Source organism: Hymenobacter sp. DG25A, assembly GCF_001280305.1.
Classification (GTDB): Bacteria; Bacteroidota; Bacteroidia; order Cytophagales; family Hymenobacteraceae; genus Hymenobacter.
In genome coordinates this window covers 2,246,880-2,304,285 of the sequence record NZ_CP012623.1, presented here as the reverse complement: position 1 = coordinate 2,304,285, position 57,406 = coordinate 2,246,880, and the positions used below count along the sequence as shown (strand labels likewise).

The window sequence follows — 57,406 nt, the reverse complement described above, 5'->3', positions numbered from 1 at the left end:
CGTCAGGTAAATCATGGGCTCAAAGCCGGTTTCGGGCTCAATGGTAAATGCCACCCCCGCCGAGGCCAGATCAGAACGCACCATCAGCTGCACGCCCACCGACAAAGCAACCTGCATGTGCGGGAAACCATTTTGAATGCGGTATTTGATGGCCCGGTCGTTGAACAGCGAGACGTAGCAGCGGCGGCAGGCCTCCAGCACCGCCTCGGTGCCTTCCATATTCAGAAATGAATCATGCTGACCGGCAAAGCTGGCGGAGGGCAGGTCTTCGGCGGTGGCGCTGCTGCGCACTGCTACCTGCGCGCCGGTTGGCATATCGGTGCTGAGCTGTTGGTAGGCAGTGGTAATGGCGGCGCGCACCGGCTCCGGTATAGTAGCGTTCTGGACCAGCGCCCGGGCTGCTGTTCCTACCTCGTGCAGGTTGCTGAATTCCTTAGTGTCCACGGTTTCCAGCAGCGCGGATAGCTTTTCCCGAATGCCGTTTTCATCGAGCAGCAGCCAATACGCGGCGGCCGTGGTGGCAAACCCATCGGGCACGTTAATGCCCTTCGGCATCAGCTGGTTAAATAGCTCACCTAGCGAAGCATTTTTGCCGCCAACTACGCCTACTGCGCTGCTGGATAAATCCCGGAAAGGAATAGTGTAGGTCGCGTCCATGACTGTTCTCGCAATACGGCCAAGTAAACTGTGGCCAGTGAGGAAGAACTATCAATATGCATTGAATAAGGAGCTTATGCGTTGATATATATCATCTTTAGTAGGTGCTGTTGGTCAGGTAGGTAGCAAGGCTAACAGGTCTGCCGACGTAGCAGGCGGGGCTATGCGACGCATATCCAAATAATAGCTGTGCTCCACAGATGTATAGAGCAAAAGCCAAGGCGAAAGGTGTTGAATTCGGTAAAACTCACTCCATGTATAGAATGCTTCACCACGAGGGAAAGTTAGTTTTACACCGTTCTGACTGACTCGAAACTGAGAAGGATGTAACCGTGCTGATATCTGCCGATATGCCTTCCGGTATTCATATAGCTGATAAAGGAGCCCTATGCCGGTGAAGAATAGTGTTAAAAATGCCCAGCTTAGCCATTTTCCCGGCCCCATTAACCAGTAGCCTAACCCTGAGGAAAGGAAAAATGCCAACCATAACTTTCCTTTTTGCTTCCACGAATCGGACGTTGCCGGCTTGCGAGTCTGGTTGGGGTAACGTTGACGCTCTTGCTCTTGGTGAATCGTCTGATAATCGGCAAATGTCGGCGTAGCTGCCTCCACATGAATGCTCAATAATCTTTCTGGACTTATAGATGTCATGATTAGTAGTTATATCCGATACTACATTAACACAATAATTTTCAATGAAAAAGGGCGAAGCTATGCTTCGCCCTTTTCTCAGATGGTATAGTAATTTAACTCAGCTCAAACTGCAGCTTCAGCAAATTCGCATACAAGCCATTCTCATTGTGGGCCAGCTCCTCATGCGTGCCTTGCTCCACAATGCGGCCGCCGTCAATCACCAGAATTTTATCCACTTTGCGGATGGTGCTGAGGCGGTGGGCAATGATGATGCTGGTGCGGTTTTGCATTAGCTCATCCATAGCACCCTGCACCAGCTTTTCACTCTCAGAGTCGAGGGCGGAAGTGGCTTCGTCCAGAATCAGGATGGCGGGGTTTTTCAGGATGGCGCGGGCAATGGCCACGCGCTGGCGCTGGCCGCCGGAGAGCTTCACGCCCCGCTCGCCTACCAGCGTATCCAGCCCCTCGGGGAAGGTAGAGATAAACTGCCAGGCATTGGCCTTGCGGGCCGCTGTGATAATCTCCTCATCCGTAGCGTCGGTTTTGCCATAGGCAATGTTCTCCCGGATGCTGCCGCCGAACAGCAGGGTTTCCTGAGGCACAATGCCAATGTGGCTGCGCAGCTCGGTGAGGTCGAACTGACGGATGTCGTGGCCGTCGATGAGGATTTTGCCGCCGCTGAGTTCGTAAAACTGCATCAGCAGCTGTACAATGGTGCTTTTGCCGGCGCCGCTGGGGCCTACCAACGCAATTTTCTCCCCGGCCTGAATATCGAAGGTAATGTCTTTGAGTACCGCCAGATCGGGGCGAGTGGGGTAGCTGAAGGCCACGTGGCGGTAGTCGATGTCGCCGCGCACCTGGAGTGGGGCAGTGCCGGCCACGCGGGCGCGGTGCGTAGGCTCGGAGGGCTCGTCCAGAATTTCCAGAATCCGCTCGGAGGCGCCCAGCGTGCTTTGCACTTTGCCGTACAGTTCGCCCAGGCCACCTACCGAAGCCCCGATGAAGATGGTGTAGAGGGCAAAGGAAGTCAGGTCGCCGATGGTCATCTGGCCGGCCGCTACCAGCGAGGCCGCACGCCATAGCACCAGAATAATGCCGCCAAACAGGCCGATAATGACGAACGACACGAAACCGCCGCGGTAAAGGTTGCTTTTCAGCGCGGCCCGCACTGTGTTGGTGAGCGAGGCGGAGTAGCGGCGGGTTTCAAACTGCTCGTTGGTGAAGGCCTTCACCGTGTTAATGCCCTGCAGGGTTTCCTCAACAATAACGTTGGTCTTGGCCAGCTCATCCTGCGTGGCTTTGGCCAGCACCCGGATTTTGCGCCCAAACACCATAGCCAGCACCACAATGGGCGGGAAGGTGAGCAGCATAAACAACGACAGCTTCACCGACACCATCATGATGAACACAATGCCCACCACCAAGGTCATAATCTGGCGGAACAGCTCGGCCAAGGTCAGTGAAAACGAGTCCTGAATCTGGCTGACATCGGAAGTGATGCGCGAGGTGATGGCACCCACCCGGTTCTTCTCAAAATACGGAATGGGCAGGCTCACGAACTTGGCGTAGAGCGCCTGCCGGATATCCCGCACCGTAAACTCGCTCACCTGCGTGAAAAACCAGATACGCCCAAATGAAAACAGGCCCTGAAAGACAATGATGACAAACAGGCCCAGCGCAATCTGATTGATAGAAATGGCGCTGCCATTGGGCAGGATAAAGGGCTTGCCGTTGGCGGTATCCGTGAGCTTGCCAATCACCCAGGGAAAGCACATCACGGTGGCGCTGGACAAGGCCAGCAGCACCATGCCCACAATGAATTTGGTCCGATATGGCAGTACATAGCGGAAAATCCGCAGGGCCTTCCGCAGATTTTCTTTGGTTAACTTCTTTTTGGGTACATCCGGGTCAAGGGTTGTACCGCTGGTATTCATTCCACTTCGGGCCATGTTTGGTGCTTAACGCTTAGTTCTTAACAACTGTCATCCTGAGCTGGCGAAGGACCTTATCAGGGAAGAACGACCATCGAAACAACGATTTGTTCTGGTGTGACAAGGTCCTTCGCTTGGCTCAGGATGACAGACGAAGGAGGCCAGTTTCTGTTCGGATCAAATTACTAGCGTCTGAAAGCCGATTATTCAAACTTGACTTTCGTCTTCGATTTTTCAAATTCTAAAATAGAGCTGTCAGCAAATGGCACGGGCAGCTGTACTGGTACTGGTAGCGCCACGCCCTTGCGGGTAGCGGGTTTCCAGGGCGGCAACAAAGCCAGCACGCGCAGGGCCTCGGCGTCGCACTCCGGCGAAAGGCCTTTTACCACCGTAGCGTTGCTCAGGCGGCCATCAGCCTCTACTGTGAAGGCAGTTAGCACGCTGCCCGTAATATGCTTGACGCGCGCAGCCTCCGGATACTGTACATTCAGCGCAAAAAATTCTCCTAAGGCCTCTGCGCCGCCCGGAAAAAGGGGTGGTACATCGGGGCGGTTGGGGGCGGGGGTGCGCTGCACCTGCATGCGGCCGGGCCGGAGTACGGTAGGCTGCTTAGTGGTGGGAGCAGGCTGGGTTTGGGCCTGCGCGGAGGCAACTAATCCTACGAACAGCAAAGAAAGGAACGGGTGTTTCACGAGTGAGCAGGCTTACAAGGTGAACAGGACAAACCGGTAAAAACTGGCAGGCGCAGCACGGACCCGCAAAGGTACGCACAACTGCCCCATTACCGTTGCTGCCTAACCCCTCAGGCGTGAGCCGGGTTCAATTCGTGCACCTGCGCCGTGCGGGAAATGGCCAGCAGCCCCAGGAACGTGAGGACACCGTTCAGCAGCAGTATCTCAAACCCGAATTTGTAGCCACCCAGCCAGGCCTCAGAGTTAACGTTGATGATGTACGTGATGATGGGCGCAGCCACGCACACGGGCAGCACCATCCGGTCGCGCAGCTGCAGGCGGGTAAGGATGCCGAAGGAGAACAGCCCCAGCAGCGGCCCGTAAGTATAGCCCGCCGCTTTAAACACGGCCGTAATCAGGCTCTGGTCGTTCAGGGCCTGGAAAATCAGGATAATCACCATCAGCACCACAGAAAAACCGAGGTGGGTGAGCTGACGCAGGTTTTTCTGCCGGTTTTCGGGGTACTGCTTAATGTTGAGAAAATCGACGCAGAACGAGGTAGTAAGGGCCGTCAGGGCGGAGTCGGCGGAGGCGTAGGTAACGGCAATGATGCCCAGGATAAAGATGATGCCCGCAAACAGGGAGAAATGGTTGGTAGCCAGCAGCGGAAATACGTTGTCACCAATGATTTTGCCCTCGGCGTTGGTAGGCAGCTGAATGCCCTTCACGGCGGCAAATTTATACAGCAATACGCCCAGTGTGAGGAACAGCACATTCACGAAGACCAGCACCAGCGTAAACCAGAACATGTTTTTCTGGGCATCAGCCAGGGAGCGGCAGCTCAGGTTTTTCTGCATCAGGTCCTGGTCCAGGCCCGTCATTACAATGGTGATGAAGGCGCCCGAGGCAAACTGCTTCCAGAAGAACTTGTCGTCTTTCAGGTGGCTGAAGTAGATCTGCGACATGGAGCTGTCTTTCACTGTCTTCACCAGTTCCTGCAGGCCCAGGTTCAGCTCCGAGGAAATCAGGTAGATGCTCACGCCCACGCAGGTCAGCATAGCCAGCGTCTGGAAGGTATCGGTCCAGAGAATGGTCTTGAGGCCGCCTTTAAAGGTGTAGAGGTAAATCAGCAGAATGCTCACAATTACCGTCACGTAGAACGGCACGCCCATCTGATCAAACACGGCCAGCTGCAGCACGCCCGCCACCAGGTACAGGCGGAACGCCGAGCCAATGGCCCGGGAAATCAGGAAGAACAGCGCGCCGGTTTTGTAGCTCCAGAAGCCAAACCGCTGCTCCAGATAAGTGTAGATAGACACTAGCTGCAAACGGTAATACAGCGGCATCAGCACCAGCCCAATCACCAGATAGCCCACCAGATACCCAAACACCACCGCCATGTAGCTCCAGGACTGCGACTGCACCATGCCCGGCACCGAAATAAACGTGACGCCCGACAGCGAGGTGCCAATCATGGCAAAGGCCACCATGTACCACGGCGCGTTGCGGTTGGCAATGAAGAACGACTCGCTGGTGGCCTTGCGGGAGGTGAGCACCGCAATAATGATGAGAACAGTGAAGTAGCCCGCAATCAGGCTCAAAATCAGGGTAGGGGACATAGAATCAGTTACCAGTTACGAGTTGTCAGTTGCCAGGACAAACCTCCCAAAATCTGGAAGGATGCTTGGTAATGGCTGATTTTCCGTGGAAAAGAATATCAAAGCTAAGGCAGAACTGGCAACTGACAACTCGCAACCGGCAACTGATGCTACTCCCACTCGGTCCAGCGCAGTACCTCACCCACGGCGGGGGCGTGCAGCTCAGCGCGCAGCATACCGCCGGCCGCTACTTCCTGCAGCAGGCGCAACGGTTCCGAGGCCGGCTCATCACTTAAATCAAAGGTACCGTAGTGCATCGGTACCACGTGGCCGGCGCGCAGCACGTTAGCGGCCTTGGCCGCCTCGTGCGGATTCACGTGGCTCATCTCCATCATAAAGGCCGGCTTGTAGGCGCCAATGGGCAGCAGGCAGATATCAATGGGGCCAAAGTGCTTTTCAATTTCCTCAAAGTGCCCGGCAAAGGCCGTGTCACCGGTAAAGAAAATCAGCCGCCCGTCCGGAGTGCGAATCATGAAGCTGCCCCAGAGCACGCGGTTCATATCCAGCAGGCCCCGGCGGTGCCAGTGCGAGGCGGGCAGGTAGAAAATTTCCAGCGGCGCATCGGGCCCCAGATCAAACTGCTGCCACCAGCCGGCTTCCTGCACGCGCAGGCCCGGCACCATTTTCTGCACTACGGGTTGCATGCGCAGCGAAGACAGCACCTGCATCTGCGGGTTCTGGCCGGCCAGCAGCTTCATGGATTGCTCGTCGAGATGGTCGCGGTGCCCATGGCTGAGCAGCAGGTAGTCGATGCCGACAATATCCTCGGGGCGGCAGGGCAACTCATGGCGGCGCCGCAGAAACGGAGAGTCGAACAGCACCGGGTCAAAGAGCAGCGTGGTGCCGGCTACGCGCAGCAAAAACGTAGCGTGGCCCAGCCACACCAGAGTGTCCTCCTTGGAGGTGAAACTAGCGGCGCAGGGCACTACGGCCGGCACCCAGGTATCCTGTTTCTTCTCCTGCTTTTGCGGGTTTTCCGTGAGTAGCTTCCAGCGAATAACCTTGCTGAAATCGGGGTTGTACAGCTTTTCGCCATTGGCAAACTGCTGACCAAAAAGCTTGTTGCCGGGGTAGCTGGGGCGGATGGTGGAAAGCTGCTCGTTGCGAGCGTACGTAATGCGGTCAGCCATAGAAAGGCAGCAGGGTGTTAACGGGTAGAAATGGGCAGAAAGCAGGCTCCGTCGATTTTCAGCTTAAAACAAAGCTCTCTGAAAAACCGATTTCAGAGAGCTAAAGCTATAGCGTTAAAGGGCAGGTTAGTAGCCCAATGGCTGGCCCGAAGCCGGGCCATAGTACATGCTATTGCCCGGCGCCGCGCCGGAGGAAACCCGGACTCCACCAGAAACAGAGACATTCTCGGAAATCTGGAAGTCGGCTCGCAGATTTACGCCGGAGCCCGGGGTGTTAAAGCCCGCGTACGGATTCACCACGGGCCGGCCGGCCATAGATGGGGTCAGGTCTTTCCAGGCGGTGCCGGTTAGTGAGAGGCGCGGCGACACCGCATAATTGCCCCCGGCCTGCACCAGATAATGATTAGTGCCCATCAGCCCCAAGCGGGAACTGCCATTTTCAGCACTGGCATACGGCGCGCCTGGCAAGGTGCGCAGATACGTAATGCCCCCAAACACCGAAAAGCGGGGCGCCAGCCGATATACTACGGAAGGACTGAGGTAGGAAGCCGAGCCATAACGACCCGCAAACATAGCGCCGGCCGTGAGGCTATAGGAAGCGCGCCCGCCCAGCAAACCGGGAACCGGCCGCGTAGCCGTAGCGGCTCCGCTGGCCATTACCTGCGCCGAAGCAGCGCTGGCCAGCAGGCTCAGGGCAGCGAAAAGAGCACCAAATCGGAACATAGAGAAAGGCGGCAAGGTGAAAATGCCAGGCTAAGTTACACAACATACCCGGCAGGGTTGTAGCCGACGGGGCCGGGGAAGAATAAAACCCGAAACGCCGCGTGGTGCTGTCGTGCTAATCCGGTATTTTGGACGGCTAATCCATGTTTTTACATTTTAAAACTTTACCCCTTTTATGGAAGAATTTGTACCCGAAGAAATCAATGAGCAGCCCCAGCTGATGCTGTCAGCGGAGGAAGCTTCGCAGGTTATTTCCGGTTATATGCGCCAGGTCTATACCTGGATGACGGCGGCGCTGGCTCTCACGGGCGGGGTGGCGTTGTTTGTGGGCGCTTCGCCGGCGGTGCAGGAGTTGGTGTTCGGCAACCGCCTGGTATTTATCGGCTTGCTTCTGTTGGAGCTGGTGGTGGTTGGTTTCCTGTCCCGTAAGGCTTTCGACTGGACCATTGGCCAGACGCAGGCAGCTTTTGTAGGCTACGCCCTGCTCAACGGCCTTACCCTGGGCGTGGTGTTCATGGTATACACCGCCGACTCCATTGCCTCCACCTTCTTCGTGACTGCCGGCACGTTTGGCGTGATGAGCCTCTATGGCTTTTTCACCCGCACCGACCTCACGCGCTGGGGCAACCTGCTGCTGATGGGCGTTGTTGGTCTCATCATAGCCTCGGTTGTGAATATGTTCCTGCTGAACTCCATGCTCTACACCATCTGCTCCTTCGTTGGGGTGCTGCTCTTTGTAGGGCTTACCGCCTACGACACCCAGAAGCTGAAAATGATGGCCTTTATGGGCTATGGTGAAGAAGATACAACCATCAACCAAAAGGCGGCCGTACTGGGCGCCCTGACGCTGTATCTGGACTTCGTAAACCTGTTCCTGTACATTTTGCGCCTGTTCGGTCGGCGTAAATAACCTTCACTTCAACGCATAAAAAAGGCGGCCTCCGATGCCTGGAGGCCGCCTTTTTATTTTCAATGCAGATGGGAAGTTGGTAGAAGCTTACTTGGCCTTGCTGTCCAGCCAGGCAGCGCGGAACGCCAGCTGCTCGGGGGTGGGCTGCTGGCCGGCTTTTTCCAGGGTCACTACTTCCAGCTCGATATCTTCCTGCAGCGTTACGGGCACAGTGCGTACCTGCCCGCGGGAGCGGGCTTCCAGCTGCACTACATCCCCGGGCTTGTGCTTGCTCAGGAGCTTGTCGAAGGTCTTTTGATCTTTCAGCTCTTTCCCATCCAGCTTCAGCAGCTGGTCGCCCCGGTCGAGGCCGGCATTATACAGGGCATCGTTCCGGAAGGTAGCCGAGCTGATGGTCAGAACCTTATTATCGAACTTCAGCCAGCTGTCGCCCAGGGTAGCCTTGCCGGCGTGTGCCTTGCGCACCACCATGCCGGCGGGAGCCAGCAGGGGAGCAAAATCGGGGAGGGTATGGCCGATAATGTGCTGGCGGAAAAACTGCCCGGCAAAGGCCGTGTCGCGCGTTACTTCGCCCAGCACGCGCTGCCAGTCGGACAGGGTGTAGGGCCGTTCCGGGGCATAGTCGCGCTGGAGCTTGCCGTGCTGCTGCCACATGGCCCGCATGAAGGCATCCAGGTCGGTTTTATACTTCTGGCGCAGCTCCAGATCCAGCGCCAAGGCATTGGCCCCACCAATGATGTAGTAGGAGAGGTAGGTATTGCTGCGGTTATTGGGGTCGATGCTGACGGCGGCATCCACGAAAGGCGCCTGCTGGCTCATATGCACCGGCGAGTAGAGCTTGGCCCCGGGCGCATTCAGCATGGCATTCACCAGGCCACTGACGGCTATGCTGGCGTATTGATCCGTAGAATACGCCCCGGAACGGCACAATAGCAGCTCGCCAAAATACTGGGTAAAGCCTTCGGCAAACCACAGGTTGCTGCTCATGTTGGCCCGGCTGAAGTCAAACGGCTCCAGGTCGCGGGGGCGCAGGCGCTCCACGTTCCAGCCGTGGAAAAACTCGTGCGAAACCGTACCCAGGTTGCGTAAGGCATCGGCCCCCTTTAAAGAGCGGGAGTTGGTAACGGAAGTAGAGTTGCGGTGCTCCATGCCGTCGCCGCTGGCCTGGGGCGTGTAATTCGCCACAAACGTGTAGCGGCCAAAATCGTACTTGGGCAGCTCGCCAAACACGGCGGCGGCTTCTTTTACTACCTTCTTGGTCTGCTCAGTGTAAGCATCCAGCTCGGCATCGGTACCGTTGTGCAGCACCTTCAGCTCAATGGTCTGGCCCTGTTCCTGCCAGGTGCGTACCTGCTGGTTGCCCAGGGAAGTGGGGCTATCCATGAGGTACTGCATGTGGGGCGCAGAGTAGGTGTTGGCGGCGGTTTCAGGGCGCAGCTGGGTGGCAATCTGCCAGCCGGCGGGCGCGTCAAACTTCACCTCCACCGGCCGCTGTTCCTGCCCCTGGGCGTAGGCCAGCGTGGCCGGCATATTCAGGTGCGCGTGCTGGGCATCAATTCCGGCGTAGGTGCCATCGGTCCGGTCGCCGAACAGCGTGTAGGTAAAGCGCACGGTGCCATCGTGGCCGGTCACAGCCCAGCCGTAAGGGTCGGGTTGGGAAATATTCAGGGCTTTCCCTTTCGAGTCGGTGGCCTGCACACCGTACACGTTCTTGGCAAACTCGTGCAGGGCATAGCGGCCGGGCGAGCTGCGCGCCATCCGTACCTGCAGCGGCCCGGAGGGTAGCTCAGAGAAGGTGACGGTTACCTGGGCCTCGTGGTGCACGGCATTGGGGAATGCCACCTGGTAGCGCACGGGGGCCTGGGCCAGGGCGGTGAGAGGCAGCGCCAGGGCAAAAAGAAGAGAGGCGGTAGAATGCCGCATAGGAAGGAGAGGGTAGAGGGAAGAAGGAATCCGGCTTGAAAATAAGCGCCTAATGTTTAACAAGACTGTTTAATTGGTGCCTTCGCTGCCTGAAAGCACAAATAAATAACGGCGGAGGTTGCCAATGGCTTCCCGTTGCGCTAGCCTATTTCCTGAAATACCACCGCCTCGGCCATGCCGCCAAACACGGTGTGATGCGTGGTAGGAGAGAGTCCCACCCGCGCCAGCTCCTCCCGGATGGGCGGCAGTTTCCGCCCCTGAATCCCGGTAGTCAGCCCGAAAAAGCGGTACATGGAAGCCAGCAGCAGCTTTTGCCAAGCAGTGTGTGGGGGCGCAAAATCAGCCAGCAGCCAAGGCGCCTGGGGTTGGCGCGCGGCAGCCAGCCGGCTTACAATATGGCGCAGCCGGGCCACCGGAAATAAATCAAGGAAAAAGAATGTCACGATGACGTCGAAAGCCTCCCCGGGCAGCAAAGAATCCTCGGTTCCCAGTCGTAATTCCACCTGCTGCTGTTGGCCGCTGCAGTACTGCTGCACCGTTTGCTGCGCGCGGTGCAGCATGGCCGGCGAGGCTTCCAGATAGAGAATATGCGCCGCAGGCCGCCGTTGCAGCACCTCCCGCAACACCCAGCCAGAGCCCCCGCCAATGATAAGCACCCGTGGCGCGCCGGCCGGCAGCCCCTCCAGCGCCAGCTGCTGGGCCCGCAGCAGGCTGCGCCCAAACACCAGCCGCGCCAGCGGATCGTAAAAGGCAGCTACCCGGTCAAAGCCGGCGTCAGGCAGAGTCATGCGTAAAGATGCGGGACGCGCCGCAATATCCTTTCCGGCGCGGCTTTCGTTTGCTGCATGCGCCCTCACCGTGTTTTTCTGAGCTTATGACCTCTCATCTGCGCCGCCTGCTGGCGGAAGTCGTGCTGTTCATCACCGAGTTTGCCATTGTGCTGGCCGTTGGCGTGCTGGGTGTAGCCGGTTTTCTGGCCATCAGCCGGGAGGTGTTTGATCAGGATGCCGCTACGTTTGATGCCGATGCTTTCCGCTGGACACAGCGCCTGTTTGGGGCCGAGCAGCAGCAGTGGGTGGAGGCCATTACGTTTTTTGCCTCCCGCAATTTCATTGTGGCGGCGGCCCTCATCGTTATCTTATACTTTCTGGTGCTGCGCAAGCACCGCTGGTATACCCTCATGGTGCCAGTGGTGGCCCTGGGCGGCATTACCCTCAACATTGCGTTGAAAGGCATTTATCAGCGGCCCCGGCCTCTACTGCCGCTCACCTCGGCCAGCGGCCTGAGCTTTCCCAGTGGCCACGCCATGATTAGCGCCTGTTTTTACGGCCTGCTTATCTACCTGGTATACAACCATGTGCGGCGGCATAAGGTCTGGCGCTGGGTGCTCATCGGAGCGTTGGCCCTGCTGATTTTGCTGATTGGAATTACCCGCGTGTACCTGCGGGTACACTATGCCACCGATGTAATGGCCGGTATTCTGGCGGGCATTTCCTGGCTGCTGATTGCCATTCCGCTGCTGCGGCGTTTAGAAGGAGTGATAAAAAAACGGTATCGGAACGATCCGCAATTAGCTGAAAAACAGGCGTTGTAGCCTGATTTCGCAATTTATTTCGGAAAAATGTTGCGCCCGGCTTGACACAAGTTCAATTCGGCGTGTATCTTTGCAGCGTCAAAAACACCTCCACACGGGAGTTCATGCTTTTGATCTACGATGCGCTTGTGGCGAAATTGGTAGACGCGCTGTCTTCAGGCGGCAGTTCCGAAAGGTGTGAGAGTTCGAGTCTCTCCGAGCGCACCACAAAAGCCGGTTCCTTTGGGAGCCGGCTTTTTTTGTTTTTTAGCGGTTTTGCAAATTGGGTCCGCACGCCAACGAAGCCTTCCGGTTTGCGTTTGGCAGAGAAACGGAAAGCCCATGAAAGCCTTCACTGCCCGTCTGCTGGCCCGCATATCCTTGATAACCACGGAAGCACTGGTGGTAGGGGTGCTGTTGTGGGCAGCAGTGGTCGTGTTTTTCTACCTCACCCGCGTGGTGTTCGTCAATAAGTCGGCTACGTTTGATTGGTGGGCCTTTTCCACCATGGATACGCTGCGCTTTGCCTATCCCGGGCTTACTTCCGTGGTGCTGGTGGTTACGTTTTTCGCTTCCATGCCTTTTCTGCTGACTGTGGGCATCCTGGCCCCGGCGGGCTTGCTTTGGCGCGGGTACAAGCGCGAGGCCTGGGAGCTGCTCTGGGCCGTAGCCGGGGGCGCCATCCTCAATCAGCTACTCAAAATCCATTATGAGCGGCTCCGGCCCGATACGGCGCTGCTGCCGCAAGCCGGCCTGAGCTTTCCCAGCGGCCACGCCATGATTGGTATGACGCTGTATGGCTGCGTGGCCTGGCTGCTGTGGCGGCACGGGCACCACCCCGCCTGGGCAGCGGCCCTGCTGCTCTGGACGGTGCTGATTGGCCTTTCCCGCGTATACCTGCACGTACACTATGCCACCGATGTAGTGGCCGGTTTCGCCGCGGGGCTGGTCTGGCTGATTCTGCTGCGCTTTGCCCTGCACCTGTGGGAGCAGATTGTGGGCGTTACGATCAAAGATGAGGTGGAAGTAACCGAAGGGGAATAAAGCCAGCGGCGCATTGCCGGCAATTATCAAAAAGCCCCTGCCGTTAGTTCTGACGGCAGGGGCTTTATACTTGAGTTGGTGCAGAGCTTTACAGCTTCACTTTTACCCGCAGCGCCAGCAGGCCTTTTACGCCCTGCAGCTCTTCCAGCTCTAATTCTTCTACCTCCGGCTCCAGCAGGTTGCGGTCCTGCAGGTAGTCAATGTATTCCATGTACTCGGTGGCTTCCCGCGCCTGGGTGTACACCAGGGCCAGCTGGCCGGGCTGGGTCAACCGCTCGCCGGTACCCAGAATGGTGGCTTTGTCGATGCGCTTCTTGATGATTTCGTAGCGGATGTTGTAGGTGCCGTCCACATCAAACTGGCGCTCGTCCTGCCGGAAGCGGATGCTCAGGGGCTGGCTGTGAATCAGCACCAGCTGAGTGGTTTCCAGCGGCATGGGCAGCTCGGCCTTGAGGGCAGCAGTGCGGCGGGTTATTTCCACCATGGTCAGGAGCTGCCACAGGCGGAGGTTTTTCAGGAAAATGAGGTCGAAAGGCTTATTTTCTACCAGTGCCCCGCCCACGTAAATGTTGTACTCCACGCCATCGGTTTTGAAGCGCTGGAAGTAGTGCGGGAACATCTGCTGGGCCTTTTCTTCCTCCTCGTCCAGGTAGTCGCTCACGGCATCGTTCAGGCGGGTTACGCTCTGCTCAAAAGCCTTGCGCCGCTTGTAGAGAATGCCCAGATCGGGGTCGATATTGTCCCAGTACTCCGTGAGGATGGAGCGAAGCTCGGGCGTGTTAGTGCCCAGGTACTCAAACAGGGGCTCCACCTCCGTCTTTATCGACTCCAGAATGTTGACTTCATCCCCCGTAATAATGCCCTGGCGCAGGCGGCGCAGGTTTTTATTCACGTAGAACTTCAGCTCATCCAGAATAGGCAGCGCCTGAAACTCCGATGCTTTCTTCAGCACCTTATTTGCCAGCGACAAATGCTCAATCAGGTCGCCCTGAATGGCTTCGTTGCGGGCCGTGCTGCTGCCCCGGATATCGGAAGAGCCATGCAGCGGGTACACTTCATGGAACACAATAGCCTCCATTTCGGCGTTTTTGTTGCCGTCCTCAATCTTCTCCAGCAGGTTCAGGGCGGCATCGGTAAAGCGCCACTCCATGGTAGGGTGAATGGCGGTGAACTTCTCCTTGATAATGGCCTGTACCCGCGTCTGAATGTCCTCGGCGTTGCGCTTCACAGCCACCGCGAACAGGGGAATAAAGGGGTTTACCTTTTCCAGGCTGAACTCGTCCAGGTCGCCTACGTTGGGGGAGCCCAACTCTAGCAAACCCACCGTGTCGTCGCCGTAAGGCAAAAGGGCTAAAATGGCGCTTCGGATGCCGATACCCAGAATCTGTTGGCGCAGGTCTTCGGGGATATCCGCGGTTTCCACGTTTTCCAGCACCACGGGCTGCCGCTCCAGCATCAGGCGGGCATAAATCTGGCGAAAACCAGAGCTTACTTCCTGGTTTTGCAGCTGCTTGGTAAGGAAGCTGTGGTTTATTTTTCGGCCAAAATCCACGAAGGCCCGCTTCTTCTCATCATAAGCGGCAATGCCCAGCTGCAGGAAGGGGCGGCCAAACAGCACGCGCAGCTTTTCCTGAATCTGCTCCAGCCGGTCAGAGGCCTGCAGCACGTCGCGCTCCAGCAGGTCATACTTCAGCTCCGAAAGGATTTCCTGGTCGGTTACGTCCACCAGATGCACAATGTTGAAGCCGTGCAGCTCAAACAGCTCCGGTGGCAGCAGTTCTTTCCAGATGTCCAGGCGGTGCAGGTTATGCCCCAGAGTTTCAATCTGCTCGTGGGTGAGCTCCGGCGCTTCGCCCTTCACGCGCACTTCAATAAAAGTACTGTTAAACTCCACGCTGTAGTGCCGGTACAGGCCAATGCTGTAGTCGGGCACAGTGAAGACTACGGTCGTGTCGAGGGGGAGCTTTACGCCGTAAACTTTTTCCAGAATGAGCAGGTAGGCTACCCGCATCATGTACACCTCCATGGTAGCCGCATCCACGTTCAGGGGCTGCTTTACCGTATGGTTGGGGTTCAGCAATACTTCGGCAAAGCGAGGCGTGTGGTAAAAGCTGAACCGGGCAAAGGGCGGGGTAGCCCCGCTTAAATCAGTCGGAAAAGAAGCCGGGGGAAACACCGCCAGCATCAGGGTTTCTACCAGGTCGCAGCCGCACTCCAGGGCCGTCATATCAGTAATGGAGCCGCGGCTCCAGGTGCCCTCCTGCACCTGCGCCATAATGGCCTGCGCCAGGGCGGCGGTGCCTTTGTTGGCATCATGCACCCGCTCCTGCCAATAGGCTATGAGGGGCTCCAGGCTGAGGAAGGTAGCAAAGGGAAATATCCCGGTAGAGGCCGGTCGTTCTAGAGTGTTAAGCTGCATATAGATAGTGGGCGGCAGCAGGCCAACAGGGCCCGCCGGGGCAGATGAAAGTATATACGCAGCCCGGTTCGCCGCGGCTGCCTACCGGCTCAGCACCACCGGCTTTTCTTCCGGGTGGTTATTGGAGGAGTACACATCAACAGGCTTACCATTTACAAGCAGTTGTTTCCTTCGGTTCCGATAGCAGGTCACGCAGCCATCGGCCTCAAAGTCGCCATTAATTTCCAGCATCGTCAGCTCAAAGCGCAGCTTTTCCGCGGTATTGGGCAGATACACGGTGTAGTCGTAGTCGGGCAGCCGGCGGAGGCCCTTTCGGGTGAAGGGCGCCGTGTGTTCCAGCAGAATATAGTCAGCGACAGCCGTGGGCAGCCGAACCACCCGGACGGTATCCGGAGCCAGGCGGGAAGAATCGGGCGGAGTATAGGTGGCTGTCGTGTCCCGGATTTTCCGGATCAGCAGCACACTGTCAATTTCCCGGACCCGAAACCCGTTACCACTGGCCGAGTCCTGCAGATTAAAGCGCAGAAACAAGCTGTCGGCGTGGGCATCCTGGCAGTCAACGGCGGAGTTTCCGCAGCAGGCGGCTACCAGCAGCATCAGCAGCAATACAAAACAAACGGAGGCGAGGCGGGAAATCATCAGCGGTAAAGATAAAGGATATGCGCCTGCCCACAGTAAAGACCCTTATAGCACCAACAGCGCCGGTCCTTTGCGGAACCGGCGCTGTTGGTATCTTATAATAGGGCGGTTATTCTTTCACAAACCGCTTGGTTTCCACCCCGCTGCGGGTGGTTATCTTAAAGAAATAAGTGCCACGGGCCAGGTCAGCTACCTGCACTGCCTGCGAATAAGTGCCTTTATTCTGCTTTTGATCAACAATGGTGCGCAGGGCGCTGCCGCGGCCGTCCAGTAGCTCCACGGTTACCGGGCCGGCCTTCTTTACCTCGTAGGTTAGCTGGCTGGTAGGAGCCACCGGGTTCGGATATACGGCTGCCTCGCCACTTACCTGTTGCTGCTGGTTGCGCCGGGAATGCGCCGGGGCGTTGGGGTTAAGCAGCAGAAAGGAAACAGGCTTGAAATAGCGGCGCTGCCCATTGTGCTGGCGGCCAGCTTTGGCGGGGGCGTTTTCCGGAGTGGTGGCGGGGTATTTTGCCCGGATAGCCTGCAAATCGGCCTGCCACTGGGCTTGCTGCGGCTGTACCTCGGCGGCCAGCTGGCTGATAGCCGCCTGGTACTTCTGCGCCAGCGGCTTCACCTGCTCCATAATAGCGCGGCGTTGTGTGTGCAGCTGTTTCAGCTGCTCTTTCTGGGCATCGGTCAGCGCAACGTGTGCTTGTGGCTGAGCCTGCTGCGGTGGATTGGCGGCCCGGAAGCTGCGGCGAAGCTGTTTTTCCTGCCTGCGTAGCGACTGCAGCTGCTCCCGATAAGCGGTAAGCTGGGTTTTATCGGTGGCGGAAAGCTGGGTTTCCAGCTTCAGGCGCTGCTGGCGCACTACCGGCATCACCGTTTGCTGCAGGTAGGTGTGTATTTCCTGGCGGGCCGGCGACTTAGCGGGGCGGCCATTTTGGGCGAGGGAGGCCGTGGTCATCAGCAACACAGCCAGAGCTGCCAGCAGCGACCGAAGGGAGAAAGTTTTCATACGGAAGAAGGGCAAAAAGATAAAGTATCGGGTTATGCCCTATAGAGGGCTGCCGCCGCCCTGAGTTTAACTGCCCACCAGAAAAAAAACCGCTACAGAATGCTCTGTAGCGGTTTTTCTATATATGCAGGCTTAGATACTGCAGTAAAATCTGGCGACTTTTTACTCCTCATCATCCTCGGCCGGCTTCACCGGGGCGGGAGCGGGGGCTGCTTCATAGGGTCTGCCCGTTGCCACTTCCTGTTCTTCGTCGCCCAGCTGCCCGGTACTCAGCAGGCGGGTGCGCAGCAGGGTAGAAGCCGTATCCAGCTGCGGTTTAATTTTAGCCAGCGCACTTTTCAGGGCTTCCGTATCGGCCAGACGCGGGCCCATGCTCTGCGAATAGCCGTGGTACATGGCCACCTTAATATTGGAGTCGCCGGTACCCTCATAGGTGCCCAATACTTCGCCCTTAGCATCTACTACCTGCAATTGCGCGCGCACGTGGGTGCGGAAAAACTCCAGAGGTAAGCCAAACAGGCTCGGCATCAGGAAGCCTGCCATCTGAATGGCGTGCAGGGCTTTGCCGTGCCGGGAGGCTTTGGCTTCCAGAATCTGCAGCTTAAGGTAGCCAAACCGCGCGCTGCTGTCGTTGCTCTCTACTAGGTTCTGCTTGGTTTCGCGCTTGAACAGCTGGACCGGATCTTCCGGCAGGGAGCCTTCCGTCTTATCCATGGGCCCGTTTTCTACCCTTACTTCCATCTCCGGCAGCTTGGTGCTCAGCGCCATCGGCGAAGGCTGATATAAGAGCTTGCTGCCGGATTTGCATCCGCCCAGCATCAACGAAGAAACACTCAGGAGCAGGAGTAGAGGTTGGGCCAGGCGCATAGTGGATAGCAGAGTAGGGGTGGCGAAAAAAAGATTTCGAAGTTAACACCCTGCTTCCTAGATAGGTGCTTTATAAAGTTGTAAAATTTTGTTATTACATATAATTATAGTAATAATTTTAATATTTTTATAAATAATGTCGTGAATGGTCTAAATAATAGGACTTAAATTATTTTTAATTGTTGAGCCAGCCGGTCTTTCGGCCCGAATTCTATAACTCTTGGGTTTAGAAAGCGGAAGTCCGGCTCTGCGGAACGCAGAGCCGGACTTCCGAATTAAGCTGCAAATGAAATTACCCTGCGTGCTGTACCAGGGTGCTGTCGGCTTCGGCCAGGTCTGTTATCGGTGCCGCGTGGTAGTTGTCTATAAACTCGCCTTCCCACCGCGCAATTACGGCCGTGGCCAGGCAGTTGCCGGTCACGTTTACGGCCGTGCGGGCCATGTCCATCAGGGCATCAATACCCAGAATGATGAATACCGGCCAGGCGGGCAGATTAAATGAGGCTACGGTAGCCAGCAGAATCACCAAAGAAGCCCGCGGCACACCCGCTACGCCTTTGCTGGTGAGCATGAGCGTGAACACCATAATCAGCTGCTGACCAAACGACAGATCAATGCCGGCTGCCTGAGCTACGAATACCGAAGCCAACGACAGATACAGCGTAGTGCCATCCAGGTTAAAGGAGTAGCCGGTAGGCATTACAAAGGCCACCACGCGGCGGGGTACGCCAATGCTTTCCATGGCTTCCATAGCGCGGGGCAGCGCTGCCTCCGAGGAAGTAGTGGCAAAGGCAATGCTCACAGGCTCGGCAATGGCCTGCACAAAGCGCTTCACGGGAATGCGGGCAATAAGCGCAATGGGCAGCAGCACCAGCAGGATAAAGGCAATAAGCGCCCCATAAAGCGTGAGCAGCAGCTGGAATGCATTCAGCAGGGGCGCGAAGCCCATTTTGCCTACCGTGTAGGCCATAGCGCCACCCACCCCGATGGGGGCGAAGTACATCACCACATTGGTGAATTTGAACATCACCTCCGACAGGCTCTCCGACCATTCCAGCATGGGCTTGCGGTGCTTCTGGTGCACCATGGCCAGGCCAATGGCGAAGATTATGGCAAACACCACCACCTGCAGCACCTGCCCATCGGCCACGGATTTGGCAATATTCTCGGGGAAGATGTGCAGGATAATATCGGAGGTGCTTTGGTTAACGGCCTCCAGCTTCTCGGTATCGGCCTGAATGCTGCCCTGGTTGATGCCGACGCCGGCTTTGGTCAGGTTAATGGCGGCCAGACCGATGAACAGGGCAAACGTGGTAACTACTTCAAAATACACTAGGGCTTTCAAACCCATCTTGCCCACCTGCTTAAGGTCGGCGTGGCCGGCAATGCCTACCACCAGCGTACCGAATACCAGCGGCGCAATAATGGTTTTCACCAGCCGCAGGAATACGTCGCTGAGCACTTTCAGGCTGACGGCCTGTACCGGGAAGTCGTGCCCGATTTCGGCCCCTACCAGCATGCTGACTACAATCCAGAACGTAAGGGAGCGGCGCTGGGTACCATAGGCTACCAGCGCGAGCAGGGCCACCCAACGGGCAACCAGCGGCACAGTGGGCGCCAGGGGCACCACCTGATAGGCGCTGAGCAGCGAGAGCACGGCCGCCACAATAAATAAAATAAGAACCAGAGGAGTGAGGCGGGAAAGCTTCATGCGGGCAAGTGAGGGGGACAAACTGGGGGAATGTCAGCAAAGATAGGTTTTTGGGTTAGCTAAGCGTAACCTCCCGGCGGCGGCCTCGCTCCGCGGCTTTCAACCCACGGCTATTTCCGCGTTATTTGATGCCTCATGCCCGGCTCTTTTTCCGGCTGCTATTATGCTTCACTGGTCTTTGCACCCCCGCACGCTGCCGCTGCGCTACACCTGGAAAATAGCCCGCAACGCCTCCACCGAAAAGGTAAATCTGCTGGTGCGCGTAGGGCGGGAGGGCAGCGGCGGGCCCGTAGGCTGGGGCGAAGCCGCCCCCAACGTCCGCTACGGGGAGTCGCCAGAAAGCCTGCAGGCCGATTTCGCCCAGCTGCTGGCCGCCGGCCTGCCGCACGTAGATGATGAGCATGACCTGCACGAATTACTGAATGCGCAGCACCCTGCCCATGCCTTGCGCTTTGCGCTGGAGTCGGCCTTTATCCACTATGCCGCCGCCCGCAAAGGGCAGTCGGTAGGCGAATACCTGGGGCTGCCAGCGGCGCCGGGCACAGTGCCCACGGCTTTTTCGCTGCCCATTATGGAGCCCGGCGCAGTGCCGGAATTTGTGCGTGCGCATGCGGTAGCGCGCTTTCCGCTGCTCAAACTAAAGGTAAATCAGGAAAGCGGCTATGCCCTGCTGCAAGCCCTGACAGAGTGCCTGCCCGGCCACCCGCTGCTGATTGATGGCAACGAAGCCTGGCAGGAGCCCGACAGCCTGCTGCAGTTTCTGGAGCAGGCCCAAACGCTGCCCGGCCTGCGGGTACGCCTGCTGGAGCAGCCCATGCCCGCCGCCTGCCTGGAAGCCTACCAATACTTGCGCAACCGCAGCCCGTTCCCGGTATTTGCCGATGAGTCGGTAACCGATACGGCTGACTTTGCCGAGGTGGCCCGGCAGTTTCATGGCGTGAATATGAAACTAATGAAGGCCGGCGGATACCGCAACGGCCTTCATATTCTGGAACAAACCCGTGCCCACGGGCTGCAAACCATGCTGGGCTGCATGGTAGAAACCTCCCTGGGTATCTGGTCGGCGCTGCAGGTAAGTCCGCTGGCTCAGGTCTGCGACTTGGACGGCTTCCTGATTGTGCGCGACGAGCCCTTTGAGCTGGTGCAGGAAAAGCAGGGGCTGCTCACCGCCCAGGCAGCGCTGCCTGCGCTGGACCAGGCGCACCCCGTCGTTATTTAATATTCTTCAGCTGCTCTTCCAAGGCTTGAATCTGCTGGTCCAGCTGCGCCGTATCGGTGGGGCGCTGGGCATTCACGCTCAACAGGCTGATTTTCTGATTCAGCAGCTGAATTTTCTGGGCCATCAGGTCCAGGCGGGTGTTCAGGGTGGTCAGGCGCGCATCAAATGTCTCGGGCGAAATAGCGGCGCCTTTTTCTACGTAGCGGTCAAATTGCGCGTCGGCGGGGGCTTTTTCACCACGGGCGGCGGCGGCGCTGCCGGGCGTGGCAAACACAATATCACCCTTGGCCGTTACGTAGTCGCCTTCGCGCAGGGTGGTCATTTTGCCGCCTGGCAACTCTACAATACCGCTTTTATAGTTGATTTTGGTGCCGTTGGCCAATCGGATATTTTGCGTGAGGCCAGTGCTCTGGTTGCCCTGGCGCAGAACTACGGTGCCGTTCTGCATCACGTATTGCGCGTTGGCGCTAACGGTTTGCTTGGTTTGCGGCGTGGTTTTAGCTTGGGCCGCCACGCCCAGGGGCGCCAGCAGGACAAAGCTCAGAAGCAGGGTAGGGAAGAAGCTTTTCATGGGAGTTTTTTCTGCGGTGATTTCGGCCTTCATACGCAACCCCGCCGGAGAAGGTCGAAGGCAGGCGGCCGAACTAATAAATTTCAGAAAGTTGTGAACTGTGTTTGTACATTAAATGTATATACATATATTTGCAACGGATTCTTGATGACCCAGCCTGGCAGTATGAAAATTGAAGACGAAATTCAGCAACGCACTTTCCAGAGCGAGTATCATAAGCTGCACATCAACCTGGTGTTTACGGCAAACTGGCTGCAGTTCCGGCAAAGTGTAGCCTTCAAGGAGTTTGGCCTCACGCTGCCCCAGTTTAACGTGCTGCGCATTCTGCGGGGCCAGCACCCCAAGCCAGCTACCGTCAACCTACTCATTGAGCGCATGCTGGATAAAACCAGCAACGCCTCCCGTATTGTAGACAAGCTGGAGGCCAAGGGCCTGGTAACCCGCACCGTGTGCCCCAGCAACCGCCGGGCCGTGGACATCCGCATTACCGAGTCCGGGCTGGACCTGCTCCAGCGCATGGATTCTGTGGTGTCCAATGCCACCCTGGGCCTGCAAAATCTCACCGAGCAAGAAGCTTCTCAACTCAATGCGCTGCTGGATAAGCTGCGCGGTTAATTAATACACTTCTCTTTTCCTTTTTTTCTTTCTGTTATGAAAAAGATTCTTTTCCCCGCTCTGCTGGCTTTCACCCTCCTGGCTGCTCCTTCTTTCGCTCAGTCTCCGGTAGCTAACTCGGCGGGCACCAGCGCCCCCCGCGCTGCCAAAGCAACCAAGGCTTCCGTAGCCGCTTACAAGCTGCAGCCGCAGCTGAGCACGCTGGGCTGGTTGGGTAAAAAAGTAGGTGGCCAGCACAACGGCACGGCGCAGTTCCAGCAGGGCGACCTGCTCGTGCGCGGCAATAAGCTGGTAGGCGGCACCGTAACGGTGGACATGAACTCCATCAAAAACGAAGACCTGAAAGATCAGGAGTACAACGGTAAGCTCATGGGCCACCTGCGTTCCGATGACTTCTTCAGCGTGGAGAAATTCCCCACCGCAACCCTGAAAATCACCAGCCTGGCACCTATTAAGGCCGATGCCCAGGGCAACAACATGCGCATCACCGGCGACCTGACCATTAAAGGCATCACCAAGCCCGTTAGCTTCCCCGCCAAAGTAGGCGTGAAGAACGGAGTAGCGGCTGCCAGCGGCACGGCCATCATCGACCGCACCCAGTATGATGTTAAGTACGGCTCTACCCTGTTTGGTGCTGCTGCCGACAAAGCCATTGACAATGACTTCGCACTGAGCTTCAACGTAATTGCCAAGAAGTAAGCAGCCCCGCTGCTGCCTTGTGGCAACCATAAAAAAGCCCCGGATACTGCGGTATCCGGGGCTTTTTTGTGCAGTGTGTTTAGCGTTTAATCGGCCAGTGGCAGCTCCCGCGGCAGCTCAAACTTGAGGTTGCGGCTTTTGGTGCGGGCATGGAGCTGGGTTAGAAAATCATCCAGCTCCGCTTTATACTCCAGCCATAAATCCTCGTGCAGGTTGTTCAGAATCAGCTGGGTGGTGCGGGCCGCTAACCGGGCGGTGCCCACATACACCCCGTTGTAGGGGCTTTCAAACTGCCCGGTATAGTTATCGAATATCAGCCGGAGCGTGTACAGGTTCAGGTCTACCTCCAGCTTTTTGTCTTTGGTAACGCGGCGGGCGCGCGCCACTTCCTTGGTGGCTTTCTGCAGGGCTTTGGTGAGGCTGCGGTTGAGCAGGCGGCCGGTTACAGCCACATTAAACAGCTCATGGATGCGGTCGGCGGCCTCTTCGTACACGGTTTCCACCGTCACCTCGGGCGTCAGCTCAAAGCTTAGGGTATCATACAACTCTGCATCCCGGCGCACGGCGCGCAGCAGCAGGGTTTCTTTCTCTTTGTCAGAGAGGCGCTTCAGGGCTTTTTTGAAGTCGGCGGAGGGAACAGGCATAAGGGAAGCTGCCGGAATTAGCGGAACAAAAAATGCTGGCGGGGCCCCGCACATCCGGCAAAGAAAGCAACTCCCGGCCAGCGGTGCCCATAGCTGCACTGGTACTGTGGCCGGGGCGCAAAGGTTCTGGCCGGCCAGGGCCGCTGCCGGAGTGAAAGACCCGGTTTATCCGCTTCAGCGGCCGCCGGCAAGCCCTGGCCGGAGCGGCTGAAAAAGCCGGAACCAGCCTGTTTTTTCCTTCCTTTTCTGCGAAACGATTCTGCCCACCAGGGGGTTATAGTACTCTGAATAGCACTTTGTAGCACGCTTTTTTGGCCGTTTTTTCGTATTTTTGCCCCATGAATACCAAACCGCAAATCAATTACGACGAGGACGTTCTGTTGCTGGAGGAAACCATTGATGTACGCGACCTGATTGTGTACAACGATGACGTAAATACCTTCGACCACGTCATTAAAACCCTCATCGATGTATGCGGCCACGAGCCAGAGCAGGCCGAGCAATGTACCTTGCTGATTCATTACAAAGGGCAGTGTACCGTTAAGCATGGCGCCTTTGATGAGCTGGCCGGCATGTGCACCGCCATCCACGACCGCGGCATCTCGGCGGACGTGCTTTAATTCAGTTACGAGTTGTCAGTTACCAGTTGCCAGTGCCCGTGGCCTGTTGGTAACCACCTGGCAACTGGTAGCTGACAACTCGTAACTGCAACTGAATGGAATTCCCCTCCAAACTGATAGAAAACGCCGTGGGTGAGCTAGCGAAGCTGCCCGGTATCGGCAAAAAAACCGCGCTACGGCTGGCCCTGCACCTGCTGAAGGCTGAAACCGATGCCACTGCCTCTCTGGCGGAGGCGCTGGCCAAAATGCGCTTCGATATTCGCTACTGCGATACCTGCCACAATATCTCCGACACGGAGAAATGCGGCATCTGCGCCAATCCGCTCCGCGACCATAGCACTGTGTGCGTGGTATCAGATATCCGCGACGTTATTGCCATTGAAAACACCGGCCAGTATCAGGGCACTTACCACGTGCTGGGCGGCGTTATTTCGCCTATTGAAGGCATTGGCCCCAGCGACCTGCAGATTGAGTCTTTGGTAGAGCGTTTGGGCGAGCCGGAGTCGGAAGTGAAAGAAGTCATCCTGGCCATTAGCCCCACTATGGAGGGCGACACCACGGCCTTCTTCCTTTCCCGCAAGCTGCGCGACTTCCCGCAGGTGCACATCAGCACCATTGCCCGCGGCGTGCCCATGGGCGGCGAGCTGGAATATGCCGATGAAATTACGCTGGGCCGCTCCATTATAGAGCGCCAGCGTCAGGCCAAATAACCGCGGTGGTTAAGGCCGATACAGCCACCGGTTTCTATTACTGAAAAGCCCTGGTGTAGGCTCGTACGCCAGGGCTTTTTGCAGGAATAAAAGGCCGTACCCTCTTTCCCGGCCGCACAGTACGCAAGTCTGCTTACCTTTCGTGACTGTTCGATTTCTGCCCCCGCCGCGCCCGTGAAGCTTTCCGTCGTTATTGTCAACTACAACGTCTGCTATTTCCTGGAGCAGGCGTTGTTGTCGGTGCGCAAGGCGGTGGCAAAGCTGGGGGAGCCGGCAGAAGTGTTTGTGGTGGATAATAACTCCGTGGATGGCTCCGTAGCCATGGTGCGGGCCCGCTTTCCGGAGGTTGTTCTCATCGAAAACAAAGACAACCCCGGCTTCAGCAAAGCCAACAACCAAGCCCTGCGGCAGGCTTGCGGCCAGTACGTGCTCCTGCTGAACCCCGATACCGTGGTAGAAGAAGATACCTTCCGGCTGTGCTGCGCCTTTATGGATGCGCACCCCACGGCGGGAGGACTGGGCGTGAAAATGCTGGACGGGCAGGGCAGGTTTCTGCCGGAAAGTAAGCGCGGTCTTCCCACGCCCCGGGTGGCATTTTACAAGATATTCGGGCTGGCGCAGCTGTTTCCCCGCTCGCGCACGTTTGGGCGCTACCACCTGGGCTACCTCGACAAAGAACAGACCCACGAAATTGAAGTGCTCAGTGGCGCTTTTATGCTGATGCGCCGGCAGGCGCTGGACCAGGTGGGTCTGCTGGATGAGGATTACTTTATGTACGGCGAGGACATTGACCTCTCGTACCGGCTCACGCGCGGAGGCTGGAAAAACTATTATTTCCCGGGCACCCGCATCATCCATTACAAAGGCGAGAGTACCCGGCGCACCAGCATCAACTATGTGTTTGTGTTTTACCGGGCCATGGTCATTTTTGCCCGCAAGCACTTTGCGCCCGAGCGGGCCGGCCTGTTTGCACTGCTGATTAATCTGGCCATCTGGCTGCGGGCCGGGGCGGCGGTAGCGCAGCGCCTGCTCATGCAGGCTGCCCCCATGCTGCTGGACGCTGCCCTTATTATTGGGGGCATGTATTTGCTGAAGGTTTATTGGGAAGACTACCACAAGTACGGTCCCACGCCCTACCCGCCGCAGTTTATGCTGGTAGCCGTGCCGGTTTATACTGCGGTGTGGCTGGCGGCCGCCTATTTCAGCGGGGCCTACGATAAACCGGTGCACACCCTGCGCATTGTGCGGGGCATCTTCTTCGGTACCATTCTGATTTCCGCTGCGTCCAATTTTTTTGATGCCTGGCGTTTTTCCAAGGCCCTTATTATTCTGGGGGGCGTCTGGGCCGTGGCCGCCCTGCTGCTACGCCGGCTCCTCACGCATTTTCTCCGCCACCGCAACTTCCGTCTGCTGAAGGAGAAGCAGAAGAACATTGCCATTGTGGGCTCGGCGGCCGAAAGCCAGCGCGTGCGCTTCCTGCTGAAAAATGCCGGCGTGCGGACCCGCATCATGGGCTACGTGAGTCCGGTGGCGGTGGCCTCGCAGGAAGCCCCCGGGACCTGCTGGGGGAGGTGCGCCAGATGGAAGAAATTATCCTGATTTACGGCATTAATGAGGTGATTTTTTGTGGCAAAGATTTGTCGGCCAGCGAGATAATGGCCCTTATGGTGAACCTGCCCCAACCGCGGCAGCGCCCCGTGAGCTACAAAATTCTGCCCGAAGACAGCCAGTACATCATTGGCAGCTCCAGCAAAGACACCCCCGGCGACTACTATACCCTGGAAATTGCCCTGAATCTGTTTCAGCCCCGATACATTCGTAATAAGCGGCTGCTGGATGTGCTGAGCAGCGTGGCCTTGCTGCTTACCGCCCCGCTGTTGGTGTGGCTGGTAGAGCAAAAGGAGGGTTTCCTGCGCAATTGTCTGCGGGTGCTCATGGGGCAGCGCACCTGGGTGGGGCTGCGCTACGCGGCTGGCCCCCGCCGCATGACCCAGGCCATTCTTTCCCCCGCCGATGCCGGTGCCCCCGCCACTCCGCTATCCGATGCCACCAAACAGCGGCTGGAGCTGCTGTATGCCCGGGATTATACTACCGGTACCGATCTGAGCCTATTGCTGCGGTGCTTTCGGTGGCTGGGGCAGGAGTAGAGCCTTTTGGTTGCTGCTTCTGAGTCCGTACATTCCCGTACTTTTAACCCGTCTTTCCCACCCACCCATTTGCCTTGTTGCCATGTCACCAACTGTTGACTCGCTCGCTCCTTCGCCAACCTCCGTTCTGTCAGACCGCATCAACACCATGCAGGAGTCGCAGACCATTGCCATGGCCAAAAAAGGCCGCGAGCTGGCCGCACAGGGCATCGATATTATCAGCCTGAGCTTTGGCGAGCCTGATTTTCAGACGCCGCAATACATCAAGGACGCCGCCAAAAAGGCCATTGACGAAGGCTACACCTTCTACACGCCCGTGCCCGGCTACCCCGAGCTGCGCCAGGCCATCTGCGACAAGCTCCTGCGCGAAAATCAGCTGAGCTTCAAGCCCGAGAATATTGTGGTGAGCACCGGGGCTAAGCAGGCCCTGGCCAATGCCGTGATGAGCCTGGTAAACCCCGGCGACGAGGTTATCGTGTTTGCGCCGTACTGGGTGAGCTACGAAGAGATGGTAAAGCTGGCGGAAGGTACGCCGGTAACGCTGATGGGCACGCTGGAAAACGGCTATAAAGTAACGGCCGCCCAGCTGGAGCAGGCTATTACGCCCCGCACCAAGCTCATCATGTACTCCTCGCCGTGCAACCCCACCGGCGCTGTTTTTAGCCGGGAAGAGCTGGCCGATATTGCCGCCGTGGTGGCCCGCCACCCCCAGGTGCACGTGCTGGCCGATGAGATTTATGAGTACATCAATTTTGTGGGCGAGCATGTAAGCATGGCGCAGTTCGCGGAAATAAAGGACCGGGTAATAACCGTGAATGGCTTCTCGAAAGGCTATGCCATGACGGGCTGGCGCGTGGGCTACCTGGCCGCAAGCAAGGAAATTGCCGGCGCCTGCGAGAAAATGCAGAGCCAGATTACCTCCGGCACCTGTTCCATTGCCCAGCGTGCGGCCCTGGCGGCCCTGCAGGGCGGGCGCTCTTCCGCCGATGAGATGGTAACCGCCTACCGCCGCCGCCGCGACCTAGTGCTGGAGCTGGTGAAAGACATTCCCGGTTTCCGCACGCCCACGCCCAGCGGCGCTTTCTATGTATTCCCGGATGTGAGCGGCTATTTCGGCAAACTGACGCCCGATGGCAGCACCATTCAGAACGCCACGGATCTGGCCATGTACATGCTCAACGACGGCCACGTAGCCGCCGTGAGCGGCGACGCTTTTGGCGCACCCAACTGCATTCGTTTCAGCACCGCCGCCGCAGATGAGAAGCTGCGCGAAGCCTTTACCCGCATCAAAAACAGCCTGGCCAAACTACATTAAAGAAAGTAGCGCGAAGCGCCGGCTTCGCGGACGAGCAGAGCGAGTAGCAGGCGTCTGCCTACGTTAGAACTCGCTCTGCTCGTCCGCGAAGCCGGCGCTGCGCGCTACAGCGCAACTTCCTACCTTTGCGGCTTCATTTCCCTGAATTTGTTGTGATGCCCGCTGCCACCGTTCCACCTACTTCCCTTGCTGATTTATTTGATGCGTTCAACCACCTGACCGTGCTCATTGTGGGCGACGTGATGATGGATGCCTACGTGTGGGGAAAGGCTGGCCGACTGTCGCCGGAAGCGCCGGTGCCCATCGTGAATGTAAGCCGCACGGAGCAGCGCCTGGGCGGAGCCGCCAACGTTGCCCTGAACGTGCAGGCGCTGGGCGCTACGCCGCTGTTGTGCGCCGTGATAGGCGAGGACCAGGGCGGCAACCAAATGCTGGATCTGCTGCGCGAGAATAACCTGTCGGCCGAAGGCATTGTGCGCAGTACGCACCGGCCCACCACCGTGAAGCAGCGTATTCTGGCCCACGGCCAGCAGCTCCTGCGCATCGATTCCGAAGTAGAGCACAACCTCAACCAGGAAGAAAATGCCGCCCTCACCACGCGCTACGCCGCCCTGCTGGACCGTGCCGATGTCGTGATTTTTGAAGACTACGACAAGGGTGTGCTCGGCGAAGCCAGTATCACCCGCTTTATTGAGTTGGCCCGGGAGCGGGGCATCCCCACCGTGGTAGACCCCAAGAAAAAGAACTTTCTGGCCTACCGCCACTGCACACTGTTCAAGCCTAACCTGAAAGAGCTGCGGGAAGGCTTGAAGCTTGAGTTTGAAGATACCGACGCCGCCCGCCCGCAGTTTGAGGCCGCTGTAGACCGCCTGCGCGAGCTTTTACTGCCGGAAATTGTGCTGGTGACGCTCTCTGAGCGGGGCGTTTTTGTGGAAGATGGCGCCACCCAACGCACCTACATTCCCGCGCATCTGCGTAGCATCTCCGATGTTTCCGGCGCCGGCGACACCGTTATCAGTATTGCCGCGCTGTGCGTGGCGCTGGGCATGGCCCCGCCCGTTACCGCCGCGCTGGCCAACCTGGGCGGCGGACTGGTATGCGAGCAGGTGGGGGTAGTGCCCATTGAAAAACAACTGCTCCTGGTCGAAGCTCAGGAAAACAAGGTGTTTTAAACCTAAAAGTAAAACGTGTCATCCTGACGCAGGAAGGACCTTATCACGGCTGAACGATAATCGTAACAACGATTCGTCTAGCGGGATAAGGTCCTTCCTGCGTCAGGATGACACGTTTATGAGGCGGCCACTTTTACTATGATGGCCCGGCCTGCTTAGTGGCGCATTTTAACGCTGTATTCCTTCACCGTGTCAATAAACACGCGCACGTTGTCGGGGTCGGTATCAGGGTATACGCCGTGGCCCAGGTTGGCAATGTGGTGGTAGGGGCCAAACTGGTCCAGCATCTGAATAGTAGCCTGCCGCACTTGCTCGCGGGTACCGTAGAGGGCGCAGGGGTCCAGGTTGCCCTGCAGGGTTTTGTCGCCTACCAGGGGGCGTACCGCGCGCGGGTCCTGGTTCCAGTCCAGCCCAATGGTGCGGCAGGGGAGTTGCGCGAAGTCGCCCACGGCCCAGAAAGCGCCTTTGGCAAACACCGTAACCGGCACTTCCGGAATGGCCGCGCAGATTTCGGCAATGTAGCGCGTGCTAAACTCCGCGTAATGCGCTGGCGGCAGAATACCAGCCCACGAATCGAATACCTGAATCAGGTTGGCGCCGGCCTGCACCTGGGCACGCAGGTAAGCAATGGTGGTATCGGTGATTTTGCGCAGCAGCTCGTGCGCCAGCGCCGGATTGGTGTACAGCATCCGGCGGGCTTTGCTGAAGGTTTTGGAGCCGTGGCCTTCCACCATGTAGGCCAGAATCGTCCAGGGGGCGCCGGCAAACCCGATGAGCGGCACACGGCCGTTCAGGGCGCGCTTGGTCACCCGAATGGCTTCCAGCACGTAGCCCAGGTGCTCTTCAGGGTCGGCCACACGCATGCGGGCCACGTCCTGCGCGGTTTTAATGGTTTCGGGGAAGAGCGGGCCGCGCGCCTCAATCATTTCATAGGTGAGGCCCATGGCTTCGGGTACCACCAGAATATCCGAGAAAATAATGGCGGCATCCACGTCCAGCGCATCTACGGGCTGAATAGTGACTTCCGCAGCCAGATCCGGCGTTTCTACCAGCTCTTTGAAGCCACTGAGGCGGGCGCGCAGGGCACGATACTCGGGCAGGATACGGCCCGCCTGGCGCATCAGCCATACGGGGGTACGTTCAGTCTGTTCGCCGCAGGCGGCACGAAGGAGGAGGTCGTTTTTAATCACAGATTTCGCTGATTAGAGGCCGGAAAGCGGCGCTGTCAGCAAAGGTAAGCCTAGCAACTCAGGAATACAGAGGGTGTGCCTGCGAAATGCCAACTCCCTCACTCTTGGCGGCGATGGAAAGTGATTGTGCGGTGGTCTGCAAAGAAGCTGATGGATTGGTATTCGCCTTCACTCTTATCGTTTTTTGAAAAGGTACAAAGCGTGATAAGGGCTGACCTATCAGGTGAAGCAGATAGCGCATTTCCAACAACAATAGTGTCTTGGCTGGAAACATTAGCCTGAAAGGTTGGGTCGGCGTGTAGCCTATGCAAGAGGCGCTGATAATCAGACGCGTCAAATTTTACCCGCGCATCAACGAAATAATCTCCTCCCAAATCAAGCCTGGATTCTTCTCCTTCCACGATTTCACCAGAAGCCGGGAAAGGAAGACCTGTTAGATTCTCGAACTCCTGTTCAAATTCGCTATCGAAGGGAAAATAGATGGAGTAGATGCCTATTATCCAGAAGAGGCTAAAACACAACAAAAAAGCGTGCGAGATGCGAGCTGCCCACTCATGGTTTCGACGGTGGAACCATTGGCCCAGCCGCCATAGCAGGATAGTTGGGACCCCTAGTATTACGACAAAAAGTATGGCGAGTACGAGTATCAGCACGAGTGCTTCTCCCATGATTTTCCTATCGGCTCAGCCCCGGAAACAGTGCCACAATAGCCGTAGCCAGAAAATTTACCCCAATGGCCAGCGTCAGAAAACCCATGATGCGTGCCAGCGCGGCCATGCCGGGCCGCCCCAGAAACTTGGTGAGCCGCAATGACGACATCAGAATCAGGTAGCTGGCCAGCGCCACCAGCACAAAGCCCAGAATAATCAGGCCCATATCGGTAAAAGAGAGTTTCACCGCGAACAAGCCGATACACACGGCCATGGAGCCCGGGCCCGAGAGCATGGGCATGGCCAGGGGCGTGAAGGAAATATCATCCTTGTGCATACTTTCCTCCAGCGTAGCGTCCGATACTTTGGCGCGGTTGCCACCGGGCGTGAGCAAATCAAAGGCGGAGCGCATCAGCAGAATACCGCCCGCAATGCGTAAATGGTGGATATTGATGCCAAAGAAGTTGAGCACGTACTGCCCGGCAAAAAACGAAACCGTCAATACCCCAATCATATACAGGCAGGCCCGGAGCGCCACCCCGGCCCGGTGCGCGGGCGAGTCGTCCTGCGTGAGGGTCAGAAATACTGGCATGGCCCCAAAAGGGTTCACTACCGAAAACAGCGTGGTGAAAGTAGCAAGCAATATTTCCATACGAAGGGCGTAAGGGGAGCGGGGTAAAGGTACGAGGGATTGAGAATCAGCAAAGAGGGAAAATGCTATGTTTGATAATCCAACTGTTACGTCGGGGAGCCGTAGAAATCCACGGACCACCTTCTTTTGATCCAATTTCGCTGTATGCAAACGCCTTCATCCGCTCCCATCCCAACTCCCGCACCCGACGATTCCCGGGAAGTCACGCCGTTGGTAGGCATCATCATGGGGTCGCAGTCTGACCTGAAAGTTATGACCGCCGCAGCGGAGTTGCTGCGTCAGTTTGGGGTGCCTTATGAAATGACGCTGGTGTCGCCCCACCGCACCCCGCACCGGATGATAGAGTACGCGGAAAATGCCCGCAAGCGTGGTTTGCGCGTTATTATTGCCGGTGGCGGCGGCGCGGCCCATCTGCCCGGTATGATAGCAGCTCTCACTACCTTGCCGGTAGTGGGCGTGCCTATCAACTCTTCGCTGTCTATCCGCGGGCTTGATTCGATGCTTTCTATGCTGCAGATGCCGACCGGAGTGCCGGTGGCTACCGTAGCCGTAGACGGGGCCGCCAACGCCGCGGTACTGGCCACCCAGATGCTGGGCCTGAGTAATGCCCGCCTGGTTGATGTATTAGAAAAATACCGTAACTCGCTAAAAGATAAAGTGATGCGCACTATTGAAGAGCTGCGCAAAGGCGGTTACAATGATGATATTTAACCGAAATTACTGCTGCTGAGTACCTGCCTCCGTTTTCCCACCCCTAACGAGCTTCTCTCTTGCCTGATCTAGACGCACCAATTTGGCTGTTGATTGCGCATGGCATTACGCTGCTATTCGCCATTGCTTCTATCATTGCTACCCTATTGCCATTGCTGCGCGAAGAAGCCTGGTGGATACGGGTGTTTGATTTTCCCCGCCTGCAAATCGTATTTGTGGCTATGGTTACACTGGGCGCCGGATTTGTGCTGGGCTGGCATCAGCTGCCGGGCTACTGGGGTCTGGGCCTGATGGCGGTGCTGGCGGTAGCTATTGTGTATCAGTTCTTCCGCATCATTCCGTACACGCCCATGGTAAGCAAACAGGTAGGCGACAGTACCCTGAAAGATGCGAAGCGCCACATGAGCCTGGCCGTGATGAATGTACTGCAGTATAACAAGCAGGCCCCTAAAGCCTTACGGGTGCTGCAGGAAGCGGATCCGGACCTCATTATTGTGGTAGAAACCGATAGGTGGTGGCAGCAGCAGTTGCGCCCCCTGGAGGAAACGCACCCCTACATCTGCCACGAGCCGCTGGACAACACCTATGGCATGCTGTTCTACTCGCGGCTGCCGCTGCGCGACGCGCAAATTAAATACCTGCTCGACGACGATATACCTTCCCTGCACACTTTCGTGCAGCTTCCCGATGGCCAGAGTTGGGTGCGCCTGTACGGCCTGCACCCCAAGCCACCGGCGCCGCAGGAGGCCGAAACTAGTACCCGCCGCGACGCCGAGCTGCTGATTGTGGGCAAAGAAATTGACCGCAATGAGGAGCCTACCATCGTGTTCGGCGATATGAACGACGTGGCCTGGTCACATACTAGTGAGTTGTTCCGGCGCGTGAGTGGTCTGATGGACCCGCGGGTAGGACGCGGGCTGCTCCCCACGTTTCACGCCGAATACCACCTCATGCGCTGGCCGCTGGACCATGTGTTCGTCTCCGCGCACTTTAAAGTAGAGGACATGGAACGCCTGCCCTACGTCGGCTCCGACCATTTTCCCATCTACATCAAAGTAAGCTACGAGCCCCACGACAAGGAGGAACAGGAGGAAAACCAGGAACAAGCCGACGCCGAAGACCATCAGGAGGCCACCGAAAAAATTCAGAAAGGCTTTGAAGAAGAAGCCGAAGAGGAGCACAAGGAACGTCAGGAGAAGCTGAAAGCCACTTCGTAAATCAGAGCGAGTAGATAGTTGAAATTTCCGGTCGCAATTCAGCTGTCATGCTGAGCGCAGCCGAAGCATCTCGCTAGTGTGGTAAGCTTAATTACTACCACAATGCCAGCACGCGAGATGCTTCGGCTGCGCTCAGCATGACGTTCTTTTTTCTGGGTTTTCAACTTTTCATTCACGCTGCCTTCTGCACCATCGTACTCCAGCTTTGCTGGAATTTTGGATAAAGCGGTGGCAATTTTAAGCGGGTGTAAAACGCCGGATACACTCCGCTACTTCCGCCACCTGTGCTTCCTGCATGCCCGGCCACAGTGGCAGGCTGAGGCTGGTTGCTGCCAGATGCTCCGCTATTGGAAACTGCCCGGCTATAAAGCCCAAATCCTGGTAAGCCGGCTGCAAATGCGGCGGCACCGGATAGTGAATGACGGTGCCAATTCCGTGGGCCGTGAGATGCCGCTGCAGGGCATCCCGGTTCGGCGTGCGCACCACGTACAGATGATAGACGTGGGTGGAAGTAGGCAGCCGTTGCGGCAATTGCAGCCCCGGAATAGCCGCCAGATACGTATCATACCACGCTGCCAGCTGTTGGTGCTGTTGGGTCCAGAGGGACAAGTAAGGGAGCTTCACGCGCAAAATGGCAGCCTGCAGCTCATCCAGCCGGGCATTGTACCCGATGACTTCGTTCTGGTATTTCTGCCGGGAGCCGTAGTTGCGCAGTACTTTCAGCTGCTCGGCCAGCGCTGCGTTTTTGGTGGTAATGGCGCCCGCGTCGCCCAGCGCGCCCAGGTTTTTGGTAGGGTAAAAGCTGGTGGCATTGGCCTCTCCAAAGCTGCCCGTCAGCTGCCCGTGGCTGGCGGCGCCCTGTGCCTGGGCATTGTCTTCGATAACTATCAGATCATGCTGCCGGGCCACTTCCATAATAGCGGCCATATTGCAGGCCTGGCCGAAGAAATGCACCGGCAGAATAGCGCGCGTGCGGGGCGTGATAGCCGCTTCCAGTTGCTGCGCATCCAAGTTGAAGGTGGCTTCATCCGGCTCTACCGGCACCAGTGTGGCGCCCACGTAGGATACGGCCAGCCAGGTAGCCACATAGCTGTTGCTGGGCACCAGTACTTCATCACCGGGACCAATGCCCAGCGCCACCAGCGCCAGGTGCAGCGCTGATAATCCGCTGCTGACGCCCACGCAATGCGGTACTTGGTTAAATGCCGCATACTCCGCCTCAAACTGCCTTACTTCCTCTGCCAGGATATATTGCTGCGAGTCGAACACGCGCATGGTGGCCGCCTGCACGTCGGCGCGGATACGTTCATTCTGGGCGACAAAAGAGAGAAAGGGAACGGGCATCGGGGCGGAGAAAAGGGCGTATCAGCAAAGAAACAGCTTTAGCCGCCGCCGGGCAAAGGCGCGCGCTATGCCGGCTGATACAGCCAGGCCATTTGCTTCAGACTGATGGCGTCCGGCACCAGGCGCATTCCCATATTGCGCAGCTTAATCTGCCATGGCTTTTCCAGCTGCGCCAGCCGGCCCAGCTGCCAGGAGGTATTCACAATGCGCGTGGTGCGGGGCAACCGGCGCTGCTCAAAGCGCTGGAAGGCGGCGGGAATATTCGTTTCATTCGCCAAAGTCTCCGCCAGTACCAATGCGTCTTCAATGGCCATACCCGCGCCCTGGCCCATATTGGGCGTGGTGGCGTGGCCAGCATCACCCAGCAAAAGCACCCGTTCAAAAGCCAGCTGCGTGAGCGGTTTCAGGTCGAGAATATCGTTCCACAACACGTTTTCATCAGAAGCCAGCGCCAGCAGTTCCGGCACCGGCGCGGAAAAGCCGGCAAACTCCCGGCGCAGGTCGGCCAGCTGGTAGCGGCTGAAATGCGGGCTGTTTACCTGGCCGCAGTTCAGGCAGGCAAACCAGTACACGCGACCTTCGCCCACGGGCACGTAGCCAAAGCGCCGTCCGCCCGTGCCCCACACCTCCGCCGATTCACCTACGGGCAGCTTCAGGGCGGCGGCATTTACCACGGCGCGCCAGCAGGTATAGCCCGCGTACCGGGGCTTGGCCGGGGGCACCAGCTGCCGCCGCACGCGGGAGCGAACTCCATCGGCCCCAATCAAAGCATCGGCGGTGAGCGAGGTGCCATTGGCCAAGTGCGCCCGCACGCCAGTGGCCGTTTGCTCAAACCGCTCAAACGGGATGCCCAGCTGCACGGTATCGGGGGGCAGGCCCGCCAGCAGTGCCCGCTGCAGGGCGGCGCGATGAATGCCCAGGTTCTGGAAGCCCAGCTCCCGGGTGAATTCCGTGGTGTCTACGGTTTGCAGAGCGCCGCCCTGCTCATCGCGCAGTTGAATTTTGGTGATGGCCGTGCCATGCACCTGCACGGTTTCCTGCAGGCCCAGCTTACTCAGGGCCAGCATAGCATTGGCGCCCAATACCACGCCCGCTCCAATTTCCCGCAGCTCCGGTGCGGCTTCAATCACCCGTACCGTATGCCCATGCTGCAAAAGCCCATGGGCCGTGGCGAGGCCGCCAATGCCGGCGCCAATGATGAGAAAATGTGCCATGTGCGAAAGGTAATAGTTGAAGAGTTATGCGCCGCCCTAACGCAAAAAAGGCCGGCAGCATATAGCTACCGGCCTTTTTGTTCAAATAAGTCAAGAATTACTTCTTGCCGTCTACTTCTTCGTAGTCTACGTCCGTCACGTTGTCGTGACCGGCGCCCTGGCCGTTGCCGCCGGGCTGCTGGCCTTCACCGCCCCCGAAAGGGTTGCCGCCTTCAGCACCGCCGGGCTGACCGCCCTGGGTAGCGTTGTACATTTCCGTAGAAGCTGCCTGCCAGGCGGCGTTGATAGCCTCCATAGCTTTGTCGATGGCGGCAATATCCTTGCTTTCGTGCGCCGTCTTGAGGTCGGCCAGCGCGCTTTCCACAGCGGTTTTGTTGCCGCCGCTCAGCTTGTCGCCGTACTCTTTCAGCTGCTTCTCGGTCTGGAAAATCATCGAGTCAGCGGCATTCATCTTCGAGATGCGCTCCACTTCGGCTTTGTCCGACTCGGCGTTGGCGGCCGCTTCCTGACGCATCCGCTCAATGTCAGCATCCGACAGGCCCGAAGAGGCTTCGATGCGGATTTTCTGCTCTTTGCCGGTGCCTTTGTCCTTGGCCGATACGTGCAGGATACCGTTGGCGTCGATGTCGAAGGTTACTTCAACCTGCGGAACGCCGCGGGGTGCTGGTGGAATATCGGCGAGGTGGAAGCGACCAATGGTGCGGTTCTGCGAAGCCATCGGACGCTCGCCCTGCAGCACGTGGATTTCCACCGAAGGCTGGTTATCCGAAGCCGTGGAGAAGGTTTCCGATTTCTTGGTCGGGATGGTCGTGTTCGACTCGATGAGCTTGGTCATGACACCGCCCATGGTTTCGATACCCAGCGAAAGCGGAGTTACGTCCAGCAGGAGCACGTCCTTCACTTCACCGGTCAGTACACCGCCCTGAATGGCAGCGCCTACAGCTACTACTTCGTCGGGGTTAACGCCCTTGGAAGGCTTCTTACCGAAGAACTTCTCTACTTCCTCCTGAATGCGGGGGATACGGGTAGAACCACCTACCAGGATTACTTCGTCGATATCGGAAGTGCTCAGGCCGGCATCCTGCAGGGCCTTTTTGCAAGGCTCCATGGAGCGACGCACGAGGCTGTCAGCCAGCTGCTCAAACTTAGCGCGGCTCAGCTTTACCACCAGGTGCTTGGGGCCCGAAGCGGTGGCCGTTACGTAAGGCAGGTTGATTTCCGTCTCCGTAGAAGACGACAGCTCTACTTTGGCTTTCTCAGCGGCTTCTTTCAAACGCTGGAGCGCCATGGCATCCTTACGCAGGTCGAGGCCTTCGTTTTCGCTGGCGAACTGATCGGCCAGGAAGTTGATGATTACCTGGTCGAAGTCGTCGCCGCCGAGGTGGGTGTCACCGTTGGTAGACAGTACTTCGAACACGCCATCACCCAGCTCGAGAATGGAGATATCGAAGGTGCCACCGCCAAGGTCGTACACGGCAATTTTCTGGTCTTTGTGCTTCTTATCAAGGCCATAAGCCAGGGCCGCGGCCGTAGGCTCGTTGATGATGCGCTTTACATCGAGACCGGCAATAGCACCGGCTTCTTTGGTAGCCTGACGCTGGGCATCATTGAAGTAAGCGGGCACCGTAATAACAGCTTCCGTTACGGGCTGACCCAGATAATCCTCAGCCGTCTGCTTCATTTTCTGCAGTACCATAGCCGAGATTTCCTGCGGCGTGTACTTCCGGTCGCCGATTTGCACAGCTACCGTGTTGTTAGGACCGGGCACCAGTTCGTAGGAAACGTGCTTGGCTTCTTCGGTTACTTCGCCGAAGCTGCGACCCATGAAGCGCTTAATCGACTGAATCGTGTTCTTGGGGTTGGTAATGGCCTGACGCTTGGCGGGGTCACCGACTTTACGCTCGCCTTTACCGTTATCGAGGAACGCTACGATGGAGGGGGTGGTGCGGCGGCCTTCGCTGTTTGGAATCACCACCGGCTCGTTGCCTTCCATTACGGCCACGCACGAGTTGGTGGTGCCGAGGTCAATACCGATTATTTTGCCCATGTGGATGGTTATCGTTTAGGAGTTGAGGTGTCAGAGGATAATTGCGAATCACTCGCGAAAGGAGGATTACAAGCAGCGTACCAGCCCGCAAAACGGCGTTTTCCTGTGACAACTTGTCATTTTTACGGGACACCCCGCGCCGTTTCCCGCCGCTCTGACCTTCTCCTGCACGCTCCATTCTGATTTCCCTGCCAGCCGGGCAGGCGGCAAAGCGCACTAAGCGGCTACTTCAAAGGTAAGCCTGCTACAAACCCAGCTATTTTGCTGCGCCATAGCTGTTCATGCTTCTTCCAATAGGGCTCATGGCCGGAACCGACAAAGTTTTGCCGTTGCTTGGGTCCTCGCAGGTTCCGGTAAATAGCGTCGGTTTCCTGCCGGGTCACCCGCGGGTCGGCTTCGCCCCACATCAGGAGGGTAGGGGTGTTAATATGGCTGGCGAACCGGGTAGCATCCAGGTCAAAAGCCCAGAAGCCATTTTGCACGCCGCCCCAGAAAACCAGCAAGTTGGCCATTGGGAAATCAGGCAGGTGCATGGCAGCAAAGCGGTTACGCGCCGTTTGGAGCATGCTGCCGTACGGGCACTCCAGAATATTGGCTTTGGGCAGCACGCCCAGTTCACTTTCGGCTCTTAGAATAGCTTCGGCACCCATGCTCACGCCGTAAAGCAGAATGGGTTTCTGCGGTTGGTTTTGTACAAGCCAGTTAAACGCGGTGCGCACGTCCTCCGCCTCCCGATATCCTACGGTGCAGGTATAGCCAGCCGAGCCGCCATTACCGGCAAAATCTGTGAGCAGCACACTATAACCTAAGCGGCGGAAATAGGCGGCTTCGGGAAGTAGGGCCGCTTTGTTGCTGGTGTAGCCATGAAAAAGCGCCACGGTGCCACGGGCGTTGGGCACTGTGCTATACCAAGCCTCCAGGCGCCCATTGGGGCTGGACAGCAAGAGGCGCTGGTAAGTAAAATTCGGACGGTTTGGGCTGTGAGGCTTAGGGTTCGATACGCCTGTGAGCAGCACCCCCAGCTTGCGCCAGCCGGCCAGCCCCTCCGGATTACTGGTGCGCACGGTGACGGCAGGAGAAAAATGGGTGAAGCGCCAGGCATGGAAAAAGGCCACGGCGTTTAACACAACCGTGGCCAAGACTAAGAGCAGCTGAACAAGGCGCTTACGCTTCATCGGCCGGACTTGCGCCCACCACCCGTTGGCCGGTCGGAGCCCGGTTTGCGGCCGGTGCTACCCCGGCTGGGGCCGCCGGCGGGCTTGCCTTTTCCCTTGTCCTGTGCCGGGCCGCCGGCGCTACGGCCGGTTTTGGATTTACTGCCGGCTCCGGGCTTGGCGCCAAAGCCGCCCCGATTATAGCCACCGGCGCTGTTCTGGCCGGGCTTTTCACTGGCCGGACGAATGCCGCCGGGCCAATAGCCACTGTCTGATTTGCTGGCCGGCTTAAAGGTGCCGGCGGCCAGGGTTTGGGCCGCCATATCATCGGTCAGTTCTTTTACCTCATCGGTGGTCAACTCGCGCCACTGGCCGGGCTGCAGGTTGCCTACCGGAATACCGGCGAGGCGGGCGCGCACCAAGCGTAGCGTAGGAAAGCCCACGGCCGCCGTCATTTTGCGCACCTGGCGGTTCATGCCCTGCGAAATGGTAATCTGAATCCAAGAGGTAGGAATAGCGGCCCGAAAACGCACCGGTTTGCTCCGGTCCCAGATTTGGGGTTCTTCAGTCAATAATTCTACCTCGGCGGGGGTAGTGAAGCCGGTTTTCAGGTCTACGCCGCGGCGCAGGGTTTCCAAAGCTTCGGGCGTGGGAATGCCTTCTACCTGCACCCAATAGGTTTTCGGTACTTTAAAGCGCGGCTCGGAGAGGCGGTGCTGCAGCTGCTTGTCATCGGTGAGCAGCACCAGGCCTTCGGAGTCATAATCCAGGCGGCCTACGGGGTATATATTCGGAATATTAACGAAATCCTTGAGCGTGGCGCGGCCATTCTCGTCGGTAAACTGGGTGAGGACTTCGTAGGGTTTGTTGACGAGGATGTAATGCATGGTGCAAAGGTAGCAGGAAGCGCGCATCGTAGCGTGCATTGTAGCGCGAAGCTCCGGCTTCGCGCACGAGTGAAGCGAGTTGTCGAAAATGCTCCGCTTGTAACAATGCTTAGGAACTCGCGCTGCTCGTGCGCGAAGCCGGAGCTTCGCGCTACACTACACCGGAATACTTACGCAGGGCCCATTCTGCTGATATCAAGGCCAGAATCAGGAAAAACAGCCATTTCATATCGATGAGCTCTTTCAGCTTTTCCTCGGAGTAGATAACCGGCTTGTAGTTGGCCTTCTCAATGTCCTGGGTGAGTTGGGCGAACTGTTGCGGGTAGTAGAGGCGCTGGCCGCTGCGGCGGGAGAGCTGGTAGAGCAGGTTATGGTCGGCGCGGGCGTCCAGGGCTTCCAGCTGCTGCTCCTGCACCAGCAGCTCGCCGCGGTCCTGCTGGGGCTGGCCGCCCAGCGTGGCGCGGGCGGTGTAGCGGTAGAGGCCGCCGGGCAATGCGCCCAGGTGCAGCGGCGCACCGTCCTCGGTATTAGTATAGCTGAAGGTGCGGGTCTTCTGCTTTTCGTCGGTGAGCGTGAAGGTAATTTTCTGGTTGTAGATGCGCTCAAACACTGCGTTGTAGGTTTCGACGCCAAACGTCACGTCGTCCTGCGAGGAAAAGGCGTCCTGGGTGGGGTATACATCGAGGCGCTTTTTGTTGGCGTTTTGCGTGAGCAACTGCAGCGTGCGAATAATCATCCGGTCGTAGGCTTCCGGGCGGTCTTCGTGCTCCGTGGCTTCCTGCAGGCGCCACTGCCAGCTGCCATCCGTGAGCAGCGTGGCCTGGCGCTGGGCTGCCGAGCCGCCAAAAACCAGCAGCGGGCGCTGGGTTTTCAGGCGGCCTACCTGCTGAAATAAGGCCACTTCGGCGCCGCCATTCAGGCGCAGACTGCCAAAAGGAACCGGGGCGGGCGAATATGCCGCAAACCGCCGGGCGGCGTCTTCTTCAAAGGAAAAGCGCGCAAAGGCGGGGTTGGGCACGGGCGTTACATCATCCGTCTGGGCGCCGCGCGGCTGCACCGTGAGGCCCGCTCCCAGGCGGTTGTAAGCATCAAAATCCGATTGGGCTCCCAGGATATAGAAGGCCGGAATCCGGCGTTGCCGTACCTGGGCCACTACTTCGCTGCCCAGGCCACCGCGGGCCGGCAGTTGGTGCAGAATGGCCACATCATAGTCCTGAGCCTTCAGCGGGCTGATGCCGGGCAGGTAGGAAACCAGGTCGAAGTTATCGTTTTGCTGAATGGCGGCGCGCAGAGCTTTCAGGTCGGGGTGGGGGGCTGCCCCGGCCAGCAGCACTTTCAGCTTGCCTTTCACCACATCCACGTAAGCAAATTTGCTGTTGTTGAGCAGGGTAAACTCACCGGGCTGCTTTTCCACTACCACCTCATAGCGCCGCTTGCCGGGGGCGGGTGCCATCACCAGAAAAGTGGTTTTCTGGCGGCGCTGACCGGCCGGCAGTTTCACCTGCTTGGTTTGCAGCACGCGGCCGTTTTCGCGCAGCTGCACGGTGGCAGTGCTGCCGGCGTAGCCATCATAGCCGATTTCAGCCTCAACCGGGAAACGGTTGCCGCTGAAGGCTACCCGATTATAGTTGAGCGCCGGAATGCTCAAATCTTTCTTGGGCACCGTGTCGCCCACGGCCATACCGTAAATAGGAAAGCGGTACTCCGAATACTGGGGCGCGCGGCCCTGGTTCACAATGCCATCGGACACCAGCACCACGCCGGCCAGGTTGCGGCCTTCATACGCCTCGCTCACGGCGGAAAGCATGCCATCCAGATCGGTAGCGGCGGCTGTGAAGCGCAGCGAATCGGGGCGAACAGGGCGCGTGGCAGGGGTGAGGGTCTGGGTTTCGACGGAAAAGCCTTTGGCCTGTAGGTCGGTGGTGAGCTGGCGCAGACCCTGGGTGGTTTGGTGCAGGAGCGGAGCCGGCGTAAACAGCCCTACCGACTGTGAATTATCCACGGCCAGCACAATGGTGGGCTTCTCGGTAGTGCTGGTAGTGGTTTTGATGAAGGGGGAAAGCAGCAGAAAGCACAGCAAACTCACCACCAAAAAACGCAGGGCCGCCAGCCCGAGATTCAGCGTCCGGCTCCAGGGCGCTTTGGCCGAGTACAGCAGGGCCGCGTAGCCCGCGCCCACGGCCAGGCACAGCAGAATAAACCAGGGAGAAGCGGCGAAGGATATCAACGGCGGAAATACGTGAAGAGAGCACCAATAACTCCAAAGCAACCGAAACGGTTGCCTGGGCCGATCAGAGGAATAGGATACAGAATAAGGAAGGCAGGCGAAGTTAAGAGTTCTGGAAAGGGATGCTGCGGTTTGTTGTCATCTCTTACAACCGACATGCTCAGCAGGACGGCAAATTGTTGGGCGATATGAGCCAAACGCTAGCGGCGTTTGTTTAGCGAAGGTAGCCGTAGAAAGTACGGCATTAGCCTCTCGCAAACTCATTTCCTCCTGCACATGAACTTACAACTTGACCAAAAAACCGTTCTGGTTACCGCTTCTACCGGCGGCATCGGCCTGGAAATAGCCCGCTCCTTTGCCCGCGAAGGGGCCATTGTCATCATCAACGGCCGCACAGCCGCCAGCGTGCAGCAGGCCATAGCGCAGTTGCGGCAGGAATTTCCTGAAGCCGAACTGCTGCCGCTGGTGGCAGACAACGGCACCGCCGAAGGAGCCGCCCAAACCATTCACAAGTACCCGGAGGTGGATGTGCTGGTAAATAACCTGGGTATCTATGAGGCCACCGAGTTCTTTGATACCACCGATGAATCCTGGCTGCGGCTGTTTGAGGTGAACATTATGAGCGGCGTGCGCCTCAGCCGCCATTACCTGCGCGGTATGCTGGCCCGCACCACCGGGCGCATCATCTTTATCAGCAGCGAATCGGCAATGAACCCGGCCCCGGAAATGGCCCACTATAGCGCCACTAAGCTTATGCAGCTTTCCATTTCCCGCAGTCTGGCCGAAATGACGAAAGGCTCCAACGTCACCGTAAATGCCCTGATGCCGGGCTCAACGCATACCCCCGGGGTGGAGGAATTTATTCGGCAGGTATTTCCCGATGAAAAAGATTACGCCACGGCAGAGCGGCGCTTTATGGCCGAAAACCGCCCAACCTCCCTTATCGGCCGCCTGATTCAGCCCCGGGAAATTGCCGATTTCACCGTATTCGTAGCCAGCCCCCTGGCCGGCGCCATCAACGGAGCCAGCCTGCGCGTAGATGGCGGCATTGTGCGCAGCGCCGTGTAAAAGGGTGTAGGTGTTGCGTAATATTCCTAACCGTCATGCAGAGCAGAGCGAAGCATCTCGCGTGCTGACTATTTTGGGAAAATAACGGTCATGCTGAGCGGAGTCGAAGCATCTCGCCCGCTTCGTTGCAGTGGTATACCACACTAGCGAGATGCTTCGGCTGCGCTCAGCATGACCCGTTCTTTTAGTGTGTATTTCTACTTGGTGTGTATTGCATTTAGATATCTATTACTAAGCCTGCATCACCAAATCTGCGCACTGGCGGGCAATTTCCAGCTCCTCGTTGGTCGGAATCACCAGCACTTTTACGCGGGAGCCCGGGGCCGACAGATCACGAAGGCCAGGGGAGCGGCGCTGATTTTCGCTCGTTTCCAGCGTGATGCCGAAAAAATCGAGGCTGCGGCAGGTTAGCTCCCGTACGCGGGCGTCGTTTTCGCCCACGCCGCCGGTGAATACAATGGCTTCGGCGCCATTGAGAACTGCCAGAAAACTGCCGATGTATTTCTTGATGCGGTAGGCGTAGAGGTCGTAGGCCAGCCGGGCGCGCTCGTCGCCGTGCTCCAGGGCGTGGGTCACGTCGCGCATGTCGCTGTGGCCGGTGAGACCCAGCATGCCGCTTTCCTTGTTGAGCAGGTTCTGCACCTGGCTAGCGGTATAGCCCAGGTGCTCGATGAGGTGAAAAATAACGGCCTGGTCGGTGTCGCCGGCGCGGGTGCCCATCACCAAGCCGTTCATGGGGCCAAAGCCCATGCTGGTATCCACGGAATGGCCGGCGGCGGTGGCTGTCATGCTGCAGCCATTGCCCAGGTGAATGGTGATAACGCGCGCCTCCGGGTTTTCTAAATAGCGCAGTGCCTCGCCGGCCACAAACTTATGGCTGGTGCCGTGAAAGCCATAGGCCCGGAAACCGTGCTCCGTGTAGAGCTTTTCGGGGAGGGCAAAACGGTAGGCGTGGGGCGGCAGCGTGTGGTGAAAGGCCGTATCGAACACAGCCACCTGCCGGGCCTGCGGAAACAGCTGTTCCGCCACTTCCATGCCCAGCAAATTGGGGGGGTTATGCAGCGGAGCAAGGGAAAACAGCTGCCGGATTTTCTCCTTCACCTCCGCCGTAATGAGCGTAGTGTCGCGGAACTGCTCGCCGCCGTGCACGGCGCGGTGGCCCACTACCGCAATTTCATCCGGATTCTGGATAACGCCAATTTCAGCATCGGTGAGCAGGCGCATGGCTTCTTCCAGCCCGGCGCGGTGGTCCGGAATGGGCAGGGTGCGTCGTACCGTGTGCTCCTGGCCATCTACCAACGCGTGGTGAGTGAGCAGGCCGTCTGTCAGGCCAATTCGCTCAATCAAACCCCGGCTAACGGGTTGCTCCTGGGGCCAGCGGAAGAGTTGGTACTTGAGGGAGCTGCTGCCGGAGTTGATGACGAAGATGTTCATAGGGCGGTGAAGGTAAAGACGCGCCCCGAAAGTACGGATGGAATGGGGTTATGTATTGGAGCATTACGCTATACAGACTGCGGGAGTAACTCATGGAATAGTGATAATCCTATCAGCGGGAGCTATATTGTCGCTACAACCTTGAGTAGTAAGACTGGATTAGCGCTACTCCCGCAAGTTTCCAGTAGCGGCAATACAAAGGTTAGTAGTCAGGATATAAAGGCCTTGTATTCTAACAACCAAAATTCGACAGAATGTTAGATAGAACTTTTACACCTTTCCCAATTTTAACTACGGAAAGGCTTACACTCAGACAATTAGTAATTACTGACGAACAGGAGATTTTCACTTTGCGGTCTGATAGTGAAATAAATAAATATCTTGACAGGTCAATAAGCAATACTATTGATGATGCAAAGAAATTTATAAATAAGGTTAATGAGAGTATTAGCAATAATGAATCCTTGTATTGGGTAATAACATTGAATAATAAAAATACATTGGCTGGGACAATTTGTCTTTTTAGCTTTTCAGATGAAGGTGATAAGTGTGAAATTGGCTATGAACTTTTGACAAATTTTCAAGGTCAAGGAATAATGAACGAGGCTATAGAAAAGGTTATTGATTATGCATTCAGTATAGGTAAAGTTCGAAAGCTTGAAGCATTAATTCACAGAGATAATCAGAGTTCCATAAATTTGTTGAAGAAATTATCTTTTATAGTTTCAAATGAACATAATAATACAGAGCCCGACTTGATATGTTACCATTTGATAAATCCAACTGGTGATATTAAATATAGAAATTATATATAGGATTTTAATATTTAATATCACTAGTTGTGAACTTTGGTAGTTTGAATTAATGTAATTTGATTCGGAATGGCCGTTAATAATTTGGCTTTCATTCATAAGTTTAATAAAATATTTTCAGTTAGCATTTGCTGCAGGTAGTGCATTTTAAAATGTTATACCTGCAGCAATTTCTGTACGTTATGCGGTATTCCATAAAATAAAAGGGTGGTTCCTGCAGCACGCAGAAACCACCCTTTTATTTTTCTATTAATTCTACCCCTGCGCCTGAATAGCCGTCAGCAGCACCGTATTATAAATATCATCTACCGTGCACCCGCGGCTTAAATCATTTACCGGCTTATTCAACCCCTGCAGCATCGGCCCAATAGCTAGGGCGCCGGTTTCGCGCTGCACGGCTTTGTAGGTGTTGTTGCCGGTGTTCAGATCGGGGAAGATGAGCACGCTGGCCTGGCCGGCTACCGGCGAGCCGGGGAGCTTCTGCTGGCCGATGGCGGGGTCCACGGCGGCATCGTACTGAATGGGGCCTTCCACCAGCAAATCGGGGCGGAGCTGATGCACGATTTGCGTGGCTTTGCGCACTTTATCCACGTCGGCACCTTCGCCGGAAGTGCCGGAGGAGTAGGAGAGCATAGCCACGCGCGGCTCAATGCCAAAGCGCCGGCTGCTGTCGGCGGAGGAAATGGCAATTTCGGCCAGCTGCTCGGCGGTGGGGTTGGGGTTCACGGCGCAGTCGCCGAACACGGCCACGCGGTCCGGCAAGCACATAAAAAACACCGACGACACCACCGACACGCCCGGCTTGGTTTTGATGAACTGCAAGGCCGGCCGAATAGTGTGCTGCGTGGTGTGAACCGCGCCGGACACCATGCCATCGGCCAGGCCTTTGTACACCATCATGGAGCCGAAGTAGGACACGTCCGTCATCAGGTCGCGGGCCATTTCAAGGGTTACGCCTTTGGCTTTGCGCAGCTCATAGAGGGTTTCGGCGAAGTCGTTGAACATCTCTGATTTAGTGGGGTCCAGGAGCTGCACGCGGGTGGGGTCCAGGGGGCGGCTCAGGCGCTTGGCGGAGGCCAGGATCTGGGCCGGGTCGCCGAGGATGGTGAGGCTTACCACATCCTGTTCCAGCAGGCGGGCAGCGGCGCGCAGAATCCGGTCGTCGTTGCCTTCGGGCAGCACAATGTGCTTGCGCTGGCTGCGGGCCCACTGCAGCAGCTGGTACTGGAACATGTGTGGCGTCATGCCCTCGGGCTTAAAGGTGGCCAGCTGATCCAGCAGGGGCGCCGTATCCACGTACCGCTCAAAGGTTTGAATAGCCAGCCGGATTTTCTTGGCATGGCCCGGCCCAATGCGCGACTGAATGGCCCCAATGCGGGTAGTGCTCTGGAATGTGCCGCTCTCCACCAGAATAATAGGCACGGTGGTCTGCAGGCCCTCAATCAGGCGCAGCACGGAGTCCTCGGGCATGTAGCCGCTGGTGAGCACCATGCCCGCTACCTTGGGGTAGTTAGCCGACATATTGGCCTGCAGCGTGCTCAGAATCAGGTCCGACCGGTCGCCGGGGGTTACTACCAGCACGTTTTCCTCAATGCGGCGCAGGAAGTTGGGCACGTGCATGGAGCCGTTGATGAAATGGTCGACGGTGTTGGTGAGCTGCTCTTCGCCAAACAGCAGCTGCCCGCCCAACTGGTCAAAGATTTCCTGCATAGACGGGTTGCGCAGCTCTTTGATGGCGGGAATCACGGTGAGGAGCGTATCGGGGGGCAACTGGTCTTTCACCTGCTGGTGCACCTCCACCACCAGCTCAGGGTCTACGCGGTTCAGGACCAGGGCCAGCACCCGCACTTCCCGGTCCTCGGCGGTGCGCCGGATGGAAAGGGCGGCATTCACCACCTGCTCCACGGTTTTATCCGCCCCGGAAATCACCAGAATAACCGGAATGCTCAGGTTGCGCGCCACCGACCAGTTTATATCCAGCTCCAGGGCCGTGCTGGTCCCCACAAAGTCGGTGCCCTCCACCACAATAAAGTCGTGCTGGGCCTCCATTTGCTTGAATTTATGGATAATAGTATCCAGCAGCTCGCCCTGCTGACCGTTTTCCATCAGGCGCAACGCTTCCTGGCCCCGGTAGGCAAAGGTGTCGGGGTAGGCGAGCGGCAGGTTGAAGTGCTGCAGTACCGTTTCAATGTGGAGGTCGTTCTGGTTGGGGGTAACCGGGGTGATAATCGGCTTGAAATAGCCCACTTTCTGCGCCTTGCCCAGCAGCAGGTTCACAAGCCCCAGCGTCACTACCGATTTGCCACTGTACGGCTCGGCCGTCGCAATAAATACTGCCTTACTCATATGCTGAATCCGGTTGAATGTTCAAGCCACTACGGATGCCCGCAAGATAGGTGGTGAAGCCTTTGGAGGACCAATAAAAAAGCACTTCCTGCTCAGCACAAGTGTCCTGCCCTACGCCAACAATAAAAAAAGTCATGTCGAGCGTAGTCGAGACATCTCGCGTGCTGATGTTGTGGTGCTAATCAATAGTTACCACACTAGCGAGATGTCTCGACTACGCTCGACATGACGGTCGAGGTATTTCTCAACTTAATTAATACGCCTAGGTCAGCATGCCGCCATCTACCTGCAGCACCTGCCCGGTAATGTAGGAGGAGTTCTCCGAAGCCAGGAATGCCGTGGCCTTGGCCACATCCTCGGGCGAGCCGCCGCGCTTCAGCGGAATAGCCTTGCGCCACTCATCTACCTGCTTAGGGTCGAGCGCATCGGTCATTTCAGTTTCAATGAAACCGGGGGCAATGGCGTTGCAGCGGATGTTGCGCGAGCCCAGCTCCAGCGCTACTGATTTGGTAAAGCCAATGATACCCGCTTTAGAAGCGGCGTAGTTGCTCTGGCCGGCATTGCCCTTAATGCCTACTACCGAGGTCATGTTAATGATAGAGCCGGCTTTGGCGCGCATCATGGGCTTGGTGGCGGCTTTGGTCAGGTTGAATACCGATTTCAGGTTCACGGCCAGCACCTGGTCCCACTGCTGCTCGCTCATGCGCATCAGCAGGCCATCCTGGGTAATACCGGCGTTGTTCACCAGAATATCCAGCTTGCCGAACTCCGCTACTACATCTTCCACCAGCTTTTCGGCCTGGGCGTAGTCGGAGGCATCGGAGCGGAAGCCTTTCACTTTGGTGCCGTATGCGCCGAGCTCCTGCTCCAGCTGCTGGCCCTTCTCCACGCTGGAGAGATACGTGAAAGCTACCTGAGCGCCCAGCTGGGCAAAATGCACCGCAATGGCGCGGCCAATACCTTTAGATGCACCCGTAATGAGGGCTACTTTTCCGTCGAGCAGTTTTGTCATGGGGACGAAGGTAGCCTAACCCACAAAACCCGGCAAGCCTGATAGAATATCGGCCCCAATTTTCTGCTACGGAATCGGAAAGTCATGTCACCTAAATGTCATCTGTTTCTAAAGAACGTCATGCTGAGCGCCGCCGAAGCATCTCTACCGCTTCGTCCTCACGATAGGAGTTAGCCAGAGGTAGAGATGCTTCGGCGGCGCTCAGCATAACGTTGATTTTTGCTCAGAATGATGGGCTTTTCGTGGCGTTCTTTTTCCAACAACATCAGCCCGGTAGAGAGGCTTCTCTGCCGCCTCTGCCTGACGTTCTATTATGGGAAGCGCCGCGCTTTAATCCTTCACATACTTGCGCAGGCTTTTGGTGGCGGCGGGATTTAGGGCGGCGGCGCGCTGCAGGTCTTTCTTGGCTTCTTTGGGTTTGTTGATGGAAGCATAGGAAATACCCCGATACTCGAAGGCATCGGCGTAAACAGAGTCCAGAGCAATAGCCTTGGTGAAATCCGGAATGGCGCTGCGGAAATTCTGGGTCTGCATTTTGGCCACGCCGCGTCCAAAAAAGGCTTCTTTATCATCGGGCCGGTACTTCAGGGCCTTGGAAAAGTCGCTGATGGCGGGCGTATAGGCCTCCGTTTTCAGCCGCGCCAACCCGCGGTTATAATAGGCTTCTGCATTGGTTGGCTTGAGGCGCAACGCCGAGTTGTAATCCAGAATGGCGTTTTTGTAATCCTTGAGCTCAATACGGGCTTTTGCCCGCTCCATCAGCGCATCAGGATTGCGCGGGTTCGTTCTCAGAGAAGCATCAGCCGCCTTAATCTGCGCTTTGTAATCGGCATTGGTCAGCTTTTTGGCTACCGGCTTGGCCGGGGCTGCCGGTGCCGGAGTGGTAGCCGCGCCCAGTACGGCGTCCTGCGCCGTAGAATCCATGATGGGAGCATTAACGGGGCTAGCGGAAGTAGCAGGGGAGGGGGCCACTGCAGCGGGCGTCTGACTTTCCTTGGGCGAAGTAGCACACTGGGTGGTAACTCCCAGCAGGGTGGCACTCAGGCAACAGAGAAGTAATGCTCTTTTCATTGGTAAAATATTACGGATTAGGCTAATGATGGAAGGAAGACAAGTCCTGTTCTTTACGGAAGGCCCTGCCGCCCGGCCGATTTTCCGTCAACTTTACACGCATACGGTGCGCGCCGAAGTCAGTACCTTCGTCGCGTAAGCCTATTTCATGCTCGAAACCGATATCTGTATTCTGGGCGCCGGTCCGGGTGGCGCCACTGCCGCGCTGCACCTGGCCAACGCCGGCCAGCGCTGCCTGCTGCTGGACCGTGCCACCTTCCCCCGCGACAAAGTGTGCGGTGATGCCCTCAGTGGCAAAGTGTTATCGGAGCTGCGCCGCCTGGGTGTGAATTTGCCCGCCCAACTGGAGGCCGACCCCATCCAGCTGCCCAGCTGGGGCATCGATTTTTACGCACCCAATGGCCGCCGGCTGGCTGTGCCATTCCGCCCCCGCTACAACCCCCACACCGACCAAGCCGCCGGCCACATTGCGAAGCGCCTCGATTTCGACAACTTCCTAATAGAAGAAGTGCGCCGCCGCCCCAAAATTGACCTGCGCGAAGGCGTAGACGTGGCCCACCATGAGCAGCTGCCCGATGGCCAGTGGCTCCTGAAAGCCGCCGATGGTACGCCCATTGCCCGCACGCGCCTGTTGCTGGTGGCCAATGGGGCCCAGTCAGCATTTGCGCGCCAGATAGGCGGCCACCAGCTGGAGCCCGACCACCACTGCGCCGGCCTGCGTGCTTACTACCGTGGTGTGCAGGGCCTGCACCCCGATAATTTCATTGAGCTGCACTTCATCAAGGATTTTCTGCCCGGGTATCTCTGGGTGTTTCCGCTGCCCAACGGCGAAGCCAACGTGGGTGTAGGCATGCTCACCAGCGCCGTATCGAAGAAAAAAGTAAACCTGCGCCAGCGGCTGGCCGATATGCTGGAAACCCACCCCGTGCTGAAAGAGCGGTTTGCCACGGCCGAGCGGCTGGGTCCCGTGCGCGGCTTTGGCCTGCCGCTGGGCTCCAAGCGCCGCTCCCTGTCCGGCGTAGGTTACCTGTTGCTCGGCGACGCGGGCTCCCTTATCGACCCCTTCAGCGGGGAGGGAATCAGCCACGCCATGGTCAGCGGCCGCCACGCCGCCGACTGGGCCGCTAAGGCCTTGGCGGCCGGGAATACCTCCGCCGAGTTTCTGAAGCAGTACGATGCGGCCGTGTACCGCCGCCTGTGGCAGGAGCTGCGCCTGAGCCGCACCATGCAGCGCCTGCTGCAATTCCCCAGCCTGTTCAACTTTGTGGCCAACCGAGCCGCCAACAATCCCACGCTGGCCGAAACCCTGTCCAGCATGTTCATGGATATTGACCTGCGGGAGCGGCTGCGCCAGCCCAGCTTTTACATGAAGCTGCTGTTTGGGAAATAAACCGTCATTGCGAGGAGGCACGACGAAGCAATCCGTATTTTGAAACGTGAAAAGCCCTGAGAAATGAAAAGCCCTTGACGTGCAGTACGTCAAGGGCTTTCTGGTAAAGGAGTATCGGTCACATTTCAAAGGACGGATTGCTTCGCTTCGCTCGCAATGACACTCGTCAAGCAGCTTACTTCTTGCCGTATTTGCGCAGGCTTTTAGCGGCGGCCGGGTTCAGCTGTACCGCTTTCTCCAGGTCTTTTTGGGCTTCCTTGGGCTTGTTGATGGAGGCGTAGCAAATGCCGCGGTACTCATATGCATCGGCGTAGGCAGGATCCAGGGTAATAACTTTAGCGAAGTCGCCCAACGCCGATTTATTGTTGCTCATCTGCATCTTGGCTACTCCGCGGGCAAAGAAGGCCTCTTTATCATCAGGGCGCAGGCGAATCACTTTGCTCAGGTCGCCGATGGCGGGCGTTATCTCCTCATTCTTCAGGTGTGCCAGGCCCCGGTTGTAGTAAGCGTCGGTGTTCGTGGGGTTCAGTTTAATGGCCGCATTATAGTCCTTAATGGCATCCGGGTAGTCCTTCAGCTGCAGATGCGCTTTGGCCCGGGCCAGCAGGGCTTCCTCGTTTTTAGGATTGCCGGCCAGTACTTTGTCAGACGTCTGTACCTGCAGCTTGTAATCGGCGGCCGTCATTTTCTTGGGAGGCAGCACAGCCGGCGCTACGGCAGTGAGCGCAGTGGCGGGCTGCGTCTGCGCGGGAGTGGTAGTAGAAGGAGCCGCCGGAACCGCAGTTTGCGCCGAGGCCGTGTAGCCCAGGGAAACAGTTAAAATGCCGGCTGCTATTAAAGAGAAGCAGTGTTTCATGACGTTTATAATGACTGGATTGTTGAAAAAGGTGGGAGCGGAAAGCAAGTGTAAACGGATAGACAATATCCGGGCCAGCTATTTGCCATTCACCTCATTCGGAACTGATTGATTTCCGTGTCTATCTTTACTCCCGCTTTGCGAAAACAAACAACGTGGCACCAACCCGCTGCGGAAAAGTGAAGGCAAGGTTTTTTCAAAAATACGGGAAGAATGGTCTTCCCTCCAAGCACTTATTCCAAGATATGGCATTGCAATTCGACCTGGTCGTGATTGGCAGCGGCCCGGGCGGCTACGTAGCCGCCATCCGGGCTTCGCAGCTGGGGCTGAAAGTAGGCGTGATAGAGCGTGAGTCGCTCGGGGGTATCTGCCTCAACTGGGGCTGTATTCCCACCAAAGCGCTGCTGAAAAGCGCCCAGGTGTTTGAATACCTCAACCATGCCGCCGACTATGGCCTGACCGCCGAAGGGGTAGGCTATGACTTTGGTGCCGTGATTAAGCGCAGCCGTGGCGTAGCCGAGGGCATGAGCAAGGGCATCAACTTCCTGTTCAGAAAAAATAAGATTGAAACCGTGATGGGCACCGGCAAGCTGCTGGCCCCCGGCAAAGTAGAAGTAACCGCCGCCGACGGCACCAAGCAGACGTTGGAGGCCAAGCACATCATTCTGGCCACCGGTGCCCGCTCCCGCGAGCTGCCCGCCCTGCCCATTGATGGTAAGAAAATCATTGGCTACCGCCAGGCCATGGTGCTGCCCGAGCTGCCCAAGCGCCTGCTGGTAGTAGGCTCCGGCGCCATTGGGGTAGAGTTTGCTTATTTCTACCGCACCATGGGTTCTGAGGTGACGGTGGTGGAGTACCTGCCCCGCATTGTGCCCGTAGAGGACGAAGAAATTTCGCGCCAGATGGAAAAATCCTTCCGCAAGATTGGCGTGAATGTGCTGACCTCGGCCGAAGTAACCAAGGTGGACACCAGCGGCGAAGGCTGCAACGTGACCATCAAAACGGCCAAAGGCGAGCAGCAGATTGCCTGCGACGTGGTGCTGAGCGCCGCCGGCGTAGTTACCAACCTCGAGAACCTGGGCCTGGAAGAGCTGGGCATTAAAGCAGAGAAAGGCCGCATCATCGTAGATGATTTCTACCAGACCAGCGTGCCCGGCATTTATGCCATTGGTGATATTGTGCCCGGCCCCGCGCTGGCACACGTAGCCTCCGCCGAAGGCATTATCTGCGTGGAAGCCATTACCGGTCATCACCCCGAGCCGCTCAACTACCAGAACATCCCCGGCTGCACCTACGCCTCGCCTGAAATTGCCTCCGTGGGCCTCACCGAAGCCGAAGCCAAAAACCAAGGCTACGATATTCTGGTGGGCAAATTCCCCTTCTCGGCCTCGGGCAAAGCCTCAGCTGCCGGTGCCAAAGACGGCTTCGTGAAGGTAATTTTCGACAAGAAATACGGTGAGTGGCTGGGCGCCCACATGATTGGCGCCAACGTAACGGAACTGATTGCCGAGGTAGTGGTAGCCCGCAAGCTGGAAACCACTGGTCACGAAATCATTAAAGCCGTGCACCCGCACCCCACCATGTCGGAAGCCATTATGGAAGCCGCCGCTGCGGCGTATGGGGAGGTAATCCACATCTAATTCTTTTCAGCTTCTGCTGATTGCAAAGGCCCTTGTCATTGCTGACAGGGGCCTTTTTTGTTAATCAAAATTTTGTTGATCAAAATACCGTCATGTCGAGCGTAGCCGAGACATCTCGCAGGCTGTTGTTGTGGTGGTAACTGTCATGCTGAGCACAGTCAAACCGAAGATAAACATAGCGAAGCATCTCTACCGCTTCGTCTGTCATCCTGAGCTCCGCGAAGGACCTTCTCACGTTGAAACGAGTCGCTGTGACGATGGTCGTTCTGCGGTGAGAAGGTCCTTCGCGGAGCTCAGGATGACAGATAGTGTGTATTATGGCAACGATAGTCTGCGAGATGCTCCGTTTCTCTGCTGAATGCGCAAAATTCTCAACATGACGAGCCTTTAAAATTATTTTGACACTTCCCGCTCCAGTGCCGACCGCTCCCATTGGCCCAGCTCAGCGGCGGCGGTGTACGTGCTTTCCAGAAACTCCAGCAGCAGTTTTTCGGGGCTGGGGGCGGTGCGCACAGCTTCGTAGGGCAGGAGAAATTCGCCGAGGTCCTTATCGTAGTAAGCGGGGGCGGGCACTTTCGCCTGGGCAAAGTCGCTGGGCTGGGGATACACGTAGCTGTAGTAGGAGGCCTCATAGCCCCCGCCGCCGGGCCACCAGCCGGCACTGCTCACCTCGTGCGAATACGCTTCCCGCATCACTCCTGGGCCCAGGTTGGGCGCTACGCCGGGGTGCGCCGGGGCCGGGCGACCGGAAAAGCGGGACACGGCCAGATCGAAGCTGCCCCAGAAGAAGTGCACCGGGCTGCTTTTGCCAATAAAACGGCCCCGGAATTCGCCCAGCACCCGCGCCGATTCCAGCAGAATACGCCAGCAGCGGTGTACCGCATCGGCATCGTACGCTACGGGCTCGGTCTGCTCATCAAAGGGCGTGTTTAGCTCGGCCACTTCTACCGGCATAATCCAGAGGTGCACATGTACGCCCAATTCGGTCAGGGCTTTCTGGTACTGCTCGTAAAAATCAGCCACCGATTTCATGTCGGGCAGGCGGAGGGTGCGGGTTTCGCCGTTGCAGGTGAACAGGCGCAGCTCATGGTCGTGAAAGTCGAAGAGGGCTTCTAGGCTACCGCCGGCGTAGGGTATGGCCGAGGTAGTGAGGCCGCGCGGCGTGACATAAAATGGCACCTGCCACCAGTGGTTAACCAGCGGACTAAGCGTGAGCCGGGTTTTGCCCACAATCTGCAGGTACATGTGCAGAGCGCGGCGGGTGGGTTCCCATTCGGCCGCGGGCAGGGGCGGCCAACGCTTCGCTTTCGTCAGCGTGCTGGACATAGTCGCTGAGGGCCGGGAATGTTAGCCAAGGCCTTCGCCGGATAAGATACGGACTATGCCGGTTTTGCTAGATTGTTTCCGGGGAATTCAGGGTAGTGTATACAGGTTTTGCTAACCCAACTGGAATGAGTTTTAATTGCTTGCATCTTTAGCTAATATTTCGTTAGGTACAAAATAGGAAGCTGCATACTGTAATTCTTGTCCGCTTTTCTTAAAGTCTTCAAACACTTTTATATACCAGTTTGGGTCTTTAGGGTCATCGGTGAATTCTTCGTAAATGACAGCGCAATAATATTCTCCATTCTGCCAAGGTTCAATCCCGTAGATTCCCAGACCAAGCTGCTGAACTCTACTTAAAACAATATCAAAATCAGATTCGGAAAAATATTTGATTCCAGGTGCATCAAAGCCATTATTTAAATTTGTTAAACCAATAAACACATATTTATCTAAAAAAAATTCTCTTATCAGATTGCTATTTAGTTGGTTCATGATTTATATCTGTCGTAAAATTCCCCTGTTCCTTTAGCGTCAAGCCTCCCAACAATGACCTCGATTGAACTATTAGATAACTCAATGCCTGGTCTTAAATGATAATATTCTCGTCCTCCAATTGGCAAGTATTTATCCTCTGCTTTTTCTTGGTTTAATTCAGCAATTTCTATGAGTAGTTTGGCAAATGATTTAAGTCCTTCTGGGTTTCCGTGAATTAAGATTTCATCCCACTTTGTTATTTTGCCATCATGTTCGTCTTCATTATGAGAAATATATATGTCTAACTTTCCTTCGATTTCGTTTCCCTTCAACTGTTTATATTTCATAGTTTTCTCCATTTTTTGAATTGGCTCTGTATAATCAAAAATGACTTCAGCGTTTACGAAAATAACACAGCTACCGAGTTTCGTCAATCGGCATGCTTTAAGAAACTCGAAGCCCAAAATAGCTGCGCTACTCAATCCTGAACCGGCTCCAGCGGCACCGGCTCCACACCCTTCGGCAGCACCTCCTTCGGCCGACGGCTTACCAGCCACACGCCCGCGAAAATCAGCAGTGCCTGCAGGAATTTGCCCCAGGTAAATACATCCTTGCCCAGAGAAATGGCAATGGCCGCCGCCAGCACCGGCTGCAGATACACATACACGCCCAGCAGGGCAGGGGAGGCATATTTCAGCGCCCAGTTATTGAGTAGGTAAGCCAGAATGGTGAGAAACACCACCATATACACCAGCTCGGCCCAGATGAAAAGCGGCAAGTGGGCATAGTCAATAGCAGTTACCTGCTGCCAGCCTACGGGCACCGCTACCACGGCGCCCACCAGAAATATGCGCGCCAGCACCGTGAAGGGGTGGTACTTGCGCATTAGCGGTGTTACAATTACTAGGTAAATGCCGAAGGCCGTGGCATTGAGCAGAATAAACACGTTGCCCAGCGTGCCATCCTGCCCCGGAACAGCTACGGCGCCGTGACCCCGGCCCAGAATAATAAGCGCGGCGCCCACGGCGGCCAGCAAAATGCCCAGCACCCGCGTGGGCGTAATTTTCTCGCCCAGCAGCACCGCCGAAGCCAGCACCACCACAATAGGCGCCACCGTCTGAATAAGCGAGGCATTGATGGGCGAGGTGAGATTGAGGCCCGCGAAAAACAGCAACTGGTTTAGGCCAATGCCGATAACACCGCACAGAATAGAGCGAATGGTATCGGCGCGGCCCCGGATGCGGTCCTGGGTAACCAGGCGGCTGAGCACCCCGAAGAAAATGGCCGCCCCCGCAATGCGCAGCGCCACCACGCCAAACGGTCCGGCATAGCGCGGCATAATGTCTTTAGACAAGCTATAGGCCGCTGCGTAAATCAGCGTCACAAACAAAAGCGCCGCGTGGACGCGGAAAGAGTTTTTCATGCCCAGCGAAGGTAACAGAGATGCGTCTCCCGTAGAAATAATGTAGCGCGAAGCTCCGGC

General features: G+C 57.1%; 52 protein-coding genes and 1 tRNA gene (1 of these 53 running past the window's edge). 19 read left to right on the top strand and 34 right to left on the bottom strand.

The features are described 5' to 3' along the window. From ppsA to AM218_RS09850, 7 genes are all read right to left on the bottom strand, one after another. Nucleotides 1-657 carry the 5' portion of a phosphoenolpyruvate synthase gene (gene ppsA, locus AM218_RS09875; RefSeq protein WP_054413714.1) on the bottom strand. The gene continues 1,785 nt to the left of window position 1, outside the view, so 657 of the gene's 2,442 nt are visible here — the first part of the coding sequence; its start codon is at nt 655-657; the stop codon falls past the left edge of the window. Between the two features lie 114 nt (nt 658-771). Next, nucleotides 772-1,308 carry a hypothetical protein gene (locus tag AM218_RS16800; protein ID WP_157547621.1) on the bottom strand — a complete coding sequence of 179 codons (537 nt, stop codon included), beginning with the start codon at nt 1,306-1,308 and terminating at the stop codon, nt 772-774. Between the two features lie 95 nt (nt 1,309-1,403). Beyond that, nucleotides 1,404-3,239: an ABC transporter ATP-binding protein gene (locus AM218_RS09870; protein WP_054413713.1), complete on the bottom strand. Its 1,836-nt coding sequence runs from the start codon at nt 3,237-3,239 to the stop codon at nt 1,404-1,406. 185 nt (nt 3,240-3,424) lie between these two features. Beyond that, nucleotides 3,425-3,913, bottom strand: a complete 489-nt coding sequence (locus tag AM218_RS09865) for an energy transducer TonB (protein WP_157547620.1) — start codon at nt 3,911-3,913, stop codon at nt 3,425-3,427. Between the two features lie 110 nt (nt 3,914-4,023). Beyond that, the gene (locus AM218_RS09860; RefSeq protein WP_054413711.1) at nt 4,024-5,511 is read right to left on the bottom strand and encodes a sodium:solute symporter; all 1,488 of its coding nucleotides are present in this window, start codon (nt 5,509-5,511) and stop codon (nt 4,024-4,026) included. A gap of 149 nt (nt 5,512-5,660) precedes the next feature. Continuing rightward, nucleotides 5,661-6,680 (bottom strand): MBL fold metallo-hydrolase, encoded by a 1,020-nt coding sequence (locus AM218_RS09855; protein WP_054413710.1) that lies wholly within the window; start codon nt 6,678-6,680, stop codon nt 5,661-5,663. A 126-nt stretch (nt 6,681-6,806) separates the two neighbouring features. Beyond that, complete coding sequence (locus AM218_RS09850) at nt 6,807-7,403, bottom strand: hypothetical protein (protein ID WP_054413709.1); 597 nt, start codon at nt 7,401-7,403, stop codon at nt 6,807-6,809. A gap of 175 nt (nt 7,404-7,578) precedes the next feature. On the opposite strand from AM218_RS09850, the gene AM218_RS09845 reads away from it, so the two are divergent. Beyond that, complete coding sequence (locus AM218_RS09845; protein ID WP_054413708.1) at nt 7,579-8,313, top strand: Bax inhibitor-1/YccA family protein; 735 nt, start codon at nt 7,579-7,581, stop codon at nt 8,311-8,313. An 87-nt stretch (nt 8,314-8,400) separates the two neighbouring features. Here AM218_RS09845 and AM218_RS09840 read toward each other — a convergent pair whose 3' ends face one another. Together AM218_RS09840 and AM218_RS09835 are read right to left on the bottom strand one after the other, a co-directional pair. Further along, nucleotides 8,401-10,236, bottom strand: a complete 1,836-nt coding sequence (locus AM218_RS09840) for a M61 family metallopeptidase (protein WP_054413707.1) — start codon at nt 10,234-10,236, stop codon at nt 8,401-8,403. A gap of 140 nt (nt 10,237-10,376) precedes the next feature. Continuing rightward, nucleotides 10,377-11,024 (bottom strand): class I SAM-dependent methyltransferase, encoded by a 648-nt coding sequence (locus AM218_RS09835; protein WP_054413706.1) that lies wholly within the window; start codon nt 11,022-11,024, stop codon nt 10,377-10,379. 86 nt (nt 11,025-11,110) lie between these two features. Here AM218_RS09835 and AM218_RS09830 point away from each other — a divergent pair, with 86 nt between their 5' ends. The 3 genes from AM218_RS09830 to AM218_RS09820 all read left to right on the top strand — a co-directional run bounded on the left by AM218_RS09830 (nt 11,111) and on the right by AM218_RS09820 (nt 12,853). Next, on the top strand, nt 11,111-11,830 hold the full coding sequence (locus AM218_RS09830) for a phosphatase PAP2 family protein (protein WP_054413705.1): 720 nt from the start codon (nt 11,111-11,113) through the stop codon (nt 11,828-11,830). Nucleotides 11,831-11,952: 122 nt separating this feature from the next. Next, a tRNA-Leu gene (locus AM218_RS09825) sits at nt 11,953-12,037 on the top strand. 114 nt (nt 12,038-12,151) lie between these two features. Further along, nucleotides 12,152-12,853, top strand: coding sequence for a phosphatase PAP2 family protein (locus tag AM218_RS09820; protein ID WP_054413704.1), 702 nt, complete (start codon nt 12,152-12,154; stop codon nt 12,851-12,853). Between the two features lie 88 nt (nt 12,854-12,941). Here AM218_RS09820 and AM218_RS09815 read toward each other — a convergent pair whose 3' ends face one another. The 5 genes from AM218_RS09815 to AM218_RS09795 form a co-directional block, all read right to left on the bottom strand. Then, nucleotides 12,942-15,272, bottom strand: a complete 2,331-nt coding sequence (locus AM218_RS09815) for a GAF domain-containing protein (protein ID WP_054413703.1) — start codon at nt 15,270-15,272, stop codon at nt 12,942-12,944. 81 nt (nt 15,273-15,353) lie between these two features. Further along, nucleotides 15,354-15,911 (bottom strand): hypothetical protein, encoded by a 558-nt coding sequence (locus AM218_RS09810; RefSeq protein WP_054413702.1) that lies wholly within the window; start codon nt 15,909-15,911, stop codon nt 15,354-15,356. 109 nt (nt 15,912-16,020) lie between these two features. Next, nucleotides 16,021-16,911, bottom strand: a complete 891-nt coding sequence (locus AM218_RS09805) for a T9SS type A sorting domain-containing protein (RefSeq protein WP_054413701.1) — start codon at nt 16,909-16,911, stop codon at nt 16,021-16,023. Between the two features lie 162 nt (nt 16,912-17,073). After that, the gene (locus AM218_RS09800; protein WP_157547618.1) at nt 17,074-17,778 is read right to left on the bottom strand and encodes a hypothetical protein; all 705 of its coding nucleotides are present in this window, start codon (nt 17,776-17,778) and stop codon (nt 17,074-17,076) included. 292 nt (nt 17,779-18,070) lie between these two features. Continuing rightward, nucleotides 18,071-19,489 carry a dicarboxylate/amino acid:cation symporter gene (locus AM218_RS09795; protein WP_054413699.1) on the bottom strand — a complete coding sequence of 473 codons (1,419 nt, stop codon included), beginning with the start codon at nt 19,487-19,489 and terminating at the stop codon, nt 18,071-18,073. Nucleotides 19,490-19,652: 163 nt separating this feature from the next. On the opposite strand from AM218_RS09795, the gene AM218_RS09790 reads away from it, so the two are divergent. Beyond that, nucleotides 19,653-20,708, top strand: coding sequence for a dipeptide epimerase (locus AM218_RS09790; protein WP_071843753.1), 1,056 nt, complete (start codon nt 19,653-19,655; stop codon nt 20,706-20,708). Here AM218_RS09790 and AM218_RS09785 read toward each other — a convergent pair. After that, a complete protein-coding gene (locus AM218_RS09785) occupies nt 20,701-21,279 on the bottom strand; it encodes a DUF6799 domain-containing protein (RefSeq protein WP_157547617.1) in 579 nt (192 codons plus the stop codon). The genes AM218_RS09790 and AM218_RS09785 overlap by 8 nt on opposite strands. Before the next feature lie 165 nt (nt 21,280-21,444). On the opposite strand from AM218_RS09785, the gene AM218_RS09780 reads away from it, so the two are divergent. Beyond that, on the top strand, nt 21,445-21,894 hold the full coding sequence (locus tag AM218_RS09780) for a MarR family winged helix-turn-helix transcriptional regulator (RefSeq protein ID WP_054415484.1): 450 nt from the start codon (nt 21,445-21,447) through the stop codon (nt 21,892-21,894). Between the two features lie 36 nt (nt 21,895-21,930). Then, nucleotides 21,931-22,593, top strand: a complete 663-nt coding sequence (locus tag AM218_RS09775; RefSeq protein WP_054413696.1) for a YceI family protein — start codon at nt 21,931-21,933, stop codon at nt 22,591-22,593. Between the two features lie 86 nt (nt 22,594-22,679). On the opposite strand, the gene AM218_RS09770 is transcribed toward AM218_RS09775, so the two are convergent. Beyond that, nucleotides 22,680-23,237 (bottom strand): hypothetical protein, encoded by a 558-nt coding sequence (locus tag AM218_RS09770; protein WP_054413695.1) that lies wholly within the window; start codon nt 23,235-23,237, stop codon nt 22,680-22,682. A gap of 338 nt (nt 23,238-23,575) precedes the next feature. Between AM218_RS09770 and AM218_RS09765 the strand changes: the two genes are divergently transcribed. From AM218_RS09765 to AM218_RS09740, 6 genes are all read left to right on the top strand, one after another. After that, nucleotides 23,576-23,857: an ATP-dependent Clp protease adaptor ClpS gene (locus AM218_RS09765; RefSeq protein ID WP_054415482.1), complete on the top strand. Its 282-nt coding sequence runs from the start codon at nt 23,576-23,578 to the stop codon at nt 23,855-23,857. Between the two features lie 95 nt (nt 23,858-23,952). Then, nucleotides 23,953-24,567: a recombination mediator RecR gene (gene recR, locus AM218_RS09760; protein WP_054413694.1), complete on the top strand. Its 615-nt coding sequence runs from the start codon at nt 23,953-23,955 to the stop codon at nt 24,565-24,567. 174 nt (nt 24,568-24,741) lie between these two features. Beyond that, nucleotides 24,742-26,166, top strand: a complete 1,425-nt coding sequence (locus AM218_RS09755) for a glycosyltransferase family 2 protein (protein WP_054413693.1) — start codon at nt 24,742-24,744, stop codon at nt 26,164-26,166. Beyond that, nucleotides 26,139-26,714 (top strand): hypothetical protein, encoded by a 576-nt coding sequence (locus tag AM218_RS16565; RefSeq protein ID WP_157547616.1) that lies wholly within the window; start codon nt 26,139-26,141, stop codon nt 26,712-26,714. Before AM218_RS09755 ends, AM218_RS16565 begins: the two co-directional genes overlap by 28 nt. Nucleotides 26,715-26,796: 82 nt before the next feature. Further along, nucleotides 26,797-28,029 carry a pyridoxal phosphate-dependent aminotransferase gene (locus AM218_RS09745; protein ID WP_071843752.1) on the top strand — a complete coding sequence of 411 codons (1,233 nt, stop codon included), beginning with the start codon at nt 26,797-26,799 and terminating at the stop codon, nt 28,027-28,029. A gap of 155 nt (nt 28,030-28,184) precedes the next feature. Beyond that, entirely contained in the window at nt 28,185-29,201 is a 1,017-nt protein-coding gene (locus AM218_RS09740; RefSeq protein ID WP_054413691.1) for a bifunctional heptose 7-phosphate kinase/heptose 1-phosphate adenyltransferase, read from the top strand. Nucleotides 29,202-29,356: 155 nt separating this feature from the next. On the opposite strand, the gene hemE is transcribed toward AM218_RS09740, so the two are convergent. The 3 genes from hemE to AM218_RS09725 form a co-directional block, all read right to left on the bottom strand. Then, nucleotides 29,357-30,391: a uroporphyrinogen decarboxylase gene (gene hemE / locus AM218_RS09735; protein ID WP_054413690.1), complete on the bottom strand. Its 1,035-nt coding sequence runs from the start codon at nt 30,389-30,391 to the stop codon at nt 29,357-29,359. A gap of 98 nt (nt 30,392-30,489) precedes the next feature. Continuing rightward, a complete protein-coding gene (locus tag AM218_RS09730; RefSeq protein WP_054413689.1) occupies nt 30,490-31,059 on the bottom strand; it encodes a hypothetical protein in 570 nt (189 codons plus the stop codon). A gap of 7 nt (nt 31,060-31,066) precedes the next feature. Next, nucleotides 31,067-31,693, bottom strand: a complete 627-nt coding sequence (locus AM218_RS09725) for a MarC family protein (protein WP_054413688.1) — start codon at nt 31,691-31,693, stop codon at nt 31,067-31,069. 225 nt (nt 31,694-31,918) lie between these two features. Here AM218_RS09725 and purE point away from each other — a divergent pair, with 225 nt between their 5' ends. Beyond that, nucleotides 31,919-32,404, top strand: a complete 486-nt coding sequence (gene purE, locus AM218_RS09720) for a 5-(carboxyamino)imidazole ribonucleotide mutase (protein ID WP_054415477.1) — start codon at nt 31,919-31,921, stop codon at nt 32,402-32,404. Between the two features lie 59 nt (nt 32,405-32,463). Further along, nucleotides 32,464-33,621, top strand: coding sequence for an endonuclease/exonuclease/phosphatase family protein (locus tag AM218_RS09715; protein WP_197273942.1), 1,158 nt, complete (start codon nt 32,464-32,466; stop codon nt 33,619-33,621). A gap of 237 nt (nt 33,622-33,858) precedes the next feature. Here AM218_RS09715 and AM218_RS09710 read toward each other — a convergent pair whose 3' ends face one another. The 6 genes from AM218_RS09710 to AM218_RS09685 all read right to left on the bottom strand — a co-directional run bounded on the left by AM218_RS09710 (nt 33,859) and on the right by AM218_RS09685 (nt 42,494). Next, complete coding sequence (locus AM218_RS09710) at nt 33,859-34,965, bottom strand: DegT/DnrJ/EryC1/StrS family aminotransferase (protein ID WP_054413687.1); 1,107 nt, start codon at nt 34,963-34,965, stop codon at nt 33,859-33,861. Between the two features lie 65 nt (nt 34,966-35,030). Continuing rightward, nucleotides 35,031-36,179: an FAD-dependent monooxygenase gene (locus tag AM218_RS09705; protein WP_054413686.1), complete on the bottom strand. Its 1,149-nt coding sequence runs from the start codon at nt 36,177-36,179 to the stop codon at nt 35,031-35,033. A 97-nt stretch (nt 36,180-36,276) separates the two neighbouring features. Further along, the gene (gene dnaK, locus AM218_RS09700) at nt 36,277-38,226 is read right to left on the bottom strand and encodes a molecular chaperone DnaK (protein ID WP_054413685.1); all 1,950 of its coding nucleotides are present in this window, start codon (nt 38,224-38,226) and stop codon (nt 36,277-36,279) included. 224 nt (nt 38,227-38,450) lie between these two features. Further along, nucleotides 38,451-39,365: an alpha/beta hydrolase gene (locus AM218_RS09695; RefSeq protein WP_197273941.1), complete on the bottom strand. Its 915-nt coding sequence runs from the start codon at nt 39,363-39,365 to the stop codon at nt 38,451-38,453. Between the two features lie 32 nt (nt 39,366-39,397). Then, nucleotides 39,398-40,267, bottom strand: coding sequence for a pseudouridine synthase (locus AM218_RS16560; protein WP_082318165.1), 870 nt, complete (start codon nt 40,265-40,267; stop codon nt 39,398-39,400). 151 nt (nt 40,268-40,418) lie between these two features. Then, entirely contained in the window at nt 40,419-42,494 is a 2,076-nt protein-coding gene (locus AM218_RS09685; RefSeq protein ID WP_231717471.1) for a vWA domain-containing protein, read from the bottom strand. Between the two features lie 276 nt (nt 42,495-42,770). Between AM218_RS09685 and AM218_RS09680 the strand changes: the two genes are divergently transcribed. Beyond that, a complete protein-coding gene (locus AM218_RS09680; RefSeq protein WP_054413683.1) occupies nt 42,771-43,562 on the top strand; it encodes an SDR family NAD(P)-dependent oxidoreductase in 792 nt (263 codons plus the stop codon). A gap of 231 nt (nt 43,563-43,793) precedes the next feature. Here the strand turns inward: AM218_RS09680 and AM218_RS09675 are convergent, their stop codons facing one another. After that, nucleotides 43,794-44,996, bottom strand: coding sequence for an acetate/propionate family kinase (locus AM218_RS09675; RefSeq protein ID WP_054413682.1), 1,203 nt, complete (start codon nt 44,994-44,996; stop codon nt 43,794-43,796). Between the two features lie 254 nt (nt 44,997-45,250). On the opposite strand from AM218_RS09675, the gene AM218_RS16345 reads away from it, so the two are divergent. Continuing rightward, nucleotides 45,251-45,811, top strand: a complete 561-nt coding sequence (locus tag AM218_RS16345; protein WP_071843751.1) for a GNAT family N-acetyltransferase — start codon at nt 45,251-45,253, stop codon at nt 45,809-45,811. Nucleotides 45,812-46,063: 252 nt separating this feature from the next. Here the strand turns inward: AM218_RS16345 and pta are convergent, their stop codons facing one another. The 3 genes from pta to AM218_RS09660 form a co-directional block, all read right to left on the bottom strand. Next, nucleotides 46,064-48,154 carry a phosphate acetyltransferase gene (gene pta / locus AM218_RS09670; protein ID WP_054413681.1) on the bottom strand — a complete coding sequence of 697 codons (2,091 nt, stop codon included), beginning with the start codon at nt 48,152-48,154 and terminating at the stop codon, nt 46,064-46,066. Nucleotides 48,155-48,416: 262 nt separating this feature from the next. Continuing rightward, on the bottom strand, nt 48,417-49,166 hold the full coding sequence (fabG, locus tag AM218_RS09665; protein ID WP_054413680.1) for a 3-oxoacyl-[acyl-carrier-protein] reductase: 750 nt from the start codon (nt 49,164-49,166) through the stop codon (nt 48,417-48,419). Between the two features lie 330 nt (nt 49,167-49,496). Beyond that, complete coding sequence (locus tag AM218_RS09660) at nt 49,497-50,237, bottom strand: tetratricopeptide repeat protein (RefSeq protein WP_082318164.1); 741 nt, start codon at nt 50,235-50,237, stop codon at nt 49,497-49,499. Between the two features lie 148 nt (nt 50,238-50,385). Here AM218_RS09660 and AM218_RS09650 point away from each other — a divergent pair, with 148 nt between their 5' ends. Next, on the top strand, nt 50,386-51,627 hold the full coding sequence (locus AM218_RS09650; protein WP_054413677.1) for an NAD(P)/FAD-dependent oxidoreductase: 1,242 nt from the start codon (nt 50,386-50,388) through the stop codon (nt 51,625-51,627). Nucleotides 51,628-51,802: 175 nt separating this feature from the next. Here the strand turns inward: AM218_RS09650 and AM218_RS09645 are convergent, their stop codons facing one another. Next, the gene (locus AM218_RS09645; protein WP_054413676.1) at nt 51,803-52,483 is read right to left on the bottom strand and encodes a tetratricopeptide repeat protein; all 681 of its coding nucleotides are present in this window, start codon (nt 52,481-52,483) and stop codon (nt 51,803-51,805) included. Between the two features lie 245 nt (nt 52,484-52,728). On the opposite strand from AM218_RS09645, the gene lpdA reads away from it, so the two are divergent. Next, nucleotides 52,729-54,123, top strand: a complete 1,395-nt coding sequence (gene lpdA / locus AM218_RS09640) for a dihydrolipoyl dehydrogenase (protein ID WP_054413675.1) — start codon at nt 52,729-52,731, stop codon at nt 54,121-54,123. Nucleotides 54,124-54,516: 393 nt separating this feature from the next. On the opposite strand, the gene AM218_RS17050 is transcribed toward lpdA, so the two are convergent. The 4 genes from AM218_RS17050 to AM218_RS09620 form a co-directional block, all read right to left on the bottom strand. After that, nucleotides 54,517-55,449, bottom strand: coding sequence for a DUF5996 family protein (locus AM218_RS17050; RefSeq protein ID WP_054413674.1), 933 nt, complete (start codon nt 55,447-55,449; stop codon nt 54,517-54,519). Nucleotides 55,450-55,581: 132 nt separating this feature from the next. Then, a complete protein-coding gene (locus AM218_RS09630; protein ID WP_054413673.1) occupies nt 55,582-55,941 on the bottom strand; it encodes a hypothetical protein in 360 nt (119 codons plus the stop codon). Next, the gene (locus AM218_RS09625; RefSeq protein ID WP_197273940.1) at nt 55,938-56,357 is read right to left on the bottom strand and encodes an Imm32 family immunity protein; all 420 of its coding nucleotides are present in this window, start codon (nt 56,355-56,357) and stop codon (nt 55,938-55,940) included. The genes AM218_RS09630 and AM218_RS09625 overlap by 4 nt, the downstream gene beginning before the upstream one ends. A gap of 44 nt (nt 56,358-56,401) precedes the next feature. Then, on the bottom strand, nt 56,402-57,346 hold the full coding sequence (locus tag AM218_RS09620; RefSeq protein ID WP_054413672.1) for a DMT family transporter: 945 nt from the start codon (nt 57,344-57,346) through the stop codon (nt 56,402-56,404). Between the last annotated feature and the right edge of the window lie 60 nt (nt 57,347-57,406).

Coding starts and splice junctions, on each gene's coding strand:
- AM218_RS09820 (WP_054413704.1), top strand. CDS start 12,152: ATGAAAGCCTTCACTGCCCGTCTGCTGGCCCGCATATCCTTGATAACC.
- AM218_RS09790 (WP_071843753.1), top strand. CDS start 19,653: ATGCTTCACTGGTCTTTGCACCCCCGCACGCTGCCGCTGCGCTACACC.
- AM218_RS09845 (WP_054413708.1), top strand. CDS start 7,579: ATGGAAGAATTTGTACCCGAAGAAATCAATGAGCAGCCCCAGCTGATG.
- AM218_RS09835 (WP_054413706.1), bottom strand. CDS start 11,024: ATGACTCTGCCTGACGCCGGCTTTGACCGGGTAGCTGCCTTTTACGAT.
- AM218_RS09830 (WP_054413705.1), top strand. CDS start 11,111: ATGACCTCTCATCTGCGCCGCCTGCTGGCGGAAGTCGTGCTGTTCATC.
- AM218_RS09775 (WP_054413696.1), top strand. CDS start 21,931: ATGAAAAAGATTCTTTTCCCCGCTCTGCTGGCTTTCACCCTCCTGGCT.
- AM218_RS09840 (WP_054413707.1), bottom strand. CDS start 10,236: ATGCGGCATTCTACCGCCTCTCTTCTTTTTGCCCTGGCGCTGCCTCTC.
- AM218_RS09630 (WP_054413673.1), bottom strand. CDS start 55,941: ATGAACCAACTAAATAGCAATCTGATAAGAGAATTTTTTTTAGATAAA.
- AM218_RS09740 (WP_054413691.1), top strand. CDS start 28,185: ATGCCCGCTGCCACCGTTCCACCTACTTCCCTTGCTGATTTATTTGAT.
- AM218_RS17050 (WP_054413674.1), bottom strand. CDS start 55,449: ATGTCCAGCACGCTGACGAAAGCGAAGCGTTGGCCGCCCCTGCCCGCG.
- AM218_RS09800 (WP_157547618.1), bottom strand. CDS start 17,778: ATGCGCCTGGCCCAACCTCTACTCCTGCTCCTGAGTGTTTCTTCGTTG.
- AM218_RS09705 (WP_054413686.1), bottom strand. CDS start 36,179: ATGGCACATTTTCTCATCATTGGCGCCGGCATTGGCGGCCTCGCCACG.
- AM218_RS09805 (WP_054413701.1), bottom strand. CDS start 16,911: ATGAAAACTTTCTCCCTTCGGTCGCTGCTGGCAGCTCTGGCTGTGTTG.
- dnaK (WP_054413685.1), bottom strand. CDS start 38,226: ATGGGCAAAATAATCGGTATTGACCTCGGCACCACCAACTCGTGCGTG.
- purE (WP_054415477.1), top strand. CDS start 31,919: ATGGGGTCGCAGTCTGACCTGAAAGTTATGACCGCCGCAGCGGAGTTG.
- AM218_RS09650 (WP_054413677.1), top strand. CDS start 50,386: ATGCTCGAAACCGATATCTGTATTCTGGGCGCCGGTCCGGGTGGCGCC.
- AM218_RS09850 (WP_054413709.1), bottom strand. CDS start 7,403: ATGTTCCGATTTGGTGCTCTTTTCGCTGCCCTGAGCCTGCTGGCCAGC.
- pta (WP_054413681.1), bottom strand. CDS start 48,154: ATGAGTAAGGCAGTATTTATTGCGACGGCCGAGCCGTACAGTGGCAAA.
- AM218_RS09785 (WP_157547617.1), bottom strand. CDS start 21,279: ATGAAAAGCTTCTTCCCTACCCTGCTTCTGAGCTTTGTCCTGCTGGCG.
- AM218_RS09855 (WP_054413710.1), bottom strand. CDS start 6,680: ATGGCTGACCGCATTACGTACGCTCGCAACGAGCAGCTTTCCACCATC.
- AM218_RS09680 (WP_054413683.1), top strand. CDS start 42,771: ATGAACTTACAACTTGACCAAAAAACCGTTCTGGTTACCGCTTCTACC.
- fabG (WP_054413680.1), bottom strand. CDS start 49,166: ATGACAAAACTGCTCGACGGAAAAGTAGCCCTCATTACGGGTGCATCT.
- AM218_RS09645 (WP_054413676.1), bottom strand. CDS start 52,483: ATGAAACACTGCTTCTCTTTAATAGCAGCCGGCATTTTAACTGTTTCC.
- recR (WP_054413694.1), top strand. CDS start 23,953: ATGGAATTCCCCTCCAAACTGATAGAAAACGCCGTGGGTGAGCTAGCG.
- AM218_RS09620 (WP_054413672.1), bottom strand. CDS start 57,346: ATGAAAAACTCTTTCCGCGTCCACGCGGCGCTTTTGTTTGTGACGCTG.
- AM218_RS09725 (WP_054413688.1), bottom strand. CDS start 31,693: ATGGAAATATTGCTTGCTACTTTCACCACGCTGTTTTCGGTAGTGAAC.
- AM218_RS16345 (WP_071843751.1), top strand. CDS start 45,251: ATGTTAGATAGAACTTTTACACCTTTCCCAATTTTAACTACGGAAAGG.
- AM218_RS09730 (WP_054413689.1), bottom strand. CDS start 31,059: ATGGGAGAAGCACTCGTGCTGATACTCGTACTCGCCATACTTTTTGTC.
- AM218_RS16800 (WP_157547621.1), bottom strand. CDS start 1,308: ATGACATCTATAAGTCCAGAAAGATTATTGAGCATTCATGTGGAGGCA.
- AM218_RS16560 (WP_082318165.1), bottom strand. CDS start 40,267: ATGCATTACATCCTCGTCAACAAACCCTACGAAGTCCTCACCCAGTTT.
- AM218_RS09810 (WP_054413702.1), bottom strand. CDS start 15,911: ATGATTTCCCGCCTCGCCTCCGTTTGTTTTGTATTGCTGCTGATGCTG.
- AM218_RS09870 (WP_054413713.1), bottom strand. CDS start 3,239: ATGGCCCGAAGTGGAATGAATACCAGCGGTACAACCCTTGACCCGGAT.
- AM218_RS09710 (WP_054413687.1), bottom strand. CDS start 34,965: ATGCCCGTTCCCTTTCTCTCTTTTGTCGCCCAGAATGAACGTATCCGC.
- AM218_RS09815 (WP_054413703.1), bottom strand. CDS start 15,272: ATGCAGCTTAACACTCTAGAACGACCGGCCTCTACCGGGATATTTCCC.
- AM218_RS09675 (WP_054413682.1), bottom strand. CDS start 44,996: ATGAACATCTTCGTCATCAACTCCGGCAGCAGCTCCCTCAAGTACCAA.
- AM218_RS09860 (WP_054413711.1), bottom strand. CDS start 5,511: ATGTCCCCTACCCTGATTTTGAGCCTGATTGCGGGCTACTTCACTGTT.
- AM218_RS09660 (WP_082318164.1), bottom strand. CDS start 50,237: ATGAAAAGAGCATTACTTCTCTGTTGCCTGAGTGCCACCCTGCTGGGA.
- AM218_RS09770 (WP_054413695.1), bottom strand. CDS start 23,237: ATGCCTGTTCCCTCCGCCGACTTCAAAAAAGCCCTGAAGCGCCTCTCT.
- lpdA (WP_054413675.1), top strand. CDS start 52,729: ATGGCATTGCAATTCGACCTGGTCGTGATTGGCAGCGGCCCGGGCGGC.
- AM218_RS09765 (WP_054415482.1), top strand. CDS start 23,576: ATGAATACCAAACCGCAAATCAATTACGACGAGGACGTTCTGTTGCTG.
- AM218_RS09795 (WP_054413699.1), bottom strand. CDS start 19,489: ATGAAGCTTTCCCGCCTCACTCCTCTGGTTCTTATTTTATTTATTGTG.
- AM218_RS09745 (WP_071843752.1), top strand. CDS start 26,797: ATGTCACCAACTGTTGACTCGCTCGCTCCTTCGCCAACCTCCGTTCTG.
- AM218_RS09780 (WP_054415484.1), top strand. CDS start 21,445: ATGAAAATTGAAGACGAAATTCAGCAACGCACTTTCCAGAGCGAGTAT.